Origin of the sequence: Petrotoga sp. Shatin.DS.tank11.9.2.9.3 (genome assembly GCF_003665005.1) — a bacterium.
GTDB lineage: Bacteria > Thermotogota > Thermotogae > Petrotogales > Petrotogaceae > Petrotoga > Petrotoga mobilis.
In genome coordinates, this window is record NZ_JGVT01000007.1 from 115,343 (window position 1) to 173,013 (window position 57,671).

Below are 57,671 nucleotides of genomic sequence, written 5' to 3' on the forward strand. Positions count from 1 at the left end.
CCCTCAGAAGTGTATTCTTCAACAACAATTTACAAATTTTCTATCGTGAATTAGAGAAAATTTAGGTTTTCTAAAGCTAGTAAAATAAATTGTTTCATGGAGGTAAAAGTATTGGATATAATCAAAACAATAACAGAAGATCTGAACATAAAACTATTTCAAACTGAAAACACTATAGAATTATTAAATGAGGGAAACACTGTACCTTTTATCAGCAGGTATCGAAAAGAAAGAACAGGTAATTTAGATGAAGAAAAGATTAGGCAAATAGAAGAATTATTTAAATATTATCAGAACTTAGAAGACTACAAAAAAACTGTCTTAAAAAGCATCGAAGAGCAAGGTAAATTAACAGATGAACTAAAAGAAAAGATCATCAACACCAAAAAAATGACTGAATTGGAAGATCTATATCTTCCTTACAAAAAAAGGAAGAAAACCAATGCAGACAAAGCTATAGAAGCTGGTCTTGAACCTGCAGCAAACAAAGTATTGTTAGGTAATATCAAATCTTTAGATGAATTAGAAGAATTTATATCTGAGGAATACGACAATATAGACAAAGTGGTAGAAGGAATTTCCTACATAATAGGTCAAACTTTTGCCCATGACAAAGACAATCGGGAAAGTCTAAGAAAGTATTACGAAAAATTCGGCAAAATTCACTCTGAAAAAAAGAAAGAATTTGTCGAAGAAGCCACTAAGTATGATATGTATCATGAATTCACTCAAGAAATTTCAAAAATCCCAAATTACAGGGTCTTAGCTTTAAACAGGGGCGAAAAAGAAAAAGTATTAAATGTAAAATTAATTATTGATGACGAGTGGCTTGATAAAGAAAAATCTAAATACAAAACAGGAAATGAGATCTGTGATGAAATAATATCCAAAGGTTTGAACTATGGATTCACAAATATGTTAAACCCATCAATAGAAAGAGAAATAAGACAAAACCTAACAGAAAAGGCAGAAGAAGGAGCGATAGATCTCTTTGCCAAAAACCTCAGACAATTATTATTAACACCTCCTTTAAAAAACAAAAGGATCCTAGCAATTGATCCTGGTTTCAGAACGGGATGTAAAGTTGTAGCATTGGATGAAATGGGAAATTTTCTCGCTAACGATACGATATACCCCGTTCCTCCACAAAACGATGTAGAAAACTCAGAGAAAATTATGATGGGTTTAATTCAAAAGTATAATATAAATCTAATAGCTATAGGCAACGGGACCGCCTCACGAGAAGCTCAACAATTCGTTGTTGACTTAATAAAGAAAAATAATTTGGATCTTAAGTATATATTCGTCGATGAATCTGGAGCTTCTGTTTATTCTGCTTCTAAGTTGGCAAAAGAAGAGTTTCCAGAATACGATGTAACTGTCCGAGGAGCTATAAGTTTAGGGAGAAGGATCCAGGACCCTCTTGCAGAATTTGTAAAAATTGACCCAAAATCTATAGGTGTTGGGCAGTATCAACACGATGTAAATCAGAAAAAATTGAAAGAAAAGCTTGATGCAACTGTGGAAAGCGTGGTTAACCTCGTTGGTGTTAATTTAAACACAGCTTCATATTCTTTATTAGAATACGTTTCGGGAATAACGATTAGCCTGGCAAAGAAAATTGTCCAATACCGCCAAAAGAATGGCTCATTCCAAAAAAGAGTTGATCTCTTCAACGTAAAAGGCTTTGGTGAAAAAGCCTTTGAACAAAGTGCAGGATTTTTGAGAATAATAGATGGGGAAAACCCGTTAGAAATGACGGGAATACACCCAGAAAGTTATGAAGCAGCAGAAAAATTAATAAATATACTTGGCTACACCTTGGATGATTTAAAAATCAAAGAAAAATTGGACCCCTTGAAATTAAAAGTTTCGCAACTTTTAAACGAAAAAGAAAATCTTAAATCAATATCCGAAAAATTGGAAATTGGGGAATATACACTGATTGATATACTTAAAGAACTTCAAAAGCCTGGCAGAGACCCAAGGGATGAAATGCCTCAACCTCAACTTATGGATGATATTCTAAAATTTGAAGATCTTAAAGAAAGTATGAGATTATCAGGTAAAATAACAAATATTACTGATTTTGGTGCTTTTGTGGATTTGGGAATAAAAGAAAACGGCTTGATTCATAAGTCAAACCTTGCTGAAAAATTTGTTGCTCATCCTACGGATATTGTACAAATAAACGATATCGTGGAAGTGGAAATAATAAACATTGATAAAACAAGAAGAAGAATTGGTTTAAGACTAGTAAACATAAAAAAATAAAAACTTTATCTTTATTTTGAGATTTTGAGCGTCCTTTTTTATGGACGCTTTTTTATTTATTTCTTAATAATATTTCACTACTAAATTCAAAATATATACCTTTATTTTTAACCTAAACCCCAAATAATCTGATAAAATATTGATAAGGATAACGAATTAATTTTAACATTAAAGGTGATAGCAAATGAAAATCAAAGATACAGGAAAAGTTGACGTTTTAAAAACATCCATTTGGAAAGCTTTGTTTACTTTAGCCTGGCCAATCATTTTGACAAATATGATGCAAGCGATATATAATATAACTGATGCTTATTTTTTGGGAAAATTGGGTCCTTTGGAATTGTCTGTTCCTACTGTAATTTGGCCGCTGATCTTTGTTTTTATATCTTTTGCCACAGGTTTTTCCTACGCTGGAACCTCTTTGATAGCTCAATATACAGGATACGGTGATCAAAGAAGAGCTGAAAAATCGGCAGCGCAAACCATTTTGGTAATGACTTTTGTGGCGTTATCCATTATGGCAATAGTTTTGATCTTTAGCAAACAACTATTATCTCTTCTACGATTAGACGAAAATATATTTGAACTCAGTCACACCTATCTAAAAATAATGGCATTTAGTTTGCCTTTCAGCTTTTTAATGCAAACGGTAGCGGGTATATTTAGGGGATGGGGAAATTCATTTATAGCCTTGAAATACAACGGTATATCAATATTGTTGAATGTGGCCCTTGATCCTCTTTTCATTTTTCAATTCAATTTAGGCGTTTTTGGTGCTGCTTTAGCAACTATGTTATCTCAAGTTATAATGTCCGTTGTATTCCTAATTGTATTATTCAAAGGTAAAGAGGGTTTTAAATTACACACCAAAGATTTTGTTCCTGATCCTAAACTTATAAAAAAAGTGTTAGTGGTTGGCTTACCTTCTTCTATTGGTGAATCTTTTACAGCTATTGGATTTGCTATAATTATGGGAGTTATAGCGCAATTTGGACCTATTGTTATTAGTGGATATGGAATTGGAAATAGAATGAACAATTTAATAACGATGTTCGCAATGGGAATATCCTTGGCAACGGCTACGATGACAGGTCAATACGTGGGTGCTAATCAACCTGAAAAGGCTGAAGAAACCGTTAAAAAAGCTTCTTTGGCAACTTTACTGATCGTTGGAAGTGCTTCAATGGTTATGTTTTTATTTGGACACAATATAACAAAATTTTTCATAAATGACCCTGAAGTAATTAAAGTAGGAGAGGAATTTTTTAGATATGTTTCTTTCTCACTTCCATTCTTCTCTTTAGTTTCTGTTTTTCTTGGTACTTTAAGAGGTACAGGGCATACGATTCAGTCGACCATTATCGATATCACTCGATTGTGGGGAATAAGGGTACCCTTGGTTTTTTTCTTTGCGGAGACTCACGGTTACATAGGTGTTTTCATAGCGATGATAATAAGTAATTTCTCTGCCCTTTTATTAGCCTTAGGTTTTCTAATTTTTGGTAACTGGAAAAGACCTGTAATTGAAGAAGCTTCACAAAGAAATGCTTAATATAGTCAACAAAGGGGGAAGTTTTCATGAAAAACTTTGACGAACTGCTGAATAGAGCAAAGTCCAAACCAACAAAGAACGTTGTTCTTGTCTGTGCAGAAGATTTGGAAGCTTTGAAGGCTTTATCAAAAGCAAGTGAAGAAGGTTTTGCAAACCCTGTCTTGGTTGGAAATAAAGAAGAAATTAAAAAAAATTTGGAAATTGTTGGAAAGGAATTTGATATTATAGAGGCAGAAAATCCACAGGAAGCAGCAGAAAAAGGTGTTCGTCTCGTTTCAAGTGGGGCTGCTGATCTGCTCATGAAAGGTAAGATAAAAACCTCTGAATTGTTAAAAGCTGTTTTAAACAACGATTGGGGATTAAAAACGGGAAATTTGCTTTCTCATGTTGCGGTAGTGGAAACACCTTATTTGGATAGATTACTTCTAATAAGCGATGGTGGAATGATAATCCATCCAGATTTAACGCAAAAGGTTCAAATTATATACAACGCCATTGAAGTAGCCAAAAATCTTGAAATAAAAACTCCTAAAGTAGCTCTATTAGCGGCAGTTGAAGTAGTTAATCCCGATATGCCCGAAACAATAGATGCCGCCATATTGACCCAAATGAACAAAAGAGGCCAAATAAAAGGCTGTATTGTCGATGGTCCCCTTGCCCTTGATAACGCTATAAGCGAACAAGCTGCCAAGATTAAAAATATAAACAGTGAAGTTGCAGGTAAAGCAGATATTTTAATTGTTCCAGATATCCATTCCGGGAACTTGTTAGGAAAATCTGCGGTATATTTCTCAGGGGGAAACGTGGCAGGGATTGTAGTGGGAGCAAAAGCTCCTGTAGTTTTAGTATCAAGAGCCGACAACGATCAATCGAAATTAGCCGCTTTGGCACTCGGAGTTTTAAACTCTTGAGATTTCTCATATAACATAAAAAAACACTGAGAAAAAGTGGCATATACTTCCTGCAAGCACTATCAAATGCCATATAGCATGATGATATGGGATTTTTCTCCATACGTAAAATATGGTCCCGACTGTGTAAAGAATGCCTCCTATAACCAACCAAACTACTCCCCAGAAATCCAAGTTTGTAACTAAAGGCTCCATAGCAAATACAACCAACCATCCCATGGCTATGTATAAAATAGTTGAAAGAATCCTAAACCTTTTAACAAAAAATATTTTAAAAATAATGCCTATAGCTGCCAAACCCCATACTACAGAAAATATAATCCAACCTAACCTTCCATTCAACGTAATTAGTGCAAAAGGTGTGTAAGTACCCGCTATTAAAATATAAATTGCCGAATGATCGAATATTTCAAAGAGATCTTTTATTTTTTGAAGTTGAAAGCTGTGATATAGTGTTGAAGATGTATAAAGAATAATCAAGGACGAACCATATATAACCGAACTAAATATACTCCAGGGTTGTCCGTTAATCGCTGAAAAAACTACCAATAACACCAGAGCAGCTATACTCAACAATGCTCCTATACCGTGTATAACGGCATTAGCTATTTCTTCACCCGTGGTAAATTTTTCGATATTATCTAAATCCTTCACCCTATTACTCCTTTCGCATCTTTCATTTCAAGAAATTCTTCTCTCAAAATGTCCATAAATATTATATCGTATCTATTGTTTTTAAAAAACTTTGCTTGTCTTCGCCTACCTATTTCTTTAAATCCTGCTTTTTGGTAAGATCTTATGGCTCTTTTGTTGTATTCAAAAACCTCTAACATAATGTTATTTAAGTTTAAAACGTTGAATCCATAATTCAACAATAATTTAATGGCTTCGGTACCATATCCTTTAGACAGATATTCTCTATTGCCAATAAAAATCCCCAAGACACCCGATTGATTAATTCTATTAATGTCATGCAACCCACAATTACCTATCAGCTCTTCTGTTTCTAAATCCACGATGGCAAAAAATACATCGTTACCTTTTGCCATTTTTTCCAAGATATCTTTTTCTTTTAGCAAAGAAATGATATTATCCTCTACCATCATGTTTTCTGATATTTCTGGGTCATTTAACCATTCCGTGTATTTTTCAAAATCATCAGGATTAACTGGTGACAAAAAGCATTTTTCTCCTACTATTTTTTTAAAATATTTACCCATAATGTCCTTCCCCCTATTATTCTGTTATACGATCTTTAAAATAAACTCCCTCTTCCCACTACAGCTAATTCGAAAGTCTTTTTATCTCAAAAGGAGCCCTTCCCAGTATTTCGTATTGCCCAGTTCTTTGATCTAACCATATTTCTCCCCAGAACATAACTTCTTCCCCAACTAAATCATAGATATCGTATCCGTCAAAAAAGGCATCAAACTCCTGTTTTCTTATTCCATAGTAAAAATCTTCGCCTTCAGAGATAATTTTGTAATAATTTTCGCCTTCTTTTATAACATCCTTTACTTTGGCCTTCACCCACCGCATTCTACCTAAATCCTTTTGGGTTAAGGCATCAGATTCCACGACAAGACTTTCATCATCATATTTTTCAAAGATGCCTTTTCTATCTTCATATGCTTGGATATAAGCTTTAACAAATATTTCTTGCTTTTTTGAAGTATCTTCATAAAACAACGGTCGGGCTAATCCATTTTTTAATATTTCTTCGTTTAATAATACTAAGTTACCTTCTTCATCTTCATAATAAACATACGCCAAAACTCTGCCATAATCGTCAAACTTATCCTCATCAAACTCTAAATATACGTTCCTGTTTGCAACATTTATTAGTCTATCTTTCACAAATTGATACGACTTATAGCCATACTCGCTAATGGGCTTACTCCCAGCTTTGATCTCTGGTGTGTCTATTCCAATCAATCTTATACTTTCAGCGTACTGGTAAGTGTTAATCGTGTCTCCATCGAATATAGAAGAAACTTTTGCTTTTTCGAGGTTTTCTATATCTGGTATTGTTATTAATTCTTGCGAATTAGCATAAACTACGCTTAATACCAATAAAAGTAACAGAAAAAATGAAGATATTTTTCTCATATGATTTTTCTCCCTCTGTAATTCAGGGCTTCCGAAACATGACTTATTTCCACATTCCTTGAATCAAAAGTGTCAGCTATAGTTCGCGAAATTCTAACTACCCTGTTTACCGATCTTGCAGTTAATTTTAAATTGATAGCTGCTTGTTTTAGAAAGTCTTCCGCTTTTTCAGTAAGAGCAGCAAATTTCTTCAGCTCTTTATTGCTAAGTTTCCCATTCAATTTATTTTGCCTTTTTATCTGTATTTGGGAAGCCTTTGAAACTCTTTCTTTAATCTTTTCTGAGCTTTCTCCATCTTCCTTGGACATGAGCTCGTCAATTTTTACCCTTGGTACATCTATTCTTATATCTATTCTATCCAATATAGGACCTGATATTTTTCTGTTGTAATTTAAGATCTGGTTCAAACTACACGTACATTCAATCTCCTTATCTCCATAATATCCGCATGGACACGGATTTTGAGAGGCTATAAGCATGAACCTTGCAGGAAAATTAGCAACGGATTTTGCTCTTGTTACCGTCACTTCTCCGTCTTCTAAAGGCTGTCTTAGGGACTCTATTACATCCGTACGGTACTCGGGAAATTCATCCATGAATAATACTCCATTGTGAGCCAAGCTTATTTCACCAGGTTTCGGAACGGCCCCTCCCCCTATTATTGAGGCCGTTGAAGCTGTGTGGTGAGGAGATCTGAAGGGCCTTTTATCGATTATCGTGTTCATATATCCAGCAACTGAATAGATCATAGTTGATTCGATGATTTCTTCCCTCGTCATATCTGGTAATATTGTTGGAACCCTTTTAGCTATCATTGTTTTTCCCGAACCGGGAGATCCTCTCATTAAGACGTTGTGAAATCCACTGGCTGCTATCTCTATACCCCTTTTGGCAAAGATTTGACCTTTGATTTCACGAAAATCCAAGTTGTAAGACGGTTGTACAATATCCTCATACTTTGGAGAGTATTCATCCAAAATACCCAGCGATATATTTTCGATATCTTTCAAATTATCTATAACGATAACTTCGTTTTTTTCTACAAATTTACTTTCCCCCTGATTTCCGCGTGGAATTATGAATTTTGCTTGTTGATTTCTTTCTTTTATGTACATCAAAAAAAGAGATATCCCAGAAACAGGTCTAACTTCTCCATTCAAACCGAGTTCACCAAATATATAGTAATCATCACTTAATTCTTTTATCTGACCAGACGCTTCCAACAAGGATACAGCAATTGGTAAGTCAAAATGTGAACCGTCTTTTCTCATAGAGGTGGGTGAAAGATTTGCAACTATCGATCCGTTAGGAATAGTAAACCCAGTATTTCTAATGGCACTGGTAACTCGTTTCTCACTTTCTAAAACAGATGTGGAAGGCATTCCTACTATTTTGAATGTCTGTTGGGTAGAACGAGAGTTTACATCGATTTCTACTAAGATATTTTCTACTTTAAAACCGTCTATGCAGCCAGTTTTTATCTTAGAATATTTCATCTTCCCCCCCTTTGGGTACGCTTTTTAATTTCAATTGCCATTATCTAATTTCTCCTTACCCAATTTTTGGGTGATAAAAATGATGATGGCAAAAGTAAAAAAAGGAATGGCGTAGGAGATATTAAAATTAATATCACCAATTACCCCCATGGAAGTTGCGATTATCATAGCTCCAATCCCAGTGGAACCAAAAGCCAACCCATTGTACATCCCTAAGATTCTCTTTGGGAGATTTTGGTTGGAGTATTTTTGAATACTTGGAAAAATGGCAGATAAACTAAAACCAACGAAAAGAAAGAAAATAAAGTGTTGAAATATCAGTAACAACGCAAGACTTATTATAAGAGAAATAGAGAAGTACAAAATGGTACCCAATTCTGTTAATTTTCTGTTTAAAAATTCCGTAATTGCCCTACCAAAGGTAAAAACAACCCAAAATAAACTTATAATTATAGATGAAAATTCCTTAGAATAATTAAAAACATCATGGAAAAGGTTTGCACTCCAAGTTATTATGCCTATTTCACTTCCCGAATAGAATAAGAATATCAACAATGACAAATAAACAAATTTTTTCCTTATTATACCTGTGGCTTCTTTAAATTTAATCGCTTCATACTTTATGTTTTGAATGGGTTTATAAATTAAAACAAAAATAAAAAGTAACGAAATTAAGATTAAGTGTATAAAATACACAAATCTAAAATCTAAGTTCACAACTAAAAATAAGCTAACCAAAAGGGGTGCTATTATTCCCCCAATTCCAAAACTCGCGTTTAAAAATCCAAAATTTTGGATTTTTCTATCAAGATGTGAAAAAGCGGAAGTTAAAGTCATAAAAGCGGCTCCTGTGGCTACTCCAAACAAGAAAACTGATAATACTACCATGGGGAAACTAAATGCAGTTACAAATAAAAACAAACCCATAATTAGAACAATTAAAGCACCTATCAAGAAATTTTTATAGCCTATCTGGGCGATAAAAAAGCTGCCTATAAAGTTGGATATCATGGTACCGAAGGTACTTATAAACGGTAATGAAGAAGAAATAGTTATTGAAACAGAAAATCTTTCTTGAATGGAAGTCATAAGAGGAGCAAGAGTATTCATGACCATCGAAAATAGAATCATTGATATGTATATAAAATTTCGCGTGTTCTTTTCGGTCAACAACGTCACCTCTGCTTTAAACTTTGAGTGTATAAGTGTGCCTTTCGAGTTATCTCAGGAATTTTATACTTTGTGGCAAAATGATAAGTAAAATCCAAAGCGTTTTTGAAATCAACCAAGTTGCCAGGAGATACAAATACAGGTTTCACATTGTCTCTTGTTCTCAACACTATTCCTATTTTCTCATCTTTATGGTACAGAAATGTGAATTCACCTTTTTTCTTTCCGGGTTCTTCGTATTCACCAATTAACTTAGATTTAGCAATTCCTATAGTAGGCTTTTCAATAAAAAAAGACGCATGTGTAGCTATGCCCATCCTTCTAGGATGGGCATAGCCTTGACCATCAAAAAAAACAATATCAGGTTCAATTTGAAGTTTTTCCCAAGCCTTTAAAAAGATAGGAAGCTCTCTAAAAGCAAGAAGGCCTGGTATATATGGTAAGGTAATCTTATCCACGGCATATGTTACATCGATCACCGATAATTTCTTAAAATCCATCGTTACAATTACAGCTAATCCTTCGTCTTGTTGAAAGGAAAGATCAACACCGCTTACTAAGTTTGGTACATCAGAGAAATAACTTAATTTAACCTCTTTAGCCAACTGTCTCTGAATTTTGATCATATCTTTGGGAGTCATATCGAAGCTATGAACGAGCTTATATTTCATCTACCTCACCTAACGTTGTACAATAAACTTCTATACCTTCGTCTTTTCCGCCTATTCCTAGACCATTGCCACTCTTGCCTTTTAAGTTTATTCGGCTCACTTCTAAATTTAAGATGCGTGAGGTATTATTTTTTATTTGATCAGATATAGGACTAATTTTCACACTATTAGATATGATTAGCGCATCTATATTATTTATCTTAACAACATACCTTTTACTTATCAAATCCATAGTCTTTTCTAAAAGTATAGAGCTATTAATATTTTCAAATTCTTTACTTTCAGGAAAGTACTCCCCTATCGACCCCAAACCGCACATCCCTAATAAACTATCAATTATCGCATGAAAAAAAACGTCTCCATCCGAATGGCCCAATAATCCATAACCTTTTGGATGATTAATTACAACTCCACCCAATATTAATCTTCTATTTTCAACGAAAGGATGCACATCATAACCAAAACCAATTTTTAACATGCTTCAACTTTTCCTTTTTGGCATTATTATAAACATGTAACTGTTGTCTTCTATAGGTTTTAAAATGGTAGGTTTTTCCTCATCGGATATATCGAACTCAAACTCCACAGTTTCTATTCTTTCTAACGCTTCTCTGAAATATCTCGGTGAATAAGCGATCTCAAGATTTCTTCCCTCTTGCTCAACATCAATCTCTTCTTTTGCTTCGCCAACATCGGGAGAACTTGCATAAAACTGTATTCTTCCATCTTCAATATTTAATAAAGTATATTCCTCACTTCCAGCTGTGATAGACATCCTTTTCATAATAGCCAAAAATTCTGAGGTTTTAGCCTTGATCTTTGTTATAAAACTCTGGGGAATTATACCCAAATAATTAGGAAACTCGGCATCTATAACGTTAAAAATCAGCTGGTTATTATCTTCTTCAAAATCAAAGAGAACTTGCGAACCACTTTGAACTACTTTTATCTTCTCTGTCTTTGCTGCTGAAAGTATCGTTTTTAATTCATCCATACTTTTTAAGGATAAAAGAAATGGTGAAAGAACATTGTCATCTTCCAGCTTACTTTCAGATAGGGCTAATCTATATGAATCCGTGGCGACTAAATTCAAAAACCCTCCTTGCCTAAAGTCCCAGTAAACGGCGTTTAAATTGCGTGAAAGGGAAGAAGAATCCTTTAAAGCACAAAAAATTACCTTATCAATCATATTAGTAATAACTGTTCTATCTAGCGAAATTGAGCTCCCTGTAACGTCAAAAGCAAGAGAAGGAAACTCATCAGGATCCATGGTAGGTAATCGAAATACAGAATTTCCACCTGAAATCTTCAAAACTCCATCCAAAGTGATCGTAATTGTCTCAGAAGTGAGATTTGATAGAATTTCCAAGAATATCGTCTGTTCCACCACTGTAGAAAAGTTTTCATCACTATCTTTAACCTTCAGCCATTTGTGAAAACCGGTCTGCAAATCTGTAGCATAAATGTGTAACTCATCGTCTTCTACAGCCAATTTTATTCCTTTCAAAATAGGGTTAGCTGTTTTTCTTGAAACAGCATTACTGGTTAATTGAACAGCATTTTTTAAAACCCTTGTATCTATTTCAAAAGACATCAAGTTTTCCTCCCTTTGGAAGAATTAGGGTTTCACTATCTCAATTTTACACTAAAAAAAAATTTAAAGCAAGAATAAATTAATTAAAAATTATTCGTTTTGCTCTCTTTCTTTTAGTTTCTTAGCCAAAAATGTGGCAACGTGATTCCCTTTGGTACCTCTTCCAAAGCCAGCGTCCATGTAATTATTGATCGCTAAATCATTGGTTATCTGAGTTCCTCCAACGATAAGTAATAATTTATCTCTAACTCCTTTTTCTACAGCAATTTCATGTAATTTTTTCATATTTTCCACATGAACTTCGTTATGAGTAATAATCATAGAAGCTAAAACCGCCTGGGCTCCAACTTCTATCGCACTATCTATGATTTTTTCTGGGGGCACAGAAGTACCAAGGTAAACGTAGCTTATTCCATATTTTTCTATACCTCCATGTTTTATATCCAGAATTTCTCTGATACCAATGTTGTGCTCATCATTACCTATCGTTCCGGCTACTACTTTGACCTTGTGTTTACCAAAAAATTCAAAAAGCTCGTCATCACTCATCACTTCGTTCTTTTGGGGAAGCTCTAATTCATCCTTTTTAACAAAGAAAGGTACCTTTGCCTTCAATTCGAGATACGTTCCTTCTGATGGATGTAAAATGGCAGAATGAATAACATGAATATCTTCGAGTCCCATTTTTTTACATATTTCAACCGCCGCTGCTTTGGCGTATTCTTCAGATTCAGGGATGGTCATGTCCAATTGTATCCAACCATCATAACTCCATTCAACTTCTGGTTTTATAAGATTATTTTCTTTGTATTCTTTTATTTCTTGCAATCTTTTTTCGACATTATCACTCTCATCTAACTCGTCAATAAATTGAATCTTTTCTCTATTATGTAAGGTACAACCACCGATTAAATCACAAGGTTTATCTAATCCTTCAGGTAAGGCGTTGTACCCAAAATGTTCACAAACGGGTGCCATATAATCTTTATCCCTTGGTACAACAGAGCCTGCCGCAATTTCTCCGTTCTTTTTTCTGACTATTCCGTCTCCTGCTCTTTCAGGATAGTACCCGTTATCTACGAACATGCCATTTTCCAATGCTTCAAAATATCCTCCCATTTCTATGATTTCTTCGAGCATCAATATAGCTCTCATCTTCAATTCTCTTACTTCTTTTCTAACTTGTTCTTCATCGATTTTGAGGTATTGTTTAATATTATCCGCTGATATCAATGTATGTTTAGCCGTTTCGACACCTCTAATAGAATTAACGTGCCATGGAACATTTCTACCTTCGTCGGGAGTAATAGTTGATTGAATGTCTGCAGAGGTTAACCGAGAAATGAGGGTATTTAAAACGTGAATCCTTGTGGCATCGAATAAATCAGATTCGATGTACCTTGTGTTCATTTGAGCTCTGAACTTGTAGCCTTTAAACAGTTCTCTCAATGTAACGGCATAGACCAAGTTGATTCTGAACTCAGGAGAAGGGGAAACTACAGGGGGAACGGTTGATAAAGCGATATTTTCTTTTTTCATGCCTACTTTTAATGAAAATAGCGAGTTTATAGCATGTTGGACCAAAAGCTCCGGCATCACGTTTCTAGCTTTTTTAGCAGATGCGTTCGCGTTATGGGCACCATCTATTTGGAGTATATTCGCCCAAGCCATCACTTTTTTTGCAACAGCGGCATCCACAAAAGATCTTATAGGATTGATACCTCTGTACAAAATATTGTACTGTGGATCTTGGTGAGCTCCATTAACCCCCTCTTCGGCAAACATTACAGCTATTTCAGGGCCTGCTACACCTGAAACATAACTGTGAAAGTTTATGGGTCTACCTACTTCGTCTTCAATTAGATCAAGCGCTTTTCTAGTTGCCCTCAACTGTTTTCTCGTTATCGGTATCCCACCAATACCTTCAGGGGTCCCTTCCATAAGACCGTCTATATGGCTTTGCCCAAGTGTTCTTATGACCATAATATGATCTGCTCCGTGCCAGGCAGCCATGCGCATTCTTCTAACATCTTCCTCAAATCTTCCTGAAGCGATTTCCGATGTTATCACCGTGTCTGGTTGTGGGTCTAGGTTATCAAAGTAATGGGCCGCAGGAAGAGGAATCGAGTTTTTCAAATCCTCACTTATCTCATAGTAATTAAAATCGCTTTTTTTGGTTCCTTCAGGTAATTTTTTCCTCCAAGTCCATCCCTTTCTTCTTGGTGTGTAATGTTCCAAATCGTTTAAAATCTCTTCTATGTTGATCTTTTCATTTGGTTGAAGTTTCATTTGTATCACCACCTCTAAAGATATTCTCAACATCATCCCAAAAACGACCGTTTAATAGTGCCTCTCCCGCTTCCATTATTCCTATATTTTTTTGTTTTGCGATTTTGTAGACCACATTCCCTGCTCCTTTTGATAATAAATTTTCTTGTACAATCTTATCAACCAACGCCTTTGCCTGAAGGGAATTAAACCCCATTCTCAGCAAGACAGATCTTTCTATAGAAGGAGAGGTATGTGTTTCTGCCAAATTTACTAAGGGATCTACTACCTTTCCAACTAAATTCCAAAAATAATTGTCTAATTCCTCATCAGTCATACTTTGAAGTTTCTTTGACCTTTCCTGAAAGTCATCGGCTCTTTCTTTCACAAAGACTCCTCCTTTGCCTTTTTAATCAAGTTTATTACCGAATCTTCATCTTCCCTTATTTCCTCTGATATGAATTGAATTTCTTTTTGAGTGAAATCAGTTTTTCCAAGTCTTTTTATAAGCTGGTTTACATACGATTCTTTCAATTGAGACATTGGAATTTCAATGTAGCCTATTTGTGAAGGATCTTCAGGTATCACGATTCTTTCCCCTGGTTTATCATCTTTTATTGGATCGCCTGATATTACTTGAATCCCATTTTCTTTGGCAAAAGTGAGTTGGGCACTTGGTAACTTCCCTGCTCCTGTGTATTCTGTTTCGTTTACAACTATTATTTCATCCTCATTCATTTCCCTTGCCAAAGCAAAAGCTGCCACCAGCGAGGTATTACCAGCAGGTCCTCTTTGTAGCCCTTCGAGTTTTGCGAGTAATTCAGTCATATAGAATACTTCTCCTTGAGTTACAAGAACATATCTGTCCATATACCTCAACACCCTTGCCGCATTCCTTGGAACATCGGATCTGTCAGGAAAGACCGCAAACGGGATCCCGAATCCAGTGTGTCCTGTAGTGAAAGATTTTCTATTGAAATCTTTATCAGAAGCCATATGCAAGCCTCTTAAATTAACGCTTGCCCCAACAATCTTGGTTGAATCTGCCCCAGCTTTTTTTAATCCTCTTGCAGTTCCGGTGGTTAAACCTCCTCCGGCATGTGTGCTTACAACAACATTGGGGAATTTCCCTGTCAATTCTTTGGTTTGATTCGCTATCTCCAAACCTAACGTTTCTATTCCAGCAATGCCGAAAGGCGAGTAAAGCGATGCGTTAAAAAATCCTGTTTCTTCAAGAAGAAGAAGGGTATAATAAAACAATTCTGGACCTACACTAACTTGGATAACTTCACTTCCATAAGCTGCGCAAGACCTTTCTTTTTCCAAGATCTCTGGCTGACCAACGCCTCGAGAATCGAAACATTCTTGAATTATAATAGATTTTAAACCTCTTTTAGCTGCTTGAGAAGCTACAGCAGCGCCATAATTACCACTTGTTGCTGCTATAACGCCTTCATACCCTAATTTTTTTGCCATATATACACTTATAGAAGCCCTTCTATCTTTGAAAGAACCTGATGGGTTAGTCTGTTCATCCTTAACAAAGATCCTAGCTCCTTTTCCTTTATCAGACAATTTTTTAATCAATTTGTTAATATTTTTTAGCTCAACAAGGGGAGTGTTCCCAACACCCGTTTCTTTTTGAATTTTTTCGGTTTCTTCAATTGAAAATCCCGACTCGTTCATCATCTTTTCGTAATCGAATGCGATGCCTTCTATTTCATACTTTGTGTAATCAAGTCCTACAGATTTTTTAATGATCTCTATCTGTCTTTCCATCACCGCTTTGTAAGATTTATCCATTTCTTTCACCTGCCAACAAATCATCTTTATTAATTTTTAACAATTCGGGAATTGGTTCCCCAAAGTTATGCTCGTATTTAGGATTAACTTTTTCCAATTTTCCTTTAACTATTCTTCCAATAGGGGTTTTAATGGTGACGATATCGCCTATTTCAGCCTCTTCATCTTCCAAAAAACCTTTTATTCTAACTTCAAAAGGTACTTTTTTGGTGTCTTCCGGCAAATGTGAAGCCCTTTCTTCAGGATTTAAAACAATGTAATGAATTTGAACCCATGCACCCTTTTTTATCTCCATAAATCTAACCTCCTTCAGTGAACCTCTGCAAGTAAAGCTCTTGGTATTGGCAAATCCACCATGGTTAACAGACCAGGCCGAGCTTCAACTACAGAGGGAATCATATTGGTGGCTATGGCAATTGTGCCTTTGCCACCTGGTATTTCAGGATTTATACCCATTGAAATATCAGGATCCCCCTGAATTGTTATATAATCTCCTGTTTGAACGTTTTCTAAATGAGGAAGTACTTGCTGAGGATGCTCAAGTTCTATCAACAGTTCATTTTTGTAAAATGCCTTTGCGGTATGATTACACCCTGCTACCATACCTGGTTGAACCTTAACATACTTTGTTTCCCTCATGACATTAGAAATAATAGGTTCTCTTTTTTGTTCGATGCGATCAATTTCCCATCCTAAAGCCTTGGCTATCATATGTATTGACTGTTCAAACCCTATATGACCTACTATCTTTCCGTTTTTTATTCCTTGTTCAAATTCTTCTGGTGTTGTTCCCACACCTTGTGTTTCCATAACCGTTGGTCCAAAAGGTGAAAGATCATTAATTCTGGCTGCTTTAATCCTCTGAACATTCAAACATACTCCTGTCAATGTTATAATTAGTGTATCAAGGACAAATCCTGGATTTACACCAGTCCCTAAAACCGATACATTATGTTCCTTCGCAACGGTGTCAATTTCATTTGCAGCTTTTGGATTTTTTGAAAAAGGAAAAGCCATTTCTTCAGCAATGGTAATTACGTTTTTGTTTTCTTTTAATATAGAAATAATCTGATCCTTCACCACTGAGATAAAAGAGTTAGTAGCGATTACAACAAGATCTGGATCCGTTTGTTTAACCATTGTTATAGGATCAGGGTAAACTTTTATTCCAATTTTTCCTAAACCCAACAACTCTCCAACATCTTTTTCGATATATTCTTCCCTGAAATCGTGAACACCAACTAATTTTAGATTTTTCTTACTTAATATATTTTTTGCTATACCACTCCCCATTGCTCCAAAACCCCAAACACTTACTTTATACAATTTAAAAACCTCCTTGCAGTGTATTTGCTACAATGTGTGAAATTTTTTTCATTATCAATTATATCTTACAACATTATACCTTCTTTCTCAAACTAGATAATTCCCAATTAAGACGAAAAAAAGGCGTTTAAACGCTTTTAAAAGCGATTAAACGCCTTATACTCCTTTTTTAGACTTCTTCTTCTATTTACCGCCCACGCTTAAATCCCTTATCAACATAGTAGAACCAGCAATTGGACCTAAATACTTGAAATCAGAGCCTATATATTCTAAATTATTCAACAACTCTTCCAGCGTTCCAGCTAAGGTCATCCCTCTAAAACTTCTTACAAACTCTCCGTTTTCAATTAATCTTCCACTTATTTGGACAGAGAATCTTCCAGAAACCGGATCGGCGGTATGCATACCCATTATGTTGGTAACATATAAAGCCTTCGGAACATTCAAAATATCTTTTCTCGTCTTGTTAGCGATAAAATGAAGGTTTATAGTTCCAATGGAAGGATTTGGAGATTCCACCGATGCAAAACTGTTGCCGGTTGGTTTTGCACCCAACTTTTTTGCAGAATATATATTATGTAAGAACCCTTTTAGGACACCATTTTCTATAACGTTGAATCTTGAGGTATTGGTTCCTTCATTGTCAAAGGAGGCTATGATTGGTGCAGAACCATTCATAGGATCATGTATGAGGGTAACCGCTGAATTGGCTACTTTCTCACCTAATTCATCTTTCAAAAAAGATTTACCTTTGTATACATTTTCTCCCGATAAAGGAGTTATCAATGTACCTAGGAACATACTAGAAGCGAAAGGACTCATGACAATATCATATCTACCAGAACTTAAAACCTCTGATTTTAAACCTGACACCGCCATTTCTACAGAATTTTTCACTATGCGGTCTATGTCTATAAGCCTGTAGCTTTGAGATAATTGATAGTCAAAACCAAATGAGGAATCTTCTCCTTCAATTGCGGCTAAACTAATCGAACTGGCAGCGTTTGTAAACAAAGCGTTTTTGTAAAGACCATTCGTATTCCCAAAATGAATCCTGGTTAATGCAACTTCATACTCAGCACCACGGACAAATTTTATCCTTTCATCTTCACTCTTAGCCTTTTTTTCTAGTTCTTGAGCTAATTTCATAACCTCGTCTAAATTCATATCCTTTGTGTCTGCATCAAAAGCCCAATCTATGTATGTAAACTGTTCGTCATTTGATATGTCGTTTGCTTCATCTTCTTCTGTATATTTAGTCATTTCAATTGCTTTTTCAACAGCTTGCATTATACCTTCTTCTGTTAAGATATTAGATGACGACGTGGCTGTTCTTCCATCGGGAGAAATAACTTTGATACCTGCTGCTCCTTTTTCTCCTTCGGTTAACTGCTCTAACTTTCCATTACTGAAAGAAGCATTCTTACTTTCAGTGGAAAATACATTTATCTGTCCTTTAAGCCCTTTACTTTTTATCTCTTTCATGGATTTTTCTATAATTGATTTTATATTAGTCATTAATTGTTACCCCCTTTTACTATTCCACCAACAATTAACTTCGGTATTCTTATAGTAGGTTGAGCATCTGAAACTGGAGCCCCTTGACCGTCTTTACCACAGGTTCCAACACCATATCCCAAATCATTACCAACCATATCTATGCTTTCTAAGACTTTTAATCCGTTGCCAACTAAGCTCGCACCACGGATCGATTGTTTTATTTCACCATTTTCTATAATATAACCTTCATCAACGCCGAATTGGAAATCACCACTTATTACATCAACTTGTCCCCCACCCATCTTTCTAACAAATATACCGTATTTTACAGATTTAATTATATCTTGTGGATCATCTTCTCCTGGTAAGATCATCGTGTTTCTCATCCTAACGATGGGTAACACCATATAAGATTCCCTTCTACCGTTACCTGTGGGTTCAACACCGAATTTTTTGGCAGTAATTTTTGAATGCATGTATCCTTTTAACACACCGTTTTCAATTAAAACGGTCCTCTGGGTAGGAGTTCCCTCGTCATCATAATTAAGGGTCCCTCTTTTGTTTTTATCTGTTCCGTCGTCTACAACGGTAATTTTTTCCGAAGCGATTTTCTTTCCAACTTTTTCTCTGTACACAGAACCGGAAAGTACCAAGTCTGCTTCCATACCGTGCCCACATGCTTCATGTATCATGGTTCCTCCAGCTTCAGAAGACAAAACAACCGTGAATTCGCCTGCAGGAGCATCCACTCCTTCTATTTGTGAAACTACTTGTCTGACGGCGTCTTTTGCTACTTTTTCTATCATCTCATCTGTAAAAAATTCAAATCCCATGTTTGCTCCATCGGAGGAATAACCTCTAAACAAATTCCCTTCTTCGTCCTGTGCAAATATTATAGCAGCATAACGTGGATAATTTCTAATATCCTCAACTATTTTCCCTTCTGAATTCACTATTTTTACCTTTCTACTACTATCCGCATAGGAAACGGTGATTTGTTTGATGCGTTTATCGGCATTCTTAAGTAATTCTACACCTTTAAGAACCTTTTCTACTTTTTGTTCTACAGATACATTGTCAAAAGGTATTTCAAAGGGGGCAAAATCCCTCTTTTCTGCCTCTTTCAATTCTTCAACCTTTACGATATTATTAGAGCCAAACCTTTCGCTTGCGTTCTTTCTCAAAGTCTCGGCAAGACTCATAAGATTCTCGTATGTGGGATCGTTAGTATGAGCAAAAATCGTTTCTTCAGCTGATACAACCCTTATACTTGCACCTTTTGTACTTGAAAAATTTATTTTTTCAATTTTACCGTTATCGTAAACAATCGAGGTACCATAAAAATCTTCATAGAAGATTTCTGAATACTCTCCCCCCGATGAAAGAGAATGGTTTAAAATCTCTAAGTATTGAGCATTACTTAAATTCACTTCTATCCCTCCTATAAAAAGTTAGCAATCCTTCCTTTCATATTATATCATATTTATTCCTCTTGGAACTTGTATTTGTATCAGTAATTATAATTGTAACCACTAAAAAAAAGAAAGGCGCCAAAGATTGGACGCCTTTTATACGTATAAAATTATTTATATAGTTTTTATATCAAAAGTTTTTGCGACCGTCTCCAAAACGTTTGGTGATAGAAAGGCAGGCAGTGTTGGACCTAATCTTATTCCCTTTACTCCCATATACAACAATGATAATAAAACAGTTACAGCTTTCTGTTCGTACCAAGCTATATTGTATTCGATAGGTAGTTCGTTTATATCCTTTAAATCGAATGCTTCTTTCAATTTTAAAGCGGTTAAAACTAATGAATAAGAATCATTACATTGCCCTGCATCTATAACCCTTGGTATTCCATCAATATCCCCCAAATCTAGCATATTGTACCTGTACTTGGCACAACCTGCGGTTAAAATAACGGCACTTTTTGGGAGATCTTTGGCAAAATTAGTGTAATATTCACGATCTTTGTTTCTTCCATCACAACCACCCATGACGTAAAATTTGGTTATTTTACCAGATTTTACTGCCTCGACAATTTTATCAGCAACTTGAGCTGTCTGTTCATGAGCAAATCCAATAGTTATAGCTTTTCCCTCTCTTTTTTTGATGGGGCCAATTTCGAGTGCTTTTTGTATTACGGGAGTAAAATCCTTTTGACCGTCCTTTTTTCTATTTGGTATATGTTGAACATCTGGCCATCCCACAAGTCCGGTTGTGAAAATTCTGTCTTTGTAGGAATTTCTTGGCTTTTGAATACAATTCGTTGTCATTACTACAGCTCCACCAAAATCTTCAAACTCTTGTTGTTGTTTCCACCAAGAACCTCCAAAATTTCCTGCTAAATGTTCGTACTTTTTTAATCCTGGATAGGCGTTTGCTGGTAGCATTTCTCCATGTGTATATACTTTGATTCCTTTACCTTTAGTTTGTTCTAAAATTTCATACAGATCTAAAAGATCATGGCCACTGACGAGAATAGCGGGTGTTTCGTATGTTCCTGTGTAAACTTGGGTTATTTCAGGATTTCCAAAGGTAGAAGTATTCGCCTCATCTAGTAAAGCCATAGCGTTTACCCCATATTCGCCTACTTTCAGCACTAAATTCGTTAATTCATCAACGGTGATATCTTCACGTAAGGTTTCTGCCAAAGCCTTTTCGATGAATGCAAGTATATCGTCGTTGGAGTGTTTTAAGATATAGGCATGATCGGTGTAGGCAGCCACTCCCTTTAAACCTATTACAAGAAAATTCTTAAGCGATCTTATATCTTCGTCTGATTCCGATAAAACACCTACTTCAACGGCTTTATTTAAGTATTCGTCTTCATTGTTATCTTTCGGATTCCATACTGCGGCATCAGGTACTTTTTCCTGAAATTTTTCGTTGTATTTTCTTTCATAAACTTCTTTGAATTTATTTTCTATGATTCTTCTTTTATCTAGTGCTTCATCTATGTATTCAACTATTCTTCCTTCATCAAAGTTAACATTCGTTATTGTTACAAACAAGCCTTCTGCAACAAAAAGGTCAACACTTTCATCTTCTACGTTCAATTCCCTTGCTTTATTAGCCCAATAGGAAATCCCTTTTAGTACGTAAATCAATAGATCCTGCAAGTTTGCAGTTTCCGGACTTTTTCCACATACACCTTGAGCAACACAAGCCTCATTTCTTAAAGTTTCCTGACATTGATAACAAAACATCTCCATCTTTTCTTTCCTCCTATCTGAAATTTTATTTTTTTACCACTGAAACCTTTCTTTATTGAAGAAACTTTGAATTTCCTTTCATTTTAAGTATAATTAAATCGGAGTAATTTTGTCAGTAACAAATGTTACGCACTTTGTTTTTTAAATTTTGAGGTGATTGAATCATGGATAGCTACATTGATAAGATAGGTAAATTAAAGATATTTAAAAATTTTTCAAAAGCTGAATTGATGAAAATTTTTGGTAATGTTCGATATTCAATTAAAAAATTTTCAAAAGGTTCCCTTATCTATACTTCTGGGGAAAAAGTTGAAAAATTAATAATCTTAATCGAAGGAGAAGTTATCACAGAAATGGTTGATTTTAATGGGAAAATTTTAGAAGTAGAAAGGATGAAATCTCCGGATATTTTAGCTTCTGCCTTGTTATTTTCAAAAGATAATTTCCTACCTGTCGATGTTTTAGCGGTTAAAGATGTTGCTATACTTTATATTGAAAAAGAAGATTTAATAAGATTATTTCAAAGTAACAATGGTCTTTTACTTTCATTTCTTGAAGATATAGGGGAAAAGTTTCAGTTCGTAACTGCAAAATTACGGGTAAACTCTTTTCATACAATAAGAGAAAAAATCACAATGTATCTTTTAAACCTTTACAATCAGCAAAATAAATCCAACGAGTTAACTATACCTCTAACTTTAGAAGAGTTAGCCAATTTATTCGGTGTAACAAGGCCTTCTTTATCGAGGGCATTTTCGCAGATGCAAAAAGAAGGCTTATTCGTTAAAAGTGGGAATACAATAATCTTAAGGAAATTGAAGACTTGATTATGCTATAATTGTTATGACAAAAATCAGAGCAGGGAGGGAAATTTAGAAATGGAGATTTTTTTAGACACCGCAAATATAGAGGAAATTAGAAAAGGTGTAGATTGGGGAATAGTTGACGGTGTGACAACGAATCCAACGTTGGTTTCAAAAGAGAATGCAGTATTTGAAGAAAGAATCAAGGAAATTTGTGAAACCGTAGAAGGGCCAGTAAGTGCCGAAGTGGTATCCACAGATTACGAAGGAATGGTAAAAGAAGCCAGAGAAATAGCAAATTTAAGTGAATTTGTGGTTGTTAAAATACCTTTGATTCCCGATGGAATAAAAGCGATAAAAACTTTATCCAAAGAAGGTATAAAGACCAACGCGACTTTAGTTTTTAGCCCTTTACAAGCTCTTCTTGCAGCCAAGGCAGGAGCTACATACGTGAGTCCTTTCATCGGTAGAATGGATGACATAGGAAACACTGGAATGGATATAGTAGAAGAAATTGAAGTTATCTTCAGCAATTACGGATATGAAACTAAAATTATCGTGGCTAGTGTTAGACATCCTCAGCATGTTTTAGAAGCAGGTTTGATTGGAGCAGATGTTGTTACTATGCCCTTTGAAGTGCTTGAGAAAATGTTCAAACATCCCATGACGGATATAGGTCTTGAAAGATTTTTGAATGATTGGAAGAAGTATCAGGATTATCTAAAAAGCAAAAATAATTAATTTAAAAATAATAGACGTAAGATGCCGTATAATACCCCAGGAAAGAACCAGCTACTACGTCTGAGAGCCAATGCACATCTTCATAGATGCGAGAAAGCGATATACTTGTTGGTATAATATAAATCCACCAAGTGTACTCTTTCGCATATGGGGTGTATACAGACCAGGCAATGGCAGAATGTCCTGAAGGAAAAGAAGTATAAGTTGCCCCTTGAGTGAGGGGAGCGAATGGCTTGAATGAAAATGAACCATCTTCAGCATATGGCCTTTCTCTACCAACGACAATTTTTGTTAGCAAGGTTATTCCTCCACTAATAACGGAAGATATAATAGCATCTTCAGATACCTTTTTTAGCCTGTAATCTTTTGTAAGATAACCAACTGTGTATCCCACCACTGGTGTTGCAACAAGAAAGTAATAATCATATGTAGTTAAAAAATTGGAAATTATATCTAAATAAGAATTAGTATTATGCTGAACTAGGTTTCTGCTTAAATCATCTAAATTGAGAATGAACTTAGTCGTGTTGGTACTCTGTTTAGTTACAGTATCTTCAGCGGTAATTGTGCTTGAAAAAACAAGGATCACTATTAAGAAAAGTATAAAACGTTTTCTCATGTGAATTCCTCCACCCTTTGATTAGAAGATGAAAAATAGCATTACTACAATATAACCCATTATAGCACAAAAAATGGGTATTGTTATTTTTTTTATAACACTAAACATATCGACTTCAAAATATTTTGATGTAAGTAAAAGACAGAGATGTACAGGTGATAGAAGAACCCCCAATACAGAGAAAAAATATGTGGTAATTGCAACCGGTACCAAAGAAATAACTCCCGCTTCAACGAACGACAAAGCTATCGGCATTGTAACTGCAAAACCTGCCTGGGTTATTCCAGTTATCAATCCTATAATAATCGGAGAGATCATTATTATCCACCATGGACTTACTCCCCAAGTAGTTAGATTTTCTACAAAATCGTTGGATAAATTTGACACAGTTACAAAATTTTTGTACCAAAAAACGAACAATAGCAACAACACCGTTTCCCATCTTATATTTAGAAGATCTTTGTAGTTTTTATGATAAAAGGTATATATTAAAGATACCGCTAAAACAACAAGCCAACCAGGTAAAGAAGCAATTACCCCGATGATTATAATTAATATGGGAAGAATAGATTCAAAAAGTTCTTTCCATAATTTTTTGTCTTTTTTTAAACTGATTTTACCGTTTTTGAAGTATATCCAACCTCCGATAATTGCAAATAATCCTATGGGAAGTTGTATTAGTAATAATTTTGTTAAACTTATACCTGTAAGAGCGCTTTCTAAAATTAAAGCAGGATACAGTATCCAAAAGAACTCCATACTATGTCTGAACCAATAGTTCATCGCCGTAGCTTCAACCCTATTAATGTTGCTTTCATCTGCTATATCTTTAACCATTGGTGCAGTGAACATTGCGCCTCCTGGCATGGGGAGTAATCCCAGTAACATAGGCATCAATCCGACAGCCTGTCTTGAATTGAATAATGTTCTTATGTTTTTGGCGAATTTTTGTGAGTTTCCACTTGCCTTCATAGTATCTGATAGTAGATATATTCCAAAGATAACAACTATCACTTCGTAAAAATCGCTTTGTGTAATAGTTTCTAGGAAACTACTACCAATATAATTCAAATTCAAAGAAACTAGCGCAGTTACAATTGTTGCAACAAGAATAGCCCAATGGACTTTTTTTATCAATTTTATAGATATCACCATACTAATCAAACCTGATAATATGGAAACTACTGCCAAATCTTTCACCTCGTTTTTTGTTAGTGAAACTTACTATTTTATTATACCATAAAAAAACGTGCCATATTCAATGGCACGCCTATATCCTTGAACCCCTTTCAGGGCGTTTTTTTTACTACTGTCTAAATTTAGTACATATCTGGTGTTGCTGGCATTTCTGGACCTTTTTCTTCTTTTGGTTCTTCCGCTACCAAAACTTCCGTTGTTAGAAGCATGGAAGCAATCGATGCAGCATTTTGAAGTGCACTTCTTGTAACCTTGGTTGGATCAATTATTCCAGATTCAAACATATTTACATATCTTTCTTTTAGAACATCATATCCATATTTTGAATCATCTTTTTCAATTATTTTTTCAATAATTATAGCAGGTTCTAAACCGGCATTTCTGATTATCTGTTTTACAGGAGCGTCTAAAGATTTGGCTACTAATTGAGCACCTATTTTTTCATCTCCTGATAATGTGTTTGCGAATTCCTCAACAGCTTTCTTTGCTCTGAGTAACGTTACTCCTCCACCTGCAACGATCCCTTCTTCTACAGCTGCTCTCGTCGCAGATAAAGCATCTTCTATTCTATGTTTCTTTTCTTTCAACTCAGTTTCTGTAGCCGCTCCAGCTTTAATTACTGCAACTCCACCAGATAATTTTGCTAATCTCTCTTGTAATGTCTCTTTCTCGTAATCAGAACTTGTATTTTCAATTTGAGCTTTTATCTGTGCTATTCTTTCTTTTATTGCTGTAGGTTCACCTTTTCCTCCAACAATGATAGTATCTTCTTTTGCGACTCTTACCAAATCAGCTTGACCAAGATCATTAATGGAAATATCTTCTAAGGTGAGACCAATTTCTTCGGATATTACAGTACCACCGGTTAAAATTGCAATATCTCTTAGCATTTCTTTCCTTCTGTCTCCAAAACCAGGAGCTTTAACAGCTACTGATTCCAATGTTCCTCTTAGCTTATTGAGAACCAATGTAGAAAGAGCTTCTCCCTCAACATCTTCAGCAATTATTACCAACGGTTTCCCAGCTTGAGCAACTTTTTCTAAAATTGGAACTATTGATTTTACAGCTGAAATCTTTCTATCTGTAATTAATATATAAGGTTCTTTCATTTCTGCTTCCATTTTTTCTGTATTTGTTACAAAATATGGAGAGATGTATCCTCTATCGAATTGCATTCCTTCTGTGAATTCTACATAAGTTTCAAGAGTTTTAGAGTCTTCGACAGTTATAACTCCATCCTCTCCGACTTTGTCCATAGCTTCTGCAATAATATTTCCAATTTCTTCGTTATTGGCAGATATAGAAGCAACGTGGGCAATGTCTTCTTTGCTCGATAACTTTCTGCTGGCATTCCTTATCTGTTCTACAGCTTTGTCTGTAGCCTTAGCGATACCGTTTCTCATCAATATTGGATTAGCACCGGCTGCAACATTTTTCAATCCCTCTTGAATCATAGCCTGGGCTAAAACTGTAGCGGTAGTTGTTCCATCTCCCGCAACGTCATTTGTTTTGGAAGCTACTTCTTTAACTAATTCTGCTCCAAGTGCTTCAAATTTATCTTTCAATTCAATTTCTTTAGCAATGGAAACACCATCATTTGTGATAGTTGGAGATCCCCAACTCTTTTCTAAAACTACGTTTCTTCCTTTAGGTCCCAAAGTTATTTTAACAGCATCTGCAACTGTATTAACGCCTCTTTCTAAAGCTCTTCTTGCATCTTCATTAAATTTCAACATTTTTGCCATCTTATCTCAACACCTCCTGTTTTTTAGTCTTCTACTTTTGCTAGTACGTCTTCCACATCAATGATGATATAATCCTCATCATCTATCTTGATTTCAGTTCCTGCATATTTAGAAAAGATTACCTTGTCTCCCGCTTTTAAATCATAATCTTCATCTAGTTTCCCAACTTCTTTAACTTCTGCCTTTTGAGGTTTTTCTTTTGCTGAATCTGGTAGTACTATACCACCTTCAGTCTTTCTTTCTTCGGTAATGGGTTTAATGAGTAGCCTGTTTCCTAATGGTTTCACTGTCATGTGATGATACCCCCTTTTTTATTTCAATTTTTTATTTTTGTTTTTTAGCAGTCAAATATTAAGAGTGCTAAGTTTCATATGTATCATAACACATATAAATAAAAGTATCAAGATTCAAAAAATCCAATTATGGACGATTATAGTCGATTAAAAGCGATTATTTTCGATTAGAAGGCTAAATCTCGTTTTTTCTCGGTTTTCCTCCAAATTGCTCGTTTTTTCTGGTAGTTTAACTTTTTTGTAATCTTATTAATACGTATTTTTAAATTTATCCGCTATTTTGACAAATACTTTTAATACTTCAGGATCAAACTGTTCTGGAGAAGTTTTGTTATCTCCTTCTAATAATATTTTCATACTTTCTTCATGAGAATAAGCTTTCTTATATGGCCTTTCAGTTCTGAGTGCATCGTACACATCTGCCACAGCGACTATCCTGGCTTCAATCGGAATATCTTCCCCTTTCAAGCCAAAGGGGTATCCCGTTCCATCGTATCTTTCTTGATGGTAGAGTGCGATGTTTCTTGCAACTTTAAAAATTTCTGCATTTCCGATTATATCTGCCCCATATTCGGTATGTTTTTTCATCACTTCCCATTCTGAATCATTTAAAGAACCTTTCTTTCTTAAAATTTCAATAGGAACTAGTATCTTCCCAATATCATGGTAGTATGCATATGTTTTTATCTCTTGAGCAAAATTTTCATCTAAACCTAAATTCTTAGCTATTTCGTAACTTATTTGGCCTATTCTGTTCATATGTTCAGAAGTTTCCATATCAAAACGTTCTGCCACATCACTAAGTTTTTTTAAAGAGTAGTTATAGGCCTCAATAGCCTCTCTTTCCTCAAATTTAAGATCCATATAAATTTCAATCAATCTTCCGAATATTTCCATTACTTCTTTTGAGGTATCAGAAAATTTCATATTTGCCTTTGAATTTACCGAGATGTTACCTATAAATCTTTCTTTGCTGTATAAGTCCATAATTAAGCTACTTGCCAAATTAGTCGCACCAGATTTGGTTAATATATTGGTATTTTCCATTGAAAGATCTTCATTAAATGAATCCAAATTATGAACTTCTTGAACATGTTTCCCAACTTTTATGACTTTATCAACAGGAATGGTGAAATTGTATATTTCTTTGTTGAATCCATATGCGGCGTAAATTTTCCATTGGTGATCGGTGATGAGTCCTATGCTTCCTGCTTCGGCTTCTGGTATCAATTTAACTAAACCTTCTATAGCATTATTCAAAATCGTCTTTGTATCTTCGCTTTCAATGAAAGAATAAAATATTTGATACATCTTTACAAGCTTTTCGCTCAATTCTTTATTTTTATGGCTAAGATCACTAATTTCCTTATAAGAATTTCTTAGTCTCATATTTGCCTTGTGTATGGTGTTAACCATTTTTCTATTTCTAAAGTAAAAGAAAACCAAGGTAACAACAAAACCAATCAAAATTATTATAAAAGTAATAAGCATTCTATTGATGCTTTTTTGACGTTCAACACTTAAAGATGTACTTATTCCAACCCATAAATTTTTAATTAGATCAAAACCTTCGCTTTTTAGAACATTATTGAGGGTACTTTCAAATATCTGCAAGGTTTCTTCTTTTTCACTGTTCTTTTTGGAGGCAAAGGTTAGAGGTGTCGAATCAAATACTTTCACATATCGAATGTCAGGTTTTAAATTGTTTGCTATGATATAGTGTGAAACTATTCTTTCATCTTCTATAGCAGCAGAAGATAATTTTTCGTTCAGCAGATCTGATATGACACTTTCATTTGTTTGGTACACTCTAATATCTTTAAATCCTTCGTTTTTTAGAACATCTATTAAAAAGCTACCATCTAAAACCCCGACTGGATAATTTTTTAGTTCTTCGTAGGTATAATCGTTATCGTACCTCGTCATTATGAATGAGTCAACAAAAATAACGGTTTTATAAAATTTTAAAGTATCTTTTCTTTCTGGAGTTGGTGCTATTAGTCCTATTAAGTCGTAATTTTCGTCATTTAAAAAGGTATCGTATGCATCTGTCCAATTTTTTACCGTTATTTCAAAGGTTAAATCTGAGTTTTTTTCTATTTCGTTCAGAATATCAATCACAAAGCCTTCTAATTTACCATTATCTATGTACACATCTGGGTAATATTCGCCTAAAATGATATTAAGTTTTTCCGAAAAAGCAAAAATGGTGATAGTAGTAAAAATTAAAGTTATAATAACACTTTTAGGTTTCAAAATAGGTGAACTCCCTTTAATTTTTTTTGCTTATACATAATTTTATCATATTTGTGAATCTATTTGAAAAAACTAATGAATTTTTCGATATGGTATAATAATAACAAGGGTTATCTGAAGTATTTGAAGTTAAGAATCAAATTATAAAAGGAGTGGTTTTTTTGATATTCAAAAAGTTTGGAAAGACAGATATGAACGTATCTGTTGTAGGATACGGAGCTTGGGAATTAGGTGGAAATTGGGGTCCAATTGAGAAGGAAAATGGCGTTAAAATATTGAACTTAGCTTACGACAATGGAGTTAACTTTTTTGATACCGCCCCTGCATATGGTCGAGGTCAATCGGAAGAAATAGTTGGTGAATTTTTGAAAGGAAAAAAGAGAGAAGATCTTTACATCGCTACTAAATGCGGATTAGAATGGGACCAAAAGGGAAGAATTAGGAATAATTTAAAAAAAGAAAGGGTATTGAAGGAAATAGATGATTCTCTGAAAAGACTAAAATGTGATTATGTTGATCTATATCAAATTCATTGGCCCGATCCCAACACTCCATTAGAAGAAACTGCAGAGGCGTTACAACAGATTTTAGATAGCAAAAAAGCTAGATACATCGGTGTGTCTAACTTTAGTGCGCAACAAATAGAAACGTTGATAAAGTATGTGGATATTGTTTCCACACAAAATTATTACAACTTATTGGTTAGAGACGTTGAAAAGGAGCTGTTTCCAGTAGTTGATAAGTATGATTTAACGGTGATTCCCTACAGCCCTCTTGCCAAAGGGTTGCTGACAGGAAAGATTTCCAAGGATTATGAACCATCAAAGAAGGATCCTAGAGCTATGGATGAAATATTTAAAAATAGGGAGCTTTTTGTCAAAAGTGTAGAAGAGGTTGAAGAATTAAAGATATTAGCCAATAGAATTGGAAGGCCCTTGTCTCAGATGGCTATAAATTGGTTATTACATCACAAACAAGTATCTACCGTTATCGCTGGTTCAAAAGATGAAAAACATGTTTTAGAAAATATTGAAGCGGGAAGTTGGGAACTTAGCGAAGACATTTATCTAAAAATCGAAAAAATAGTTGGTGAATAGGAGGCAATATATGGCTATTCTCTGTGCTGGTGAAATTCTCTTTGATTTTATATCGAAATCTCCAAACAAAGGTCTTGGAGAAAGTGAGCTTTTTGAAAAGCGACCTGGAGGATCTCCTTTTAATGTGGCTGTAGGTCTTGCAAAGTTAGGCGCCAATGTTTCTTTTTTAACGAAGATAGCTCAAGATCAATTTGGTAAATTTCTTTTTGAGTATTTAAAAGAAAATGGAGTGAATACTGACTATTCTTTTACGGCTGAGGGGTTGAAAACTTGTTTGGCTTTTGCAGCGGTTGATGTCCAAGGAAAGGCTGAGTATGAGTTTTATCGAGATAATGCAGCGGATACACAGTTAAAATTAAAAGATGTAGAGAATTTGGATTATGAAAAATTTAATATCTTTCACTTTGGTTCTATAGCTCTTATAGATGAACCTACATCGAGTACTTTGATTAGATTGTTTGACAATTTTGTTTCTGGTGATTTGGTAACTTCTTTTGATCCTAACATTAGAAAGTCTTTGTTGAAAAATAGGGAAAGTTACAACAGTCTTATAAAGAATATAATTAAAAAGGTTGATATATTGAAGATGAGCGATGATGATTTGTTTTATATAACTGGAAAAAAAGATGTTGAAGAAGCTATTAACACACTTTCCATCAAAGAAGGTTCTATTTTGTTTGTGACTTTAGGAAGTGAAGGTTCTTTAGTTTATAAAGATACTATTATTAGAAGAGTTCCTGGTTATAAAGTAAAGGTTGCTGAAACTGTAGGTTGTGGAGATTCTTTTATGGCAGGTATTTTGTATAAATTGAAGAATTTATCTAAGAATGATTTTCTTAAGATTTCTTTAGAAAAACTTGTTGAATATGCAGACTTTGCCAATAAATGTGCTGCTATTGTTGCTACAAGACAAGGGGCTGCGAGTGCTATGCCAACTTTATCTGAAGTTAGTCAGTTTGAATTTTTATAAAGTTGTTTTTATATTTAATTATGTGATAGTAGTGAAGATAGTGTAATGTTGATAGTTCAAAAGTTCTGTTTTTCTTTGTTAATGAGATTTTGTTTAAGTTCAAAAGTGCCAAAAATTTTGAACCTCGTTATCAACTTAAATGTTCAAAAAAATTTTTAAAGTATTTTATCGAATTTTATGTTGATAACTTTGATTGTCAACTCTGTTTTCGACTAAGATATCGACAAACTTAGTGGAAAAAAACTTTTGAACATTGAAAGTTGAAAAGTATGTCGATAATATTGTTGAAAAACCAAATTATTATTGAACTCATTCCATTAAAAACGTTTTAAACAGTCACTTTTATAACTCAAGAAAATAGTTCATAACTTTTTCAACTATCAACATCCGGGGTTAGGTATTATGAGTGAAAAGGGAGGGAGATACAATGATTAAAGTCGGACTTCTTGGGTACGGTACGGTTGGCGGTGGGGTGTACAATATTCTCAAAACCAAGAAAGAAGATATAGAAAGAAAACTAGGTGAGGAAATTCAGATCAAAAAGATCTTGGTGAAAGAAAAGGACAAAATGAGAAAGTACGGTGTGGATGCTTCATTGCTTACTGTAGATTATAAAGAGATCGTAGAAGATCCTGAAATTCAGATCGTGGTGGAGTTAATTGGTGGAGAAACACCGACATTAGATTACATTAAAGAAGCTATCAACCGTCATAAAAATGTTGTAACAGCCAATAAGTTAATATTAGCCAAGTATGGTAGAGAAATATTTCAACTAGCAAAGAACAATAATGCCAAAGTGTATTATGAAGGAAGCGTAGGTGGAGGAATCCCTATAATTAAAACTCTGAAAGAGTCCATGATTGCAAATAAAATTGAAAGAATTTATGGAATTCTAAACGGGACCACAAATTACATTTTGACTCAAATGACAGAAAAATCTATTAATTTTGAAGAGGCTTTAAAAGAAGCGCAAAGTCTAGGTTATGCGGAGAGCGATCCATATTTTGATGTAAGTGGTTTGGATAGTACATATAAAATAAGTATTTTGTCTTCATTAGCGTTTGGAAGTTTTATAGATGTTAATTCAATCTATGTAGAAGGGATTGATAGAATAGAAAGGGAAGACATAGAAATAGCTGAGGAATTAGGATATACTATCAAATTGTTGGCTATTGGGAAAAGGTATGAAGACAAGATATTGGATATAAGGGTACATCCGACTTTTATTTCTAAAAATAGCCCTCTTTCAAAAATCAACGGTGTATACAACGTCGTACAGATTCACGGAGACGCCGTTGGAGATATAATGATTTACGGACAAGGTGCCGGAGAAATGCCAACTGCGAGTGCGGTTGTTGCAGATATTATGGAAGCTGCCAAGAGTATTAAATACCATATTGAAAACGAATACAGTATCGGAAGGTTAAACGGCTTGAAGTTAATTGAGATAGATGAGATTGAAAACTCCTTCTATATAAGATTGAGAGTGAATGACAAACCCGGTGTTTTTGCAAAAATAGCTAAAGCTTTTGGAGATAACGAAGTTAGCATCGCTTCTGTAATTCAAAAGCAAAGACTTAATCCTGTTGTACCAATATTTTTACAGACGCATCCAATCAAAGAGAAAAACTTGAAAAGAGCCATTGCTTCATTGAAAGAAATAGATGATGTGATAGAAATAAAAAATATAATAAGGGTGGAGGATTTCGATGAGAAATTTTAGTTTTTGGCCCGGTATAATAAATGCTTATAAAGAGTACATGCCCATCGATGAGAAAACAGAGATAATTACTTTGCAAGAAGGGAACACTCCTTTGATATTCGCAGAAAAAATAAGTAATATTTTGGATATTGAGCTTTATCTAAAATATGATGGTGCTAATCCTACGGGGTCTTTTAAAGACAGGGGAATGACGTTAGCTGTAACCAAAGCCGTTCAGAATGGTGATAAAGCTATAATCTGTGCTTCTACCGGCAACACTTCTGCCTCTGCTGCAGCTTATGGAAGTAGGGCAGGGTTAAAAACAGCGGTCATAATTCCTGAAGGAAAGATCGCCTTAGGAAAATTATCGCAGGCTCTAATGCATGGAGCTATAGTTATACCGATAAAAGGTAATTTTGACGTCGCCTTAGAGATTACGAGAAAGATCGCCGATAATTACCCTATAACCCTGGTGAACTCCCTTAATCCATATAGGATAGAAGGTCAAAAAAGTGCGGCTTTTGAGGTATGTGATCAATTAGGTGGTAAATCTCCAGATATATTGGCGATTCCAGTGGGGAATGCAGGAAACATCACGGCTTATTGGAGAGGTTTCAAAGAATACTTTAAAGATCACAAAACAGACAAGTTACCCAAGATGATCGGTTTTGAAGCAGAAGGCTCAGCCGCTATCGTAAAAAATCAGATCATAAAAAATCCAGAGACTGTAGCAACCGCCATAAGAATAGGGAATCCGGTCAATTGGGAGAAAGCCGTAGAAGCCGCAAAAGAATCCGGAGGGTTTATAAATTTTGTCACCGACGAGGAGATATTGAACACGTATAAAGAATTGGCATCACTCGAAGGTGTGTTTGCAGAACCTGCTTCTGCAGCTTCGGTAGCGGGCGTTAAAAAAATGATCAAATTGGATAAGATAAAAAAAGGAAGTAAAATTGTTGCGGTACTCACGGGACATGGATTAAAGGATCCCGATACCGCGATAAGAGTGATACCAAAGGTCAATCCAGTAGAACCAGAAATGGAAACTATATTGAAATTGATAGGGCTGTAATTTTCAAGAGGTAATGGTTTAAATAGTACTAAGAGTTTTGGAGGTGAGATTTATTCCCATATACAAACATTCAATCTTCATTGTTTGCACAGGACCGGTACTAAGTTCATAGGTAAAGTCGTGTTAGATCACAATTAATTGTCGTTGAAATAGTGTAATGGTTAGATAGTATTTATGTCTTAGAAATTGATTTGCTTTTTGTTAGTTGAATGTTGTATAATTTATCCACGAGGACAGGCTTCCTCCTCTTAAGGATGTTTATTTCCTTGAACCCCTCTGGGGTGTTTCTTCTCTCAATTTTACCATGTTTAAACTTTCATATGTTTCCTTTGGTTGAGATTTAGTTTTTTCGTTAACAATATTGCTTTCAAGCAACTATTGGTATGGAGACTTAGGTTTCTCATATTCTTTTTTTAACAGCGTATATAATATTGATATTATTTTAGCGTTTTTTTCACATAAATATATTAAAAATGGATCAATTTAGTGAAAATATTAACAATCCAGATTCTGTTAATAAATGCCTCAAAGTTTTTGTATTTCAAAACTAGAAGGAGGAGATGGAATGGAAAAGTATTATGAAAAAGAACTCTTGGAAGAACTCCATGATATTCAAGAAACGTATGGATTCATCTCTGAAGAGGATATCTTGAGAATCGCGCAAAAAAGAGACATCCCTAAAGCTCGTTTGTACGGAGTGATCAGTTTTTATTCTATGTTTCATCTTGAACCAACGGGAAAATACATCGTACGTGTCTGTGACAGTGTCTCATGTAGATTAAACGAGTCCGCAGACTTAGTTAGAGCCTTGAAAGATTATCTCAAAGTGGAAGAGAATGAAACCACAAAAGACAAAAAATTCACCTTAGAAGTAGCTGAATGTTTAGGACATTGCGATGAAGGACCTGTTATGATGGTTAACGATACGTATTACACTCATCTAACCGTTACCAAAGCAATTCAAATACTCGATTCACTGGAATAGGAGGGAAATAAATGGAAAGAATCTTTCTAAAAAAAGACTTGGGCAAAAGTTTGAAAGAATACGACTTTCCAGGCTTGAAGAATGCTTTGAAGTTGGAACCCCAACAAGTTATCAATAAAATAAAAGAAAGTGGTTTAAGAGGAAGAGGCGGAGCCGGTTTTCCTACAGGTATAAAATGGGAAACAGTGTTTTCAATTAAAAATGACACCAAATTTATTATATGTAATGCAGACGAAGGAGAACCTGGAACTTTCAAAGATAGATTTTTGATGGAAAATCTTCCCTTTAAAGTTTTGGAAGGTATAATAATCAGTGGTTATGCCACTGGATCAAAATATGGTTATATTTACATTAGAGGTGAATATGTAGAGGCAATAAAAATCATTAAGAAAGCGATCGAAAAACTTTATGAAAAAAATATATTGGGAGAAAATATTCTAAACTCAGATTTCTCGTTTGATTTGAAGTTGGTGAGAGGTGCAGGCGCCTACGTATGTGGGGACGAAACATCTTTAATCAATTCCATTGAAGGAGACAGAGGAAAATCTCGTATAAAACCTCCCTTACCAGTTTTTGAGGGATTGTATGGTAAACCGACCGCTGTCAATAACGTTGAAACATTGGCCGCGGCAGCAGAAATAATGAGTTACGATAACAACCCTTATTCAGAAATGGGAACAGAAAAAAGTAGAGGCACAAAATTAGTCTCTATCAGTGGTGACGTCAACAAACCGGGCGTTTACGAAGTAGAATTTGGAAAATTAACAGTTAAAGATATCGTACAAGAATTGGCAGGAGGAGTTAAAGGAGAAAAAATTGGTTTTGTTATCCCAGGAGGAATTTCCACTGAAGCATTAACTGAAGAGGAATTAGATGTACCTTACACCTATGAAAATCTTCAAAAAATGGGGAGTAACATCGGATCTGGTGGAATGATCGTAGTTTCTTCACAAAGAAATTATTTGGAAATCGTGAAAAATGTCTCTGACTTTTTCCGAGACGAAACATGTGGAACGTGTTTCCCATGTAGAGAAGGAAACAAGAATATAAACAAAATCGTATCGGATATATATAAAAGAGGATATCCAACTTCAAGGGAAATAGAAATAATCTCTGATATACAGTACGCCGTAAGCTCTGCAGCACGTTGTGGATTTGGAGAGTCTTCTTTAAACCTTATTCTTTCCATATTTGAGAAATTTTACACAAAGAAGGTGGAAATATGAAAGTAAAGATAAATAACAGAGAATATGAATTTGATCATGAAATTAGTATTTTAGATGCCACAAAGAAAGCTCACATAAAAATACCTACACTTTGTTATTCTGAAAAACTTGAACCTTTTGGAAGTTGCAGACTTTGCTCAGTTGAAATAAAAGGTGAAAGAACCTTGAAACCAGCTTGTGTAACAAAAATTACCGATGGTATGGAAATCTTTACTCATTCTCAAAGAGTAAGAAAAACAAGAAAAACTATCATTGAATTGATAATAGCTTCTCATGGGATAAACTGCAACTTAAATTGCCTTACTTGTTCAAAATCCGGCAGCTGTGAGATAAAAGAGGTTGCTGAAGAAATAGGTGTAACTGAAATAAGGGTCCCTCCAATATCTAATGGTTTACCGGAAGATAGAAGCAGTTATTCAGTTGTGAGAGAACCTCAAAAATGTATCGTTTGTAACCGTTGCGTCAGAAAATGCTCAGAGGTCCAGTCGGTTAACATATTAACGATTGCAAACAGAGGGCCCGATACATACGTCACAACTTTCATGGACAAAGGTATGGGGAACGTAGATTGTACAAATTGTGGACAATGTATCTTAGAATGCCCCACAGGAGCCTTACATGAAGTTTATCAAATGGACCAAGTTTGGACTGCTCTCTCTGACGAAAGTAAATATGTAATCGTGCAAACAGCTCCTGCCGTTAGAGTTGCAATAGCCGAAGAATTCGATGCAGAACCAGGGAAAATTGCCACAAAACAAATGGTGGCAGGATTAAGATTGTTAGGATTTGATAAAGTCTTCGATACTAACTTTGCTGCTGACTTAACAATAATGGAAGAAGCGAATGAATTCATTGAAAGATTCAAAAATAATGGGAAGCTTCCTTTATTCACGTCTTGTAGCCCAGGATGGGTTAAATTCTTAGAACATAATTATCCCGAATTTATTGATAACCTCTCATCATGTAAATCACCTCAACAGATGTTTGGAGCTATTGCCAAGACATATTATGCAAACAAATTGGGAATTTCAAAAGAAGATATGGTTGTCGTTTCTGTCATGCCATGTACCGCCAAGAAATTTGAACGGGTTAGACCAGAAATTAAGGGCGATGTCGATTACGTATTAACTACCCGTGAACTGGCAAAAATGTTTAAACTTGCTGGTATAGATTTGCTGAACGTTCCACCGGAGGAGTACGATGAACCCTTAGGTATCTCTTCTGGTGCCGGCGCAATTTTTGGGGCAACGGGTGGTGTTATGGAAGCCGCTTTGAGAACTGCATACGAAGTAATAACCGGTAAGGAATTAGAAAAATTGGACTTTGAAGCTGTTAGAGGCATTGAAGGAATAAAAGAAGCAACGGTAGAAATTGATGGAATAAATTTAAAAGTTGCTGTCGTGAATGGTTTAGGGAACGCCCGAAAGGTTTTAGAAATGATCAAAAGTGGTGAAAAAGAGTATCACTTTGTGGAATTCATGGCATGTCCAGGTGGATGCATTGGTGGCGGTGGTCAACCTATCCCAACAAACAGCGAAATACTTCTAAAAAGGATGCAAGCGATATACGAAGTAGACAGATCCCTGCCAATAAGAAAATCTCATGAAAACCCTGCTATCAAAATTTTATACGAAGAATTTTTAGGAGAACCATTAAGCGAGAAATCTCATGAATTGTTGCACACAACATATCTTGCAAGGAGTTAATACGGACCTTTGTCCCTTAATTATTTATCAATGGGCAAAAATAAAGAAAACAGAGTCCCTTTTCCGACTTCACTATTGTCAATGAAAAGGAAAAGAGTTACAATGATTAAAGTTGGTCTTCCTGGCTGCGAGGTAAAAAGGTCTATATACAAAGTTTAGAGTTTCTAAAGCTATTAAATTAGAGAGATACAGGAGGAAAATAACCATGAAAAAATTAACTTTGTTAATCGTCTCTTTTTTCTTTACACTCTTGATCTTTTCTGTTACAATAACTAATCCTTTAGGTCCAACCGTTGTTCCTGTAACAGGGTTGATGGCGAATACGATAGAAGAAGAGGTAGAAATAAATGTGAGTCTTTGGAAGGATGCCAATGAAGCGGTAGCCTTACTGGTATCCAATCAAGCAGATTTTGCCGTGCTTCCTATAACCGTAGGTGCAAATTTATATGCTCAAGGTTTAGAGTTAATATTGTTAGGTGTTCACGAGTGGAAAGCATTTTATTTGGTAGGAAGTGGCGATGTTGATTTTGAAGATGTAAAAAGTTTAAAAGGTCATGAGGTCTATTCTCCTCATGGTCGAGGTCAAACCGTCGACATTTTGATGAGGTATCTTTTGGTGAGAAATGGTTTGGTCCCCGATAAAGATGTAAAATTCAGCTACCTTCCTCCACAGGAGATAGTTTCTCTGTTTAAAGCAGGTAAGGTAGAATATGCCGCTTTACCAGAACCGTTTGCCACATTAGCTGTAACAGGGACCGAAGGGGAAATAATTTTAGACTTTCAAGATGAATGGAATAAAATCTCAGGTTCAAAGTATGGTCTTCCCATAGCTGGACTTTTTGTTAAAAAAGAGATTTTGGAAAGTGAACCTGATATCGTTTCAATAGTCGAGAGCGCTTTTTCTGAAAGTGTTGATTGGGCTAATACAAATTTAGATCAATCATTGAAAATAACCAACGAATATTTAACTATCCCTGTTCCAGTACTTAAAGAAGCGATGAATAGATTGGTTTTTGAATACATTCCTATTGTGGAATGTAAAGAAGAAGTAGACAACTTTTTAATCACGATGCACGAACTTTATCCAGAAGGGTTGCCTACTTTACCGACAGAAGGATTTTATTACAAATGAAAACCGTTTTTGGGATCGTTTTGATCGTTTTACTTTGGTACTTTTTTTCTTTTGTAATAGGTTCTTCTTTTGTGTTGCCTTTCCCTCATGAAGTTTTGATCAATTTAATAAATCAGCTAAGTACACCGAGGTTTTATGTGGCATTATGGAACACGGTATGGAAGACCCTGATTGTTTTGTTTATTTCTTCTTTTATCGGGATAATTTTGGGATTTTTAATGGGAATGAGCGATACGATCTATGAAATTTTTAGGCCTATGCTGATGATGATACAAGCTATACCGGTGGTTTCTTGGCTTGCCTTTGTTGTATTTCTATGGGGTGTGGGATGGCGTGGCCCTATTTTAATAAGCACCATGGCCATTTTACCTAGTACTGTTTTTACTACAGCTTCTGGGATTAAGAACATCGACAGAAAATTGCTTGAGATGGTACACTTATACAAAGTATCAAGAACTAAGATATTTAGGCATGTATACTTAGCGTCAATCGTTCCTTTTGTAATTGCAGCGGTTGAAGTTTCAATAGGGAATGTATGGAAAGTGGTGTTAGTAACAGAGTTTCTAGTTGGTGGAAATGGATTGGGCGTAGAACTCGCTTGGGCAAGACAGTATGTCGATGTTCCTAGGATCTATGCCATTACTATCGTAGCCGTTATATTAGGTATAGCTACAGAGCGTGTATTTAAAATTATTTCAAGAAGGATGTTAGAAAGATGGGAAATGTACTAAAAGCGGATCGTTTAACCAAAAGATTTGGGGATCTTCTGGTTATAGATAACTGGAGTCTTGAGTTGAAAGAGGGAGAAAAAATTGTTCTATTAGGACCTTCAGGTTGTGGAAAAACCACTTTTTTTAGGATCGTTTCAGGATTAGAAAGACAAAGTGAAGGAAAAGTTGAAACTTTTGTCGATAAGATCGGTTATGTTTTTCAAGAGCCTCGATTATTGCCTTGGAGAACGGTTTACGATAACCTAAAAATAATTTTAGATGATGAAAAGAAAATTAAACAAATTATCGGTATGATGGGTTTAGAAGGTTTTGAAATTCTTTTACCTTCTAAATTAAGTGGAGGTATGAAACAAAGGGTGAATATTGCCAGATCTTTATTAGTTGAACCACAGATCTTGCTTATGGACGAACCTTTCACATCTTTGGATCTAAATATTAAATTGTCAATAATAAAAGATATGGAAAAGATGTGGAAGAAAAATTATTTTTCAATATTGATGGTTACTCATGACATAAAAGAGGCATTAATGCTGGGAAATAAAGTAGTTATTTTGTCTCAACGACCTTCTAGAATATTAAAGGTCTTTGATATAGATCTTTCGGAAGAAGAGAAAAATATATATGATAAAAGCTTTTTAGAGTTAGAAAGCCAGATTACAAAATTTGTAATGAGTCAATCTGAAGAGGTAATGGTTTAGAAAGTATAAAGATTTTTGAAGAATTTATTTTCTTTTTTTAAAATCATCATGAAACCTTCTGCTTTTTAAAAAAATTAGAAGTTCAAACCGGTTTTATAGAGATATTTCGTTATTAAATCAAGGAAATTTTTGCTTTCTAGTGCCTTTTTCGCCAATTGATCTGCCAATGTATTGTAATGGTCTCCTGAGTGTCCCCTTACCCAATTGAATTGTATTGTTAAAAATTTACTAAAATAATCATAGCAATTTTTATAGGCTATGGTTATTTTTTTATTCGTTTTCCATTCTCCAGTACACCATTTCTCTAATCCGATGTAATCATGGTGTATTATTATCTTTTCGTAACCTTTTTCTTTGGCGTATTCCATTGCGTAGATTGATGCACTTATTTCTCCAGCAACATTTCTGCTAGATGAATATTCTGGGTTATTACCAGAAAAGAAGAAATGTTCTTCTTCACCATGCAAAAATACAATGCCGCTACCGTATATTTTTGTTTCTACGTCATAACTTCCATCGACATAAGCGATGAGAGTTTTATCTTCACTTGCTGTCTTTTTTGTAATTGTCGTATACCCCTTTTTTGAGATTTTCTGTTACTTTTTTCATTTCTATATCCTCTTGCTTTAATTCTTTGATTAGTTCTTCAACTGTCCATTGAGAACTTGTAGGAGTAATGGAAGCAAAAATTATATTTTCAGGTAAGTTTTCCATATTTTTTATCGTTTTCATTATCCTAAGGATTTGTTCTTTGGACATACCGTTAATTATAATTGTCGGAATGTTTTTTATATCGTCATACATGGGAATAGCCTCCTAAGTTGTGTTAGCGCCCCTTCGCCCCGCTCCCCACCCATAAGGATAGAAAATCTTTATTCCTTTACCCTGCTTTCCACCCATAAGGATAAAGAATCTTTATTCTTTTCCTCAGCTCTCTACCCATAAGGATAAAGAAGTCTTCGCTCTTTTATCCTGTTCAATAAGAAAAGAGTAATCTTAGATTATCTATTGTTAGAAAGGATTTTAGAATATTTTCGTCAATTATTGTATCTTCTATTTCCTTTGTACTTCCTTGAACCCCCTTCGGGGCGCCTCCTCTAGATTGTACTTTATCTAATAATAAAAATATTTTACTTTTATACGCCTTCAATGAGAAATCTTCCAAATTTATTCCTTGGTCCCTGTGCTTTGTGGAAGTCAACATTTCTATTTTATCAAATATTTCTTTGTTAATTTCTTTCAAATCATTAAGTTTTGTTTCTTCTTCTATACAGAATTTCTTTTGAAGTTCGACGGGAAGAAATGAAAAATCAATTAAATCTTTATCGAATTTATTGCTTAAATCTTGCCTTAAATGATTTTTGTTCTCTTCGGAGATAGGTATCTTGTTAATTTGTTCTTCGTATTTTTCTTTTACTTTGTTTAATTCTTTAGGAGAAAGACTAACCAAAAATCTATCGTAATAACTTATTTCTTTTATATTTTTGAAATCTTCTATCACATCTAATTTTCTCGTTAAAAAGTTTTTTTCGTTGAATTTAGATTCTAAATATATCATTCCAAATCCTTCTAATACTGAAGAAGAAAAGAAAAGATCAGAAATATTCAGAATATATGGAAAAAGTGAAGGATCTTTTGATGAAATGGCCCAAGCTCCCTTAACTTTTTCAGATTCAAAAGTTTCTTTTACAACTTTTTCGTAGGGCCTTTCTTTATCAGAATTAGCTGGTAATGTGACAAGGAGATTACTCTTTCCATATAAGCGATTTATAAGTACCGCTTCTAAAATATTTTTTCTTCTTATCGTCCTTGTTGGATACAAAATGTTTTTATTTGTGGGGTCAACGTTATATCCCAATTTCTTTAGTTTATTTATGACCTCATCTTTGTCAATGTCTTTTATTTTATCTTTATTTTTAGCAAATTCAACAGCGTTTGGAAGATAAAAAGTATTTTCTGAAGGTATACCGCTTTTTATAAGTCTATTGTAATCGGAGAAATTGATAGTAGCATACTGTATATTTTTCTTTATGGGATACATGGAAGAATTTATAAATTTTCTTATAAAAGAATAGTTTTCCCATCTTGCACATTCAGGGAAGTCGTGAATTTGAATAATTGTGGGGATATTTTTTGTTGTGATAAATTCTTTAAACGCTTCTGTAAATGCGGGATTTTTTCCTAAATTATAATTATGAGCCCAGTATATAGCCTTTTCATCGTGATAGTTATTCAATTTGGTTTTTATCGATTCTTTGAGTTCGAGAAAAGTTTTATAATCGGTGCTGTCGTAGTATATATATCTGAGTTCTGGAAAGTCAATAAAATCTACATTTTTGTAAGATAAGACTTCTTCTATACCATCTATCCCCATTTTTTTTGAACCAAAGAGAGTAATTTTGTATTCGTCTTTTAGAGATTTTACGATATTTCTGACAACGGTCGAAACTCCGCCTTTTATGTAATGGTAGTGGAAGATGTAAAGGTTTTTCATACCTTCTCCCCTTTTGAAAACTTTTCTTTGTACTCTGGGATGGTGATGATTGGGGGTCTTTCAACACTTAGTATCTCCGTTGGAACTAATATTTTTTCATTTTCTTTTTTTTGAATCATTATATGTTTATCGGTCAATTCAGTTTTTAAATCCAATTTTCCATATTTTTCCAATCTTTTTAATACTACTTTAGTGAGTTCAAAAGCCATTTTACTCAGTGAGTGTAAGGGTTGATTGTCGTGTATTCGAAGTTCAAGATCGACTTGAGCTATTATCTCGGTGCCAAATTTTTCAGCTATGTCAATGAGATGAGCAATTTCCACACCGTATCCAACGAAAAATGGCAACTTTTCTAAAATCTCCCTTCTTCCTGCGTATTCACCACTTAACGGTTGAATTATCGTTGATAACTCGGGGTAAAACAAAGAAAACAAAGGCCTTGCAACCAATTCGGTAACCCTTCCTCCGCCTGTTGGTTGCATCGCCGACTTTCCCACAATGGGTCTATCATAAAAGGCTTTGACGTAACCTATTTCTGGATAATTCAACAAGGTGCCAACTAAGCCGTATACGAATTTTGGATGTATGTTCTCTATATCTGAATCCACCCATACGATTATGTCGCCATTAAGTGCGTATAGGCTTTTCCATAAATTTTCTCCTTTTCCTTTGTAAAAACCGTATTCTGGTAAAATATCACTGGAGTAAAAAACTTTTGCACCGTACTCTTTTGCTATAGAAACCGTTTCATCTTCTGAGCCAGAATCAATAACAGCAATTTCATCCAATAATGGATATTTTTCCATAAGTTCTGTTTTCATAATGAGTATCTCTTTGCCAATTGTTTTTTCTTCGTTTAAAGAAGGAAAGGCAAGGGATATCTTGATATCTTGTTTTTCTTTTAATTTAACGAGCTCTTTAATGTTCTCAAACTTCGAATGGTGAAAAGAGCGTTTTAAAACATTATCCTTCATTTATGATCTTCCTTTCTATTTAATCTTTTTCTTCTCCTATAATGTCCTGATCTATCTCTTCTTCAGCAAAGTTTTCTGTTGTTACGTTATCAACTACCATCAAAATTTGATTCAAACCTTTCATTACACCATCTCTTTCGAAGTATTCTATGCCATCTAATATCTCGCCTTTCGCTATACCTAGGGAAACTGCTGGAATACCTGATTTAATTATCAATGCCTCATCTTTGTCTAAAGGAACCAATTTAGTCTTGATTTTTAAATGATTATGAACATCTCTGATCTGTTCGATCAAAGGATGGTCTTTTGGTATGAAAGTGGTCGGTATGTATGAAAGTAGATTCAATTTTATCTTTAAATTGTATCTTTCTGCTAATTCTGTGACGGTGGATCTTAAATTTTCACTTATAGTTTCTAGGTCCTGATCTCCTTCACTTTTTATCTCCAATATTACTTCTGTGTTGTCTTCGAATTTGTCGAGTTTCAAGATACTTGCAGATGTCCCTTCCATATCGGCATTTTCTTTAAGATTGGACGTTATTCTGTACAATATTTCTAGGGTTGAAGGAGATTTAGAAGTCTTATGTATTGAATCTCGGGAATAAAATTTTAATTTGTAGACATATTTTCCCAAAGAACGATGCCCAAGATCTCCTAAATTGATACCATTGACTTTAATAGCATAGTCCAAACTTTTGATATTTTCCTGTAAAAACTCTCCTAAACTCAAAAATTTATTTTTTCTTGCCTGGTTAAGAAAGAGGAAAAATACGTTCTTTCTTAAATCTACTTTTTCTAGGTGTAAAAACTTTATCATAGTTAAGAGAGCCGCAACGTTAAGTGAAGACGAAACGATCTTTAACCCTTCTATTTTTCCTTTTAATACTCTGGCGAATCTTTCAATAAGGGGATCGCGTATCTCATCTACGGTTGTGAAAATAAGTGCCGTAGAGGAAGTATCATCGTTAACAAATGAGACATATACGTTCCCTTCATCATCTTCCCTAATATTTGGTAAGTTCATTTCTTTTAATCTGTTTATTAAAAAATTTTTTTGTTCGTTGGGGTTTTTTAAAGGGAGTTGGTTGTAAAGTATCGTATTAGTTAACAATTCATCCTCGTATTTTTCCAATTTCCATAAGGCATCTTCTAATCTAAGCATTTTGATTCCTCCTTTCAGTCATGTTTTTAACAGGTAATAAAAATAAAGACCTTCCAAAAAAGGTTTTATAATTAGTTTTGTTTAATTGATCAGTATTAGAAACATAGGTAAATATAGTATGAGTATGGGCGGCAAAGATATAAATAGTAGTTTAAATAAGAAGAAAACATTTGTTAGTCTATCTATTAAACATTATAACATATTTTGTAGGAATTTGTCAAAATCTGCCAAAAAAGGTGAGAATAAAATTTATCAAAACAACAATTATCAAAGAAGGAAGGAAGTTTCCTACTTTTATATCTTTTATTTCTAAAAGTCTTATTCCAATGGCAATTATCATTGCCCCTCCAACGGCTGTAAAATCATTTAAATAATAAGGATCCGAAAGGAAAGAAAGCATTCCAGCCAAACTAACTATAGAACCTTGAATCAAGAAAACACTCACAGCAGAAAATGTAACTCCCACACCATAAACCGAGGCTAAGACCATAGAAGAAATTCCATCCAGAACAGATTTTAAGAAAATCACAGAGTTATCTCCCGAAAGACCGGCATTTAGACATCCAATTATCGTCATAGGGCCTATAACAAAAAGAACAGTGGCGGTAATAAATCCCCTTACAAAAGGTGTTTCTCCTTGTGATCTTTCAACGATGTTTGCCAATTTTCCCAGACCTTTTTCAATTCTCAATAACTCTCCAATTACTCCTCCCAGTGCCAAAGATACCAAAACCACTATCAAATTGCTCGCATCTAATCCCATCCCTACTCCGATTAAAAAAGTAGTTAGACCAACACTTTGAAATAAAATCAGTCTCAAATTATCCGGTAATTTATTTCCAATAAATGTCCCCACTGTACCCCCAATTAAAACGGCTACAGTGTTTACAATGACAGCGATGTTGAACACTACTAATTCCCCTCCCTCTTTCTGACATTGAAGAATCCATTAAAAGTTTTTTAATAATTATACCAAAGAATCGAATGGATGTTTAATTACAAAAAACTTACAAAAATGAAGAAATTTTAAGATTTTTTTCTAAATGATGGGAGAATTTTAGATAATTTCTTAACACATAATTATTAAATTAAAAGGGACTGTTAAACAGTCCCTATATTTTTATGAAAAAATAAGTATTCTTAACTTTAACTTTTGCTGCTGGATATTTTTCTTCTGCTGTTTTGGGGTTGTTTAGGATTTCATCTATTACCTTCTCTTTTCCTTTGTAAGAACTTAGAAAAAGGATATTGTTCGCATTGTTCAGCAATTTATACGTGGCTGTAATTCTTGGTAATTTAGGTGTTCCAGAAGGCGGTGTGACAGTGAAGAGCTTTTTGCTTTCTTTTAAACTGTCACTTGAAGGGAACAAAGATGCTGTGTGGCCATCTTCTCCTATTCCTAGTAATATCAGATCAAAAACGGGATTTTGTACTCCAAAAAAGTTTATTATTTCTTTTTCGTACTCTTGTGACGCTTTTTCTATAGGGAGTTCTGTTTTTATCCTATGTACATTATTTGTTGGAATATTAATCTTGCTTATTAGCAAGTCGTATGCCCATTTGTAATTACTATCGTCACTTTTTTGATCGACGTATCTTTCGTCTCCCCAAAAAATATGGACCTTCTCCCAATTTATTTTATCTTTGTACTCTGTTGCCAATTTTTCATAAACAGGAAGTGGTGTTCTTCCACCTGAAAGCATTATGGTGAATAATTTGTTTTTTTCTATGCTTTCTTCATACAAGTTGTAAATTAAATTTACGGCTTCATTGTGGAACTTTTGAGGATCATCAAAAAATTTTGCTTGCATACAAAGCCTCGCTTTCAAAATCTAAGTTACGCCAACTTCTATCGTCTTTTGCTAATAATTCAAAAGATTCTTTTGGTCCCCATGTACCAGCTTTGTATAATCTCAGCCCATTGTGTTTTTCTTCTTCCCATTTTTCTAAAACAGGGGTGAAGATTTTCCAAGAAATTTCCATAGCGTCGCTTCTTACAAAAAGTGTTTGATCACCCAACATGGCGTCCAAAAGAAGTCTTTCATATGCATCAGGACCTTTGAATTTGAAGAATTCATCGTAATTGAAATCCATTGTTAGTGTATTCAAACAAAGTTTGGAACCAGGTTGTTTCGCTTGAATTTTTAGTGAAAATCCCTCGTCTGGTTGGATATTTAGAATGAGAGCGTTTTTCTCTAAGTTTATATCGTTTTTAGCAAATATCGAATGGGGAACGTCTTTAAAGATTATCGCGATTTCTGTAACCTTTCTTTTCAATCTTTTTCCTGCCCTTAAATAGAAAGGCACCCCACTCCATCTCCAATTATCAATTAAAAATTTAGCCGCTACAAATGTTTCTACAAAGGAGTCTGGATTAACATTCTTTTCTTTTGTATAAGCTGGAACTTCTTTACCATTTATCATTCCATCAATGTATTGACCTCTTACAAAGTATTCGTCTATCTTATCTTTTTCAAAAGGCCTTATAGTCTTCAATAGTTTCGTTTTTTCGTCTCTAACGCTTGTATCTTCAAGGGAAGCTGGTGGTTCCATTGCTACTAATGTCAAAAGTTGCATCATATGGTTTTGGAACATATCTCTTAATAAGCCAGCTTGTTCAAAATATCCCGCCCTGTGTTCTACACCCAATGTTTCAGCTACGGTAATCTGAACGTTGTCTATGTATTTATAATTCCAAATAGGTTCAAAAACAATGTTTGCAAATCTAAGCATCATTATATTTTGAACGGTCTCTTTACCAAGATAATGGTCAATTCTGTATATTTGGGTTTCATTTAGATACTTATGAAGTTCTTCATCTAATTCTTTGGATGTGTTAAAATTACTGCCAAAGGGTTTTTCTATAATTATTCTTGAATAAGAATTTTCGCTTTCTTTGGTCAAATTAAATTTCCCCAAACGTTTAATTATTTCTAAATAGACATTTGGAGGGGTTGAAAGATAAAAAAGATGATTTTCTTGGGTGTTGAAGAGTTTATCCAAGTAATTTAATTTATTTTTTAGTTCCAAATAAAGGGTATCATCATCGTAGAAACCCGAAGTATAAAAGACTTTTTCAATAAATTTTGAGATTATATAGTTATCCTCGTTTTCTTGCAATAATCTATTTTTAATTTCTTGACGGTATTCCTCATCTGAGAAATTAGATCTTGCTATTCCTAGCAAGAAAAATTCCTCAGGCAATAGGTTCTTTTTGAACAATGTATATATAGAAGGGATCAATTTTCTAAAAGTTAAATCCCCAGAGGCTCCAAATATAATTAATGATGAAGCTCCAGGTTTTATTTCTTCACAGATATTTTTTCCTGAAAGATGTTTTGTTATTTGTTCCATGTACTAATGTCCACCTCTTTGTTTAGAATATTTTATTGTCCTTCGAAACACTAAAAGCTACTTTAAACAGAGTTTTTAGAATTCAAAAATTTTTAAAACACCTGCATCAATCTAAGTTAAATCTAGTCTGCTTTAGCGCCCCTTCGCCCCGCTCCCCACCCACAGTGTTTATAGAATATTTTATGAATTAATTGTTATTCGTATTATAACACGACAAAAAAGATAATAATTTACAAAATTTTGAATTGTTTTATTTTGATAATATTGCCTTGAAAAAAAAGGAACTTCAAACAATTTAACGATTTGTAAGGTGAAAGTTAGTTAAAATCAACCATAAAATGAGCTGGATTATGTGATAAAATATATTTTGAAGAAAAGGCTGGAAAAGATTCCTACCTCATTCGATTATATCAAAATCAGAACGACAAAATATTAGAGAAGTTGAGTAAGCTAACTTTAAAACTTAAAATTCAAAGGAGGATGAAAGTATGAATGTTTCCATAAAAATTAGCGATAGTATTTACTATGTTGGGGTAAACGACAGAGACACGAAGCTTTTTGAAGGTTTATGGCCCCTTGAAAGAGGGGTTAGTTATAATTCTTATTTAATCTTAGATGAAAAAACAGCTTTAATCGATACGGTTAAAGAATGGAAGGTGACTGAGTTTTTTGATAAAATCAGGCATCTTTTAAACGGTAAACCTCTTGATTATTTAATCATCAATCATATGGAGCCTGATCATTCTGGAGCTATTCCAGAACTTCTGCAAGAATTTCCTAATTTAAAAATTGTAGGTAATAGAACCACTTTTCAATTTATAGAAAACCTTTATAAGGTTAAAGATAATTTTCACGAGATAAAAGATGGTGAATCTTTGAATTTAGGAAAGCATAATTTGAAGTTTTATCTGACTCCGATGGTTCATTGGCCAGAAACGATGGTGACCTATGATGAAACAGATAAAATTCTGTTCTCTGGTGATGCCTTTGGTGGCTTTGGGACCTTAGATGGAGGAATATTTGACGATGAAGTAAAGATAGATTTCTTTGAAGATGAAATCAGAAGATATTTTTCTAATATCGTCGGAAAGTTCTCTCCTATGGTACAAAGGGCGTTAAATAAATTAAATGAAGCTAATATAGATATAAAAATAATCGCTTCTACACATGGACCAATTTGGAGAAAAAATCCAGACAGAATTTACTCTTTGTATGATAAGTGGAGTAAATACGAAACCGAAGAAGGTGTTGTAATAGCTTACGGTTCGATGTATGGTAATACAGAAGAAATGGCAGATTATGTTGCAAGAAAATTGGCTGAAGAAGGCATTAAAAAGATCAAAATAATGAATGTATCAAAAACGCATATTTCTTATATAATTAACGAGATTTGGAGATACAAGGGGCTAATACTTGGAAGCTCAACGTATAACCAAGGTCTTTTTCCTTATATGGAATCGTTAGTTCAATGGTTGGCTCATACCAATATAAAAAATCATGTTTTAGGTATCTTTGGTACATATGGTTGGAGCGGAGGCGGAGTATCTACTATAGTCAAGTATAATGAGCAAATGAAATGGCCGCTTGTTGCTGAACCCGTTGAAGCAAGGTTATCCGCAAAAGAGGAAGATTTTAAGAAATTAAGTGAATTGGCAAAAGCGATGGCAAAAGAGATAAAATTGGCTTGACTTTCAAAAAGAAATATGATAGTATAGGTTAAATTAATAAGTTTTGATTCCTTATCGAGAGAGGCGGAGGGACTGGCCCGAAGAAGCCCGGCAACCTGCATAATTTAACAAAATTATGCAATGGTGCCAAATCCTGCAGAGTAATTCTGGGAGATAAGGAGAGGATAAAAATCATAAAATATAAACCTCTTCCATTCTACCGGAAGAGGTTTTTCATATAAAGTTCTAATTAGAGAGTTTTTTCAAGAATAAGATTATGATTTTAAAAGGGTTACGGGGTGACAGGGCACTAAAACATATATTACGAGGGAGGGATTTAGTATGAAAAGAAGTAAGAGTGTAGTAAAGGTTTTGGTTTCTTTATTTATTTTTTTAACATTGTTTTTCGTGGAAGGGTATGCTTTGTTTGGTCTTGGTGGTAATACCTTCAAAGTTGGAGCTACTCCAGTTCCCCATGCCGAGATCTTAGAGTTCGTAAAAGATGATTTCAAAGAAAAAACGGGTGTCGAACTGGAGATAGTGATTTTTACAGATTATGTTCAACCTAATTTGGCTTTGGAAGATGGTTCTATAGATGCGAATTATTTTCAACATGAGCCATATTTAGAAACTTTTAAAAGGGAACGCAAGTTGCCAGACTTGGTATCTGCTGCTAAGATCCATGTTGAACCTATGGGGTTTTATTTGAAAAAAGATTTAAATGACTTTGAAAAAGGCGATTTAATCATAGTTCCTAACGATGTTACCAACGAAGGTAGATCTTTGTTGCTTCTTCAAGAATATGGAGTGATTAAGCTTAGGGAGAGAGAGGATCCTTTAGTGGCAACTATCAAGGATATTGTTGAAAATCCATACGGTTTGGTATTCAAAGAGCTTGAAGCACCGTATTTGCCTAGGACTTATAAGGAAGATAAAAATGTTGTCGGGGCTATAATTAACACAAATTATGCTATAGAAGCTGGGTTGAATCCATTGGAAGATGCGGTATTCTTTGAAGGGGCTCAATCTCCATATGCCAACGTAATAGCTGTAAAAGAAAGCCGTGTCGACGATGAACTAGTAAAAGCTTTGGTTGAAGTTTTAACAACCGATAAGGTTAGAAAATTTATTTTAGAAAATTATAATGGTGCGGTAGTACCTGTATTTTGAACTTTCATAAAATAATACAAAAGGAGAAACGTAGTTGTTAACAATAAAAAATCTTAATCTCATATATGATGACAAAAATCATGTCTTAAAAAACGTAAATTTTACAGTTGAAGATGGAGAAATTCTGGGGATTATAGGGTTATCTGGAGCGGGTAAAACGTCTCTTTTGAGAACGATGAACCTGCTCCAACCTCCTACTTCCGGGGAAATTTTCTTGGATAAAGTAGATCTAACAAAATTAAATAATAACCAATTGAGAAACGTGAGAAAAAAGATTAGTATAGTATTCCAACATTTCAACTTGTTGAGTTCTAGAACGGTATATGAAAATGTGTCTCTTCCCCTTGAAATTGAAAAGGTACCTAAAAAAGAAATAGAAGTTCGTGTTAATAAGTTATTGGAAGAGGTCAACCTTCTTCATAAAAAGGATTCTTATCCTTCACAGTTATCGGGAGGAGAGAAGCAAAGAACAGCTATAGCAAGGGCATTGATAAATAATCCTGATATTATTTTGTTTGATGAACCCACATCATCTTTAGATCCAAGCACAACACAGAGAATTTTAGATCTTATATTGGAAATCAATAAGAGTATGAAAAAGTCAATTTTGATTGTTACTCATGAGATGGATGTGATTAAAAAGATTTGTGATAAAGTTGTTTATTTAAAAAATGGAACCGTTGATTTTTTTGGTAAAGTTCACGAGTTTTTTATTGAAAAAGAAAATGAACTGAATAAAGAATTTTATCAAGAAATAAACATAGATTGGAAAAGGGTAAAAGAGGTGGTTAAGGGAGAAAACGATAGGTTGATAAAGATAGTTTTTTGGGGAGAAAAAACACACGAACCTATCTTACATAATATTACCAAAAAATATGACATCACATTGAATATACTTTACGGTAAGATAGAACATTTGAAAGACAATCCGTATGGGACTTTAATAGTTGAGGTTATTTCTACGCAGAAGGAAATGGAAAAGTTTTTAGAAGAACTCTCTGCAAATGTTTACAAAGTTGAGGTGTTGAAATAAATGATCCAAGATCTATTTATTGCTACTCTTGAAACGTTATACATGACTTTTGTTTCTGGTTTTATAGCCATTTTGTTAGGTATTCCTTTGGGTATAGCACTCTACATGTTGTCTAAGAGTGATAAGAAAGCTGCAAAATCTTGGTATACCGTTTTAGATTGGATTGTCAATATATTTAGATCAATACCCTTTATCATCCTTATTATTTTGATAATCCCTTTAACTAGATTATTAACAGGAACAATAATTGGTTCAACCGCAGCGATTGTGCCATTGTCTATAGCAGCGATTCCTTTTATGGCGAGATTGGCTGAAACTTCTTTTAACAATCTTTCACAAGGATTATTAGACACATCTGTATCTATGGGTATGACCAACAGACAGTTTATCTTGAAAGTATTACTACCCGAAACTGCCCCAGAGATGGTTTCAAATATTACTTTGTTGATTATAAACTTAATAACCTATACGGCCATAGCAGGAGCTGTGGGAGCCGGAGGTCTTGGTGCAATGGCGATAAATTACGGATATCAAAGGTTTAGAATGGATGTTCTTCTATACGATGTGGCAATATTAATCTTCTTAACTCAGATAATTCAATTTGTTGGGTCAAGATTGTCGAACTCTTTAAGAAAGTGAAAAGCCAGGAGATTCCTGGCTTTTAATGTGGTGACCGAAGATTATTCTATCAAACCTAAACCTTTAAGATAATTCTGTGCAACTTTCTCTGGTTCCTTTCCTTCAACATCTACTAAATAATTTAACCTTATGATTATATCTTGGTTTAAGTACATAGCAAAAGGTCTCAATATTTCTGCTATCTCAGGATATTTTTCTAAAGTATCTTCTCTCACAACTAGAGCTACATGATAAAAAGGGAAGAAATGTTTATCGTCTTCCAAAACCTTTAAGTCGTATTTCAGTAGCTGAGAATCGGTAGTAAAGACCATTGTTATATCAGCGTCCCCTTGATTCAAAGACTCATAGGTTAAACCCCACTGCATAGTTTTAACATCATTTTTTGATAGGTTCATGTTGTAAGCTTTTGCCATTTCGAAGATATTCATTGCGCCTTCGAAGAATTCATAATCAATTGCTATTTTTAATTCTCCAGGATGGTCATTTACATATTCGGCAAGTTCAGATATGGTATCGATACCTAAACTTTCTGCACTTTCCCTTTTCATAGCCAAGGCATATGAGTTGTTTATACTGGTTAGATCTAACCATACTAACCCTTTTTCTTTATCTATGCTTTTAACTTGGTTGTATAATTCTATTGGATCATAAATCAATTCCTCTTTATGATAATACGTTGTCCACGCTGTTCCTGTGTAATCTGGAGTAACATCTATTTGTCCGTTCAACATTCCTGTTCTTTTCACTAAAGTATTTAAACCAAATCTTTTATCGATATTAAAACCGTTTTCTTCAAGTAAAGCAGATATGAGTTCACCAAATATGTACTGTTCCGTGAAATTTGAAGCTCCTACGGTTAAAGTTGCACCAAAAAGCGCAGTTAAAGAAAATACAACGACAAACACAAGCATTGTCAATTTTTTCAAAGTTAACACCTCCATCAATGTAGGTTACATTCAATCAGTTTTAGCACCCCTTAGCCCCGCTGCGCACCCTTCTAAGGAATGGATCTTCGCTCCCTTATCCCAGCTTCCCACCATATTTAAGGGAGAACTTCCCTGTTAATCATCTTAATAAAGGATTCAATCTGGTTACTAAACGTTCATAAGATTTATCCGGAAAGAATTCTTTAAATAAACGGTAATAATAAAACTCAGCGGATGATTTAAACTCCCATTCAATATCTAAATTTTGAAATGTTCTTGGCCTTCTTTCAAATTCTGAGACTTTCTGTTGTGAAATATCTTTTATGATATCAGATACACCGCTACCATTAGCAAAGGGTTCTTTTCTTCGATTTACAATGTTGCTAGGCAAATCATTTTCATAAGCTTTTCTTAAGATCCATTTTTCAATTTTTTCAGGTCCATAGATTTTCCATTCATTTGGTATTTGATTGCAAAAATTCACGACACGTCTATCAAGAAAAGGAGTACGGTATTCGATTCCGTGAGCTGAGAAGGATCTATCGAGTCTTTGGAGACCAGTACTGTAGGCATTAGACATTAAGTCATCAAAAAAGTTATCCATCTCTTGATTTGACTCTGCTTGCTTTAGTTCATGATAACCACCTAAAAGCTCATCTGCTCCTTCACCGCACAACAAACAATTTGCCCCCTTTTCCCGGGCAAATTCCGCTGTCAAATAATGCGCCACTGCTCCATGAACACAAGATTCTTCGAAAGATTCTAAATGATAAATAGCTATTGGGAGAATGTTTTCAATTTTTTGTTTATCAAAAATTCTCCAATAATGAGAAGAACCAATAAATTCTGCCATTTCGGTTGCCCGTGGAAGGTCGCCATTTTGAGAAACCCCTATTGTGAGGGTTTGGATGGGATTTTGATATTTAGAAGCGGTATAAGCAATAATACTACTATCCAATCCACCGCTAAGTAAAGCCCCATCCACAAAACCATCTGACATATTTCTTTTAACAGCCTTCTCTAATAATTCCTTCAGTATTTTAGCAGCATCTTGCGGTGTTTTAAAAGAAGGGACACTTTCAAAGAAAGTCGAATAAGGTAGAACGCCGTCCTTTAATGAAAATATGTGTCCAGGTTCTAGTTCTTGGATCTCCTTAACTATACCAACAAGACCCTTTGCTTCCGAGGAAAAATAAAGTTCATTATTATTAAAGCCATAATATAGCGGGTGAGAACCGATGTGATCACGGCCTAAAATAAGATCATTTCTGTTATAGATTGCGAAAGCAAAATCACCATCTAAATAGCTTGCAAATTTTTCTCCAAATTTTCTATAATTTTCGAGTATTAAGGATGCCGCTTCAGGATGTAAATTATCTTCGTCAAAAAGATGCCCATCTAAAACAGAAATACCGTTTCCTTTTTTTGTAAAGACCCGCGCTTTTGCTGTTTCCTCAGACGCAAGCAAGCAACAACCAATAGTTGCTTTTTCTCCTTCTTCTACCCATGTTGATTTTGGACCTCGGTGTTGAATCCTGTTCAATATTTTATTAACAATTTTCTTGTCTTTAGCTGTTGTTCCGGCAATACCTGCCAAAATTAATCCTCCTTTTACTTCAAACAATTGTTAGTTTGAATATTAGATCGTTTAATCTATCAAACCTAAACCTTCTAAATAATCTCTCGCAACGACTTCTGGTTCAACACCCTCAACATCTACTCTGTAGTTCAGCCTTATTAAAATGTCTTGGTTTAGGTAAAGTGTAAGAGGCCTCAAAATTTCTTCAATTTCAGGATATTTATCAAGTACATCTTTTCTAACTGCGTAAGAGATATGGTAATAAGGCCAGAAGTTTTGGTCGTCTTCTAGCACATGTAGGTTGTATCTTAAAATTTTTGGATCGGTAGCAAAAACCATAGCGATATCTATTTTATTGTTTGCAATTGCCTCGTAAGTTAATCCAACTTGCATAGTTGATACTTGGGAATCAGGAATATCTAAATCATAGTGGTCAGCAAAGGCAAAGAAACCATCAGGTCTTTCATAAAATTCATAGTCAACTCCTACCATAAACTCTTTTGGATGTTCGTCCCAGTAAGCAACTAATTCAGAGAGGGTTTCGAATCCATATTTCTCGTAATCTTCTTGACGAATAGCAAGGGCATAAGTATTGTTAGCGTTTATTCTATCAAGCCAAACAACACCATTTTCAGCATCTAATTCTCTGACTTTTTCTAAAAGTTCATCTGGATCCGTGATCAATTCTTCTTGACCTAAGTAAGTTACCCAAGCGGTTCCAGTGTAGTCTGGATATAAATCGATCTGTCCTGTTGTCAAACCTTGTCTCACAACGAAGGAATTAAGGCCAAATCTTTTAACAACGTTAAAACCGTTCTCTTCAAGTAGCAGTGAAGCCAAATTTCCGAGGATATACTGTTCTGTGAAACTTTTTGCACCTACGGTTAAAGTTGCACCAAAAAATGTACTTAAAGTAAATATCATTATTAACAAGAATAAGATCGTTTTTTTCACAAAAACACCTCCATAATTAAATTTTATTATTAACAGTTTTTTCTCTCTAAATACTGAAATGTACTTGACCCTCTTTCAAATTTTCAAATAATAAGGGTGAAGAGCACCTCTTCACCCTTATTGTTAGTTTAGAAATAAGACCGTTTAATCTATCAAGCCTAAGCCTTCTAAATAATCTCTTGCAACGACTTCTGGTTCAACACCCTCAACATCTACTCTGTAGTTCAGCCTTATTAAAATGTCTTGGTTTAGGTAAAGTGTAAGAGGTCTCAAAATTTCTTCAATTTCAGGGTATTCATCTAGGACGTCTTTTCTAACTGCAAAGGAGATATGGTAATAAGGCCAGAAGTTTCGGTCGTCTTCTAGTACATGTAGGTTGTATCTTAAAATTTTTGGATCGGTAGCAAAAACCATAGCGATATCTATCTTATTATTTGCAATTGCTTCGTAGGTTAATCCATCTTGCATAGTTGACACTTGGGAATCAGGAATATCTAAACCATAGTGGTCAGCAAAGGCAAAGAAGCCATCAGGTCTTTCATAGAATTCATAACCAACTCCTACTACAAAATCTTTTGGATGTTCGTTCCAGTAAGCAACTAAATCAGAGAGGGTTTCGAAACCATATTTTTCGTAATCTTCTTGACGGATAGCAAGGGCATAAGTATTGTTAGCGTTTATTCTATCAAGCCAAACAATACCATTTTTGGCATCTAATTCTCTGACTTTTTCTAAAAGTTCGTCTGGATCAGTGATTAATTCTTCTTGTTCTAGGTAAGTTACCCAAGCGGTTCCAGTGTAGTCTGGATATAAATCGATCTGTCCTGTTGTCAAAGCTTGTCTAGCGACGAGAG

The 57,671-nt window shown here is 34.6% G+C and carries 53 protein-coding genes and 1 riboswitch (2 of these 54 running past the window's edge); of the genes, 20 read left to right on the forward strand and 33 right to left on the reverse strand.

Features of this window, described 5'->3' with window-relative positions:
• From BZ25_RS08690 to BZ25_RS08705, 4 genes are all read left to right on the forward strand, one after another.
• Positions 1 to 54, forward strand: partial view of an aldose epimerase family protein gene (locus tag BZ25_RS08690; protein ID WP_121567517.1) — the 3' end only. It extends 1,017 nt beyond the left edge of the window; 54 of the gene's 1,071 nt are visible here — the last part of the coding sequence; its start codon lies off the left edge, out of view; it ends in the stop codon at positions 52 to 54.
• A 57-nt stretch (positions 55 to 111) separates the two neighbouring features.
• Positions 112 to 2,274: a Tex family protein gene (locus BZ25_RS08695; protein ID WP_121567518.1), complete on the forward strand. Its 2,163-nt coding sequence runs from the start codon at positions 112 to 114 to the stop codon at positions 2,272 to 2,274.
• Between the two features lie 184 nt (positions 2,275 to 2,458).
• A complete protein-coding gene (locus BZ25_RS08700) occupies positions 2,459 to 3,826 on the forward strand; it encodes an MATE family efflux transporter (RefSeq protein ID WP_121567519.1) in 1,368 nt (455 codons plus the stop codon).
• 26 nt (positions 3,827 to 3,852) lie between these two features.
• The gene (locus BZ25_RS08705; RefSeq protein ID WP_121567520.1) at positions 3,853 to 4,737 is read left to right on the forward strand and encodes a bifunctional enoyl-CoA hydratase/phosphate acetyltransferase; all 885 of its coding nucleotides are present in this window, start codon (positions 3,853 to 3,855) and stop codon (positions 4,735 to 4,737) included.
• A gap of 6 nt (positions 4,738 to 4,743) precedes the next feature.
• Here BZ25_RS08705 and BZ25_RS08710 read toward each other — a convergent pair whose 3' ends face one another.
• The 16 genes from BZ25_RS08710 to hcp all read right to left on the reverse strand — a co-directional run bounded on the left by BZ25_RS08710 (position 4,744) and on the right by hcp (position 21,892).
• The gene (locus BZ25_RS08710; RefSeq protein ID WP_121567521.1) at positions 4,744 to 5,391 is read right to left on the reverse strand and encodes a hemolysin III family protein; all 648 of its coding nucleotides are present in this window, start codon (positions 5,389 to 5,391) and stop codon (positions 4,744 to 4,746) included.
• Complete coding sequence (locus BZ25_RS08715) at positions 5,388 to 5,957, reverse strand: GNAT family N-acetyltransferase (RefSeq protein ID WP_103065037.1); 570 nt, start codon at positions 5,955 to 5,957, stop codon at positions 5,388 to 5,390. Before BZ25_RS08715 ends, BZ25_RS08710 begins: the two co-directional genes overlap by 4 nt.
• Positions 5,958 to 6,021: 64 nt before the next feature.
• A complete protein-coding gene (locus BZ25_RS08720; protein WP_103065036.1) occupies positions 6,022 to 6,846 on the reverse strand; it encodes a thermonuclease family protein in 825 nt (274 codons plus the stop codon).
• A complete protein-coding gene (locus BZ25_RS08725) occupies positions 6,843 to 8,342 on the reverse strand; it encodes a YifB family Mg chelatase-like AAA ATPase (RefSeq protein ID WP_103065035.1) in 1,500 nt (499 codons plus the stop codon). The genes BZ25_RS08720 and BZ25_RS08725 overlap by 4 nt, the downstream gene beginning before the upstream one ends.
• Before the next feature lie 30 nt (positions 8,343 to 8,372).
• Positions 8,373 to 9,512 (reverse strand): sugar MFS transporter, encoded by a 1,140-nt coding sequence (locus BZ25_RS08730; RefSeq protein ID WP_121567522.1) that lies wholly within the window; start codon positions 9,510 to 9,512, stop codon positions 8,373 to 8,375.
• Between the two features lie 5 nt (positions 9,513 to 9,517).
• Positions 9,518 to 10,183, reverse strand: coding sequence for an endonuclease V (gene nfi, locus BZ25_RS08735; protein WP_121514725.1), 666 nt, complete (start codon positions 10,181 to 10,183; stop codon positions 9,518 to 9,520).
• Positions 10,173 to 10,661, reverse strand: a complete 489-nt coding sequence (ispF, locus tag BZ25_RS08740) for a 2-C-methyl-D-erythritol 2,4-cyclodiphosphate synthase (protein ID WP_121514726.1) — start codon at positions 10,659 to 10,661, stop codon at positions 10,173 to 10,175. The genes nfi and ispF overlap by 11 nt, the downstream gene beginning before the upstream one ends.
• 3 nt (positions 10,662 to 10,664) lie before the next feature.
• Positions 10,665 to 11,777, reverse strand: coding sequence for a DNA polymerase III subunit beta (dnaN, locus tag BZ25_RS08745; protein WP_103065031.1), 1,113 nt, complete (start codon positions 11,775 to 11,777; stop codon positions 10,665 to 10,667).
• A 90-nt stretch (positions 11,778 to 11,867) separates the two neighbouring features.
• On the reverse strand, positions 11,868 to 14,066 hold the full coding sequence (gene oraE, locus BZ25_RS08750) for a D-ornithine 4,5-aminomutase subunit OraE (RefSeq protein ID WP_012208989.1): 2,199 nt from the start codon (positions 14,064 to 14,066) through the stop codon (positions 11,868 to 11,870).
• On the reverse strand, positions 14,047 to 14,433 hold the full coding sequence (locus tag BZ25_RS08755; RefSeq protein WP_103065029.1) for an ornithine aminomutase subunit alpha: 387 nt from the start codon (positions 14,431 to 14,433) through the stop codon (positions 14,047 to 14,049). The genes oraE and BZ25_RS08755 overlap by 20 nt, the downstream gene beginning before the upstream one ends.
• A complete protein-coding gene (gene ortB, locus BZ25_RS08760) occupies positions 14,430 to 15,848 on the reverse strand; it encodes a 2-amino-4-oxopentanoate thiolase subunit OrtB (protein WP_121567523.1) in 1,419 nt (472 codons plus the stop codon). Before ortB ends, BZ25_RS08755 begins: the two co-directional genes overlap by 4 nt.
• Positions 15,841 to 16,143: a 2-amino-4-oxopentanoate thiolase subunit OrtA gene (ortA, locus tag BZ25_RS08765; RefSeq protein WP_121567524.1), complete on the reverse strand. Its 303-nt coding sequence runs from the start codon at positions 16,141 to 16,143 to the stop codon at positions 15,841 to 15,843. Before ortA ends, ortB begins: the two co-directional genes overlap by 8 nt.
• Before the next feature lie 14 nt (positions 16,144 to 16,157).
• Positions 16,158 to 17,174: a 2,4-diaminopentanoate dehydrogenase gene (gene ord, locus BZ25_RS08770; RefSeq protein WP_121567525.1), complete on the reverse strand. Its 1,017-nt coding sequence runs from the start codon at positions 17,172 to 17,174 to the stop codon at positions 16,158 to 16,160.
• 183 nt (positions 17,175 to 17,357) lie between these two features.
• Positions 17,358 to 18,692: a TldD/PmbA family protein gene (locus tag BZ25_RS08775; RefSeq protein WP_121567526.1), complete on the reverse strand. Its 1,335-nt coding sequence runs from the start codon at positions 18,690 to 18,692 to the stop codon at positions 17,358 to 17,360.
• Positions 18,692 to 20,104, reverse strand: a complete 1,413-nt coding sequence (locus tag BZ25_RS08780; RefSeq protein WP_158584894.1) for a TldD/PmbA family protein — start codon at positions 20,102 to 20,104, stop codon at positions 18,692 to 18,694. The genes BZ25_RS08775 and BZ25_RS08780 overlap by 1 nt, the downstream gene beginning before the upstream one ends.
• A gap of 156 nt (positions 20,105 to 20,260) precedes the next feature.
• On the reverse strand, positions 20,261 to 21,892 hold the full coding sequence (gene hcp, locus BZ25_RS08785) for a hydroxylamine reductase (RefSeq protein ID WP_199676880.1): 1,632 nt from the start codon (positions 21,890 to 21,892) through the stop codon (positions 20,261 to 20,263).
• 164 nt (positions 21,893 to 22,056) lie between these two features.
• Here hcp and BZ25_RS08790 point away from each other — a divergent pair, with 164 nt between their 5' ends.
• A complete protein-coding gene (locus tag BZ25_RS08790; protein ID WP_121567528.1) occupies positions 22,057 to 22,719 on the forward strand; it encodes a Crp/Fnr family transcriptional regulator in 663 nt (220 codons plus the stop codon).
• 51 nt (positions 22,720 to 22,770) lie between these two features.
• Positions 22,771 to 23,436 (forward strand): fructose-6-phosphate aldolase, encoded by a 666-nt coding sequence (gene fsa / locus BZ25_RS08795; RefSeq protein ID WP_121567529.1) that lies wholly within the window; start codon positions 22,771 to 22,773, stop codon positions 23,434 to 23,436.
• A gap of 1 nt (position 23,437) precedes the next feature.
• Here fsa and BZ25_RS08800 read toward each other — a convergent pair whose 3' ends face one another.
• The 5 genes from BZ25_RS08800 to BZ25_RS08820 all read right to left on the reverse strand — a co-directional run bounded on the left by BZ25_RS08800 (position 23,438) and on the right by BZ25_RS08820 (position 29,546).
• Positions 23,438 to 24,055: a phosphatase PAP2 family protein gene (locus tag BZ25_RS08800; RefSeq protein ID WP_121567530.1), complete on the reverse strand. Its 618-nt coding sequence runs from the start codon at positions 24,053 to 24,055 to the stop codon at positions 23,438 to 23,440.
• A 21-nt stretch (positions 24,056 to 24,076) separates the two neighbouring features.
• On the reverse strand, positions 24,077 to 25,246 hold the full coding sequence (locus BZ25_RS08805; RefSeq protein ID WP_121567531.1) for a DUF401 family protein: 1,170 nt from the start codon (positions 25,244 to 25,246) through the stop codon (positions 24,077 to 24,079).
• Between the two features lie 128 nt (positions 25,247 to 25,374).
• Positions 25,375 to 26,997 carry a chaperonin GroEL gene (groL, locus tag BZ25_RS08810; protein WP_012208977.1) on the reverse strand — a complete coding sequence of 541 codons (1,623 nt, stop codon included), beginning with the start codon at positions 26,995 to 26,997 and terminating at the stop codon, positions 25,375 to 25,377.
• Positions 26,998 to 27,020: 23 nt separating this feature from the next.
• On the reverse strand, positions 27,021 to 27,290 hold the full coding sequence (gene groES / locus BZ25_RS08815; protein ID WP_121567532.1) for a co-chaperone GroES: 270 nt from the start codon (positions 27,288 to 27,290) through the stop codon (positions 27,021 to 27,023).
• A 249-nt stretch (positions 27,291 to 27,539) separates the two neighbouring features.
• Complete coding sequence (locus tag BZ25_RS08820; RefSeq protein WP_121567533.1) at positions 27,540 to 29,546, reverse strand: HD domain-containing phosphohydrolase; 2,007 nt, start codon at positions 29,544 to 29,546, stop codon at positions 27,540 to 27,542.
• Between the two features lie 161 nt (positions 29,547 to 29,707).
• Here BZ25_RS08820 and BZ25_RS08825 point away from each other — a divergent pair, with 161 nt between their 5' ends.
• The 10 genes from BZ25_RS08825 to BZ25_RS08870 all read left to right on the forward strand — a co-directional run bounded on the left by BZ25_RS08825 (position 29,708) and on the right by BZ25_RS08870 (position 40,865).
• Entirely contained in the window at positions 29,708 to 30,643 is a 936-nt protein-coding gene (locus BZ25_RS08825) for an aldo/keto reductase (RefSeq protein ID WP_121567534.1), read from the forward strand.
• 10 nt (positions 30,644 to 30,653) lie between these two features.
• On the forward strand, positions 30,654 to 31,613 hold the full coding sequence (locus tag BZ25_RS08830; RefSeq protein ID WP_121567535.1) for a carbohydrate kinase: 960 nt from the start codon (positions 30,654 to 30,656) through the stop codon (positions 31,611 to 31,613).
• Between the two features lie 427 nt (positions 31,614 to 32,040).
• A complete protein-coding gene (locus BZ25_RS08835) occupies positions 32,041 to 33,336 on the forward strand; it encodes a homoserine dehydrogenase (protein WP_121567536.1) in 1,296 nt (431 codons plus the stop codon).
• Positions 33,323 to 34,387, forward strand: coding sequence for a threonine synthase (gene thrC / locus BZ25_RS08840; RefSeq protein WP_121567537.1), 1,065 nt, complete (start codon positions 33,323 to 33,325; stop codon positions 34,385 to 34,387). The genes BZ25_RS08835 and thrC overlap by 14 nt, the downstream gene beginning before the upstream one ends.
• A 565-nt stretch (positions 34,388 to 34,952) precedes the next feature.
• The gene (locus BZ25_RS08845; RefSeq protein WP_041534079.1) at positions 34,953 to 35,372 is read left to right on the forward strand and encodes an NAD(P)H-dependent oxidoreductase subunit E; all 420 of its coding nucleotides are present in this window, start codon (positions 34,953 to 34,955) and stop codon (positions 35,370 to 35,372) included.
• An 11-nt stretch (positions 35,373 to 35,383) separates the two neighbouring features.
• The gene (locus tag BZ25_RS08850) at positions 35,384 to 36,598 is read left to right on the forward strand and encodes an NADH-quinone oxidoreductase subunit F (RefSeq protein WP_121567538.1); all 1,215 of its coding nucleotides are present in this window, start codon (positions 35,384 to 35,386) and stop codon (positions 36,596 to 36,598) included.
• Positions 36,595 to 38,304, forward strand: coding sequence for an NADH-dependent [FeFe] hydrogenase, group A6 (locus BZ25_RS08855; RefSeq protein ID WP_012208968.1), 1,710 nt, complete (start codon positions 36,595 to 36,597; stop codon positions 38,302 to 38,304). The genes BZ25_RS08850 and BZ25_RS08855 overlap by 4 nt, the downstream gene beginning before the upstream one ends.
• Positions 38,305 to 38,509: 205 nt before the next feature.
• Positions 38,510 to 39,436 (forward strand): ABC transporter substrate-binding protein, encoded by a 927-nt coding sequence (locus BZ25_RS08860; RefSeq protein ID WP_121567539.1) that lies wholly within the window; start codon positions 38,510 to 38,512, stop codon positions 39,434 to 39,436.
• Positions 39,433 to 40,167 carry an ABC transporter permease gene (locus BZ25_RS08865; RefSeq protein WP_121514741.1) on the forward strand — a complete coding sequence of 245 codons (735 nt, stop codon included), beginning with the start codon at positions 39,433 to 39,435 and terminating at the stop codon, positions 40,165 to 40,167. Before BZ25_RS08860 ends, BZ25_RS08865 begins: the two co-directional genes overlap by 4 nt.
• Positions 40,152 to 40,865, forward strand: a complete 714-nt coding sequence (locus BZ25_RS08870; RefSeq protein ID WP_121514742.1) for an ABC transporter ATP-binding protein — start codon at positions 40,152 to 40,154, stop codon at positions 40,863 to 40,865. Before BZ25_RS08865 ends, BZ25_RS08870 begins: the two co-directional genes overlap by 16 nt.
• A gap of 74 nt (positions 40,866 to 40,939) precedes the next feature.
• On the opposite strand, the gene BZ25_RS08875 is transcribed toward BZ25_RS08870, so the two are convergent.
• From BZ25_RS08875 to zwf, 8 genes are all read right to left on the reverse strand, one after another.
• Positions 40,940 to 41,455 carry an RNase H family protein gene (locus BZ25_RS08875; protein ID WP_121514743.1) on the reverse strand — a complete coding sequence of 172 codons (516 nt, stop codon included), beginning with the start codon at positions 41,453 to 41,455 and terminating at the stop codon, positions 40,940 to 40,942.
• Entirely contained in the window at positions 41,409 to 41,669 is a 261-nt protein-coding gene (locus tag BZ25_RS08880; protein ID WP_121514744.1) for a DUF3783 domain-containing protein, read from the reverse strand. Before BZ25_RS08880 ends, BZ25_RS08875 begins: the two co-directional genes overlap by 47 nt.
• A 172-nt stretch (positions 41,670 to 41,841) precedes the next feature.
• Positions 41,842 to 43,359, reverse strand: a complete 1,518-nt coding sequence (locus BZ25_RS08885; protein ID WP_121514745.1) for a hypothetical protein — start codon at positions 43,357 to 43,359, stop codon at positions 41,842 to 41,844.
• Complete coding sequence (locus BZ25_RS08890) at positions 43,356 to 44,333, reverse strand: glucosyl-3-phosphoglycerate synthase (protein WP_121514746.1); 978 nt, start codon at positions 44,331 to 44,333, stop codon at positions 43,356 to 43,358. The genes BZ25_RS08885 and BZ25_RS08890 overlap by 4 nt, the downstream gene beginning before the upstream one ends.
• 19 nt (positions 44,334 to 44,352) lie before the next feature.
• On the reverse strand, positions 44,353 to 45,495 hold the full coding sequence (locus tag BZ25_RS08895; RefSeq protein ID WP_121567540.1) for a hypothetical protein: 1,143 nt from the start codon (positions 45,493 to 45,495) through the stop codon (positions 44,353 to 44,355).
• A gap of 217 nt (positions 45,496 to 45,712) precedes the next feature.
• On the reverse strand, positions 45,713 to 46,405 hold the full coding sequence (locus tag BZ25_RS08900) for a DUF554 domain-containing protein (RefSeq protein WP_103065011.1): 693 nt from the start codon (positions 46,403 to 46,405) through the stop codon (positions 45,713 to 45,715).
• A gap of 202 nt (positions 46,406 to 46,607) precedes the next feature.
• Positions 46,608 to 47,306 carry a 6-phosphogluconolactonase gene (pgl, locus tag BZ25_RS08905; RefSeq protein ID WP_121514748.1) on the reverse strand — a complete coding sequence of 233 codons (699 nt, stop codon included), beginning with the start codon at positions 47,304 to 47,306 and terminating at the stop codon, positions 46,608 to 46,610.
• The gene (zwf, locus tag BZ25_RS08910) at positions 47,287 to 48,849 is read right to left on the reverse strand and encodes a glucose-6-phosphate dehydrogenase (protein WP_121514749.1); all 1,563 of its coding nucleotides are present in this window, start codon (positions 48,847 to 48,849) and stop codon (positions 47,287 to 47,289) included. Before zwf ends, pgl begins: the two co-directional genes overlap by 20 nt.
• A gap of 488 nt (positions 48,850 to 49,337) precedes the next feature.
• Between zwf and BZ25_RS08915 the strand changes: the two genes are divergently transcribed.
• From BZ25_RS08915 to BZ25_RS08930, 4 genes are all read left to right on the forward strand, one after another.
• Positions 49,338 to 50,537: an FprA family A-type flavoprotein gene (locus tag BZ25_RS08915; RefSeq protein ID WP_121515095.1), complete on the forward strand. Its 1,200-nt coding sequence runs from the start codon at positions 49,338 to 49,340 to the stop codon at positions 50,535 to 50,537.
• A gap of 48 nt (positions 50,538 to 50,585) precedes the next feature.
• A riboswitch (SAM riboswitch) is annotated at positions 50,586 to 50,697 on the forward strand.
• Between the two features lie 161 nt (positions 50,698 to 50,858).
• Positions 50,859 to 51,686 carry a MetQ/NlpA family ABC transporter substrate-binding protein gene (locus BZ25_RS08920; RefSeq protein WP_121515094.1) on the forward strand — a complete coding sequence of 276 codons (828 nt, stop codon included), beginning with the start codon at positions 50,859 to 50,861 and terminating at the stop codon, positions 51,684 to 51,686.
• A 34-nt stretch (positions 51,687 to 51,720) separates the two neighbouring features.
• Positions 51,721 to 52,719: a methionine ABC transporter ATP-binding protein gene (locus tag BZ25_RS08925; protein ID WP_121515093.1), complete on the forward strand. Its 999-nt coding sequence runs from the start codon at positions 51,721 to 51,723 to the stop codon at positions 52,717 to 52,719.
• A complete protein-coding gene (locus BZ25_RS08930; protein ID WP_121515092.1) occupies positions 52,720 to 53,358 on the forward strand; it encodes a methionine ABC transporter permease in 639 nt (212 codons plus the stop codon).
• A 41-nt stretch (positions 53,359 to 53,399) separates the two neighbouring features.
• Here BZ25_RS08930 and BZ25_RS08935 read toward each other — a convergent pair whose 3' ends face one another.
• The 4 genes from BZ25_RS08935 to BZ25_RS08950 all read right to left on the reverse strand — a co-directional run.
• A complete protein-coding gene (locus BZ25_RS08935) occupies positions 53,400 to 54,284 on the reverse strand; it encodes a glycine betaine ABC transporter substrate-binding protein (RefSeq protein ID WP_199676881.1) in 885 nt (294 codons plus the stop codon).
• Between the two features lie 139 nt (positions 54,285 to 54,423).
• Entirely contained in the window at positions 54,424 to 55,881 is a 1,458-nt protein-coding gene (locus tag BZ25_RS08940) for an asparagine synthase-related protein (protein WP_158584895.1), read from the reverse strand.
• Positions 55,882 to 55,932: 51 nt separating this feature from the next.
• On the reverse strand, positions 55,933 to 56,817 hold the full coding sequence (locus BZ25_RS08945) for a glycine betaine ABC transporter substrate-binding protein (RefSeq protein ID WP_121567542.1): 885 nt from the start codon (positions 56,815 to 56,817) through the stop codon (positions 55,933 to 55,935).
• 144 nt (positions 56,818 to 56,961) lie between these two features.
• Positions 56,962 to 57,671, reverse strand: the 3' portion of a protein-coding gene (locus BZ25_RS08950) for a glycine betaine ABC transporter substrate-binding protein (RefSeq protein WP_199676882.1). The gene runs 175 nt beyond the window's last position; only the last 710 of its 885 coding nucleotides appear in the window; the start codon falls outside the window, past its right edge; it ends in the stop codon at positions 56,962 to 56,964.

What these genes read in the sequence shown, in the direction of transcription:
- BZ25_RS08700 (WP_121567519.1), top strand. Translation starts at nt 2,459, where the DNA reads ATGAAAATCAAAGATACAGGAAAAGTTGACGTTTTAAAAACATCCATT.
- thrC (WP_121567537.1), top strand. Translation starts at nt 33,323, where the DNA reads ATGAGAAATTTTAGTTTTTGGCCCGGTATAATAAATGCTTATAAAGAG.
- BZ25_RS08705 (WP_121567520.1), top strand. Translation starts at nt 3,853, where the DNA reads ATGAAAAACTTTGACGAACTGCTGAATAGAGCAAAGTCCAAACCAACA.
- BZ25_RS08790 (WP_121567528.1), top strand. Translation starts at nt 22,057, where the DNA reads ATGGATAGCTACATTGATAAGATAGGTAAATTAAAGATATTTAAAAAT.
- BZ25_RS08715 (WP_103065037.1), bottom strand. Translation starts at nt 5,957, where the DNA reads ATGGGTAAATATTTTAAAAAAATAGTAGGAGAAAAATGCTTTTTGTCA.
- BZ25_RS08725 (WP_103065035.1), bottom strand. Translation starts at nt 8,342, where the DNA reads ATGAAATATTCTAAGATAAAAACTGGCTGCATAGACGGTTTTAAAGTA.
- BZ25_RS08915 (WP_121515095.1), top strand. Translation starts at nt 49,338, where the DNA reads ATGAATGTTTCCATAAAAATTAGCGATAGTATTTACTATGTTGGGGTA.
- BZ25_RS08850 (WP_121567538.1), top strand. Translation starts at nt 35,384, where the DNA reads ATGGAAAGAATCTTTCTAAAAAAAGACTTGGGCAAAAGTTTGAAAGAA.
- BZ25_RS08860 (WP_121567539.1), top strand. Translation starts at nt 38,510, where the DNA reads ATGAAAAAATTAACTTTGTTAATCGTCTCTTTTTTCTTTACACTCTTG.
- BZ25_RS08890 (WP_121514746.1), bottom strand. Translation starts at nt 44,333, where the DNA reads ATGAAGGATAATGTTTTAAAACGCTCTTTTCACCATTCGAAGTTTGAG.
- hcp (WP_199676880.1), bottom strand. Translation starts at nt 21,892, where the DNA reads ATGGAGATGTTTTGTTATCAATGTCAGGAAACTTTAAGAAATGAGGCT.
- BZ25_RS08885 (WP_121514745.1), bottom strand. Translation starts at nt 43,359, where the DNA reads ATGAAAAACCTTTACATCTTCCACTACCATTACATAAAAGGCGGAGTT.
- BZ25_RS08835 (WP_121567536.1), top strand. Translation starts at nt 32,041, where the DNA reads ATGATTAAAGTCGGACTTCTTGGGTACGGTACGGTTGGCGGTGGGGTG.
- oraE (WP_012208989.1), bottom strand. Translation starts at nt 14,066, where the DNA reads ATGAAACTTCAACCAAATGAAAAGATCAACATAGAAGAGATTTTAAAC.
- nfi (WP_121514725.1), bottom strand. Translation starts at nt 10,183, where the DNA reads ATGAAATATAAGCTCGTTCATAGCTTCGATATGACTCCCAAAGATATG.
- pgl (WP_121514748.1), bottom strand. Translation starts at nt 47,306, where the DNA reads ATGCAAGCAAAATTTTTTGATGATCCTCAAAAGTTCCACAATGAAGCC.
- BZ25_RS08775 (WP_121567526.1), bottom strand. Translation starts at nt 18,692, where the DNA reads ATGACTAATATAAAATCAATTATAGAAAAATCCATGAAAGAGATAAAA.
- BZ25_RS08845 (WP_041534079.1), top strand. Translation starts at nt 34,953, where the DNA reads ATGGAAAAGTATTATGAAAAAGAACTCTTGGAAGAACTCCATGATATT.
- BZ25_RS08920 (WP_121515094.1), top strand. Translation starts at nt 50,859, where the DNA reads ATGAAAAGAAGTAAGAGTGTAGTAAAGGTTTTGGTTTCTTTATTTATT.
- zwf (WP_121514749.1), bottom strand. Translation starts at nt 48,849, where the DNA reads ATGGAACAAATAACAAAACATCTTTCAGGAAAAAATATCTGTGAAGAA.
- ortA (WP_121567524.1), bottom strand. Translation starts at nt 16,143, where the DNA reads ATGGAGATAAAAAAGGGTGCATGGGTTCAAATTCATTACATTGTTTTA.
- groES (WP_121567532.1), bottom strand. Translation starts at nt 27,290, where the DNA reads ATGACAGTGAAACCATTAGGAAACAGGCTACTCATTAAACCCATTACC.
- BZ25_RS08870 (WP_121514742.1), top strand. Translation starts at nt 40,152, where the DNA reads ATGGGAAATGTACTAAAAGCGGATCGTTTAACCAAAAGATTTGGGGAT.
- ispF (WP_121514726.1), bottom strand. Translation starts at nt 10,661, where the DNA reads ATGTTAAAAATTGGTTTTGGTTATGATGTGCATCCTTTCGTTGAAAAT.
- ortB (WP_121567523.1), bottom strand. Translation starts at nt 15,848, where the DNA reads ATGGATAAATCTTACAAAGCGGTGATGGAAAGACAGATAGAGATCATT.
- fsa (WP_121567529.1), top strand. Translation starts at nt 22,771, where the DNA reads ATGGAGATTTTTTTAGACACCGCAAATATAGAGGAAATTAGAAAAGGT.
- BZ25_RS08930 (WP_121515092.1), top strand. Translation starts at nt 52,720, where the DNA reads ATGATCCAAGATCTATTTATTGCTACTCTTGAAACGTTATACATGACT.
- BZ25_RS08720 (WP_103065036.1), bottom strand. Translation starts at nt 6,846, where the DNA reads ATGAGAAAAATATCTTCATTTTTTCTGTTACTTTTATTGGTATTAAGC.
- BZ25_RS08830 (WP_121567535.1), top strand. Translation starts at nt 30,654, where the DNA reads ATGGCTATTCTCTGTGCTGGTGAAATTCTCTTTGATTTTATATCGAAA.
- BZ25_RS08800 (WP_121567530.1), bottom strand. Translation starts at nt 24,055, where the DNA reads ATGAGAAAACGTTTTATACTTTTCTTAATAGTGATCCTTGTTTTTTCA.
- BZ25_RS08865 (WP_121514741.1), top strand. Translation starts at nt 39,433, where the DNA reads ATGAAAACCGTTTTTGGGATCGTTTTGATCGTTTTACTTTGGTACTTT.
- BZ25_RS08895 (WP_121567540.1), bottom strand. Translation starts at nt 45,495, where the DNA reads ATGCTTAGATTAGAAGATGCCTTATGGAAATTGGAAAAATACGAGGAT.
- dnaN (WP_103065031.1), bottom strand. Translation starts at nt 11,777, where the DNA reads ATGTCTTTTGAAATAGATACAAGGGTTTTAAAAAATGCTGTTCAATTA.
- BZ25_RS08880 (WP_121514744.1), bottom strand. Translation starts at nt 41,669, where the DNA reads ATGTATGACGATATAAAAAACATTCCGACAATTATAATTAACGGTATG.
- groL (WP_012208977.1), bottom strand. Translation starts at nt 26,997, where the DNA reads ATGGCAAAAATGTTGAAATTTAATGAAGATGCAAGAAGAGCTTTAGAA.
- BZ25_RS08855 (WP_012208968.1), top strand. Translation starts at nt 36,595, where the DNA reads ATGAAAGTAAAGATAAATAACAGAGAATATGAATTTGATCATGAAATT.